The 56,266-nt window shown below is 72.5% G+C and carries 52 protein-coding genes and 1 tRNA gene (2 of these 53 running past the window's edge); 19 read left to right on the forward strand and 34 right to left on the reverse strand.

Features of this window, described 5'->3' with window-relative positions:
- The 3 genes from ACIA5F_RS12350 to bldG form a co-directional block, all read right to left on the reverse strand.
- Positions 1 to 2,366, reverse strand: partial view of a sodium-translocating pyrophosphatase gene (locus ACIA5F_RS12350; protein WP_399351926.1) — the 5' portion only. Its footprint begins 37 nt before the window's first position; 2,366 of the gene's 2,403 nt are visible here — the first part of the coding sequence; its start codon is at positions 2,364 to 2,366; its stop codon lies off the left edge, out of view.
- A 299-nt stretch (positions 2,367 to 2,665) separates the two neighbouring features.
- On the reverse strand, positions 2,666 to 3,100 hold the full coding sequence (locus tag ACIA5F_RS12355; protein ID WP_399351924.1) for an ATP-binding protein: 435 nt from the start codon (positions 3,098 to 3,100) through the stop codon (positions 2,666 to 2,668).
- A 98-nt stretch (positions 3,101 to 3,198) separates the two neighbouring features.
- Entirely contained in the window at positions 3,199 to 3,540 is a 342-nt protein-coding gene (bldG, locus tag ACIA5F_RS12360) for an anti-sigma factor antagonist BldG (protein ID WP_399351922.1), read from the reverse strand.
- An 81-nt stretch (positions 3,541 to 3,621) separates the two neighbouring features.
- Here bldG and ACIA5F_RS12365 point away from each other — a divergent pair, with 81 nt between their 5' ends.
- A complete protein-coding gene (locus ACIA5F_RS12365; protein WP_399351920.1) occupies positions 3,622 to 6,195 on the forward strand; it encodes a DEAD/DEAH box helicase in 2,574 nt (857 codons plus the stop codon).
- A 64-nt stretch (positions 6,196 to 6,259) separates the two neighbouring features.
- Here ACIA5F_RS12365 and ACIA5F_RS12370 read toward each other — a convergent pair whose 3' ends face one another.
- Genes ACIA5F_RS12370 through ssd form a run of 7 tightly spaced genes read right to left on the reverse strand, consistent with a single transcriptional unit; the run spans position 6,260 to position 11,230 of the window.
- Positions 6,260 to 6,664, reverse strand: a complete 405-nt coding sequence (locus ACIA5F_RS12370; RefSeq protein WP_399351918.1) for an Rv3654c family TadE-like protein — start codon at positions 6,662 to 6,664, stop codon at positions 6,260 to 6,262.
- The gene (locus tag ACIA5F_RS12375) at positions 6,661 to 7,008 is read right to left on the reverse strand and encodes a TadE family type IV pilus minor pilin (RefSeq protein WP_399351916.1); all 348 of its coding nucleotides are present in this window, start codon (positions 7,006 to 7,008) and stop codon (positions 6,661 to 6,663) included. Before ACIA5F_RS12375 ends, ACIA5F_RS12370 begins: the two co-directional genes overlap by 4 nt.
- 16 nt (positions 7,009 to 7,024) lie before the next feature.
- Positions 7,025 to 7,222 carry a DUF4244 domain-containing protein gene (locus tag ACIA5F_RS12380; RefSeq protein WP_399351915.1) on the reverse strand — a complete coding sequence of 66 codons (198 nt, stop codon included), beginning with the start codon at positions 7,220 to 7,222 and terminating at the stop codon, positions 7,025 to 7,027.
- A gap of 36 nt (positions 7,223 to 7,258) precedes the next feature.
- Positions 7,259 to 8,008: a type II secretion system F family protein gene (locus tag ACIA5F_RS12385; RefSeq protein ID WP_399351913.1), complete on the reverse strand. Its 750-nt coding sequence runs from the start codon at positions 8,006 to 8,008 to the stop codon at positions 7,259 to 7,261.
- Between the two features lie 44 nt (positions 8,009 to 8,052).
- Positions 8,053 to 8,937, reverse strand: a complete 885-nt coding sequence (locus ACIA5F_RS12390) for a type II secretion system F family protein (RefSeq protein ID WP_399351911.1) — start codon at positions 8,935 to 8,937, stop codon at positions 8,053 to 8,055.
- The gene (locus ACIA5F_RS12395) at positions 8,934 to 10,082 is read right to left on the reverse strand and encodes a TadA family conjugal transfer-associated ATPase (RefSeq protein ID WP_399351909.1); all 1,149 of its coding nucleotides are present in this window, start codon (positions 10,080 to 10,082) and stop codon (positions 8,934 to 8,936) included. Before ACIA5F_RS12395 ends, ACIA5F_RS12390 begins: the two co-directional genes overlap by 4 nt.
- Positions 10,079 to 11,230 (reverse strand): septum site-determining protein Ssd, encoded by a 1,152-nt coding sequence (ssd, locus tag ACIA5F_RS12400; RefSeq protein ID WP_399351981.1) that lies wholly within the window; start codon positions 11,228 to 11,230, stop codon positions 10,079 to 10,081. Before ssd ends, ACIA5F_RS12395 begins: the two co-directional genes overlap by 4 nt.
- Before the next feature lie 490 nt (positions 11,231 to 11,720).
- Here ssd and ACIA5F_RS12405 point away from each other — a divergent pair, with 490 nt between their 5' ends.
- Positions 11,721 to 12,587 (forward strand): HAD family hydrolase, encoded by an 867-nt coding sequence (locus tag ACIA5F_RS12405; protein ID WP_399351907.1) that lies wholly within the window; start codon positions 11,721 to 11,723, stop codon positions 12,585 to 12,587.
- A gap of 514 nt (positions 12,588 to 13,101) precedes the next feature.
- Here the strand turns inward: ACIA5F_RS12405 and ACIA5F_RS12410 are convergent.
- Positions 13,102 to 13,923, reverse strand: a complete 822-nt coding sequence (locus ACIA5F_RS12410; protein WP_399351905.1) for an oxidoreductase — start codon at positions 13,921 to 13,923, stop codon at positions 13,102 to 13,104.
- A 109-nt stretch (positions 13,924 to 14,032) separates the two neighbouring features.
- On the opposite strand from ACIA5F_RS12410, the gene ACIA5F_RS12415 reads away from it, so the two are divergent.
- Positions 14,033 to 15,055, forward strand: a complete 1,023-nt coding sequence (locus ACIA5F_RS12415) for an ATP-binding protein (protein WP_399351904.1) — start codon at positions 14,033 to 14,035, stop codon at positions 15,053 to 15,055.
- Here the strand turns inward: ACIA5F_RS12415 and ACIA5F_RS12420 are convergent.
- The gene (locus ACIA5F_RS12420) at positions 15,009 to 16,322 is read right to left on the reverse strand and encodes a hypothetical protein (protein ID WP_399351902.1); all 1,314 of its coding nucleotides are present in this window, start codon (positions 16,320 to 16,322) and stop codon (positions 15,009 to 15,011) included. The genes ACIA5F_RS12415 and ACIA5F_RS12420 overlap by 47 nt on opposite strands.
- A gap of 234 nt (positions 16,323 to 16,556) precedes the next feature.
- Here ACIA5F_RS12420 and ACIA5F_RS12425 point away from each other — a divergent pair, with 234 nt between their 5' ends.
- The 5 genes from ACIA5F_RS12425 (at position 16,557) to ACIA5F_RS12445 (ending at position 24,201) form a co-directional block, all read left to right on the forward strand.
- Positions 16,557 to 18,932: a bifunctional SulP family inorganic anion transporter/carbonic anhydrase gene (locus tag ACIA5F_RS12425; protein ID WP_399351900.1), complete on the forward strand. Its 2,376-nt coding sequence runs from the start codon at positions 16,557 to 16,559 to the stop codon at positions 18,930 to 18,932.
- A 148-nt stretch (positions 18,933 to 19,080) separates the two neighbouring features.
- The gene (gene acs, locus ACIA5F_RS12430) at positions 19,081 to 21,078 is read left to right on the forward strand and encodes an acetate--CoA ligase (RefSeq protein WP_399351898.1); all 1,998 of its coding nucleotides are present in this window, start codon (positions 19,081 to 19,083) and stop codon (positions 21,076 to 21,078) included.
- A gap of 206 nt (positions 21,079 to 21,284) precedes the next feature.
- The gene (gene nhaA / locus ACIA5F_RS12435) at positions 21,285 to 22,706 is read left to right on the forward strand and encodes a Na+/H+ antiporter NhaA (RefSeq protein WP_399351896.1); all 1,422 of its coding nucleotides are present in this window, start codon (positions 21,285 to 21,287) and stop codon (positions 22,704 to 22,706) included.
- Between the two features lie 92 nt (positions 22,707 to 22,798).
- Positions 22,799 to 23,257 carry a phage holin family protein gene (locus ACIA5F_RS12440; protein ID WP_399351894.1) on the forward strand — a complete coding sequence of 153 codons (459 nt, stop codon included), beginning with the start codon at positions 22,799 to 22,801 and terminating at the stop codon, positions 23,255 to 23,257.
- Positions 23,254 to 24,201, forward strand: coding sequence for an alpha/beta fold hydrolase (locus ACIA5F_RS12445; protein ID WP_399351892.1), 948 nt, complete (start codon positions 23,254 to 23,256; stop codon positions 24,199 to 24,201). The genes ACIA5F_RS12440 and ACIA5F_RS12445 overlap by 4 nt, the downstream gene beginning before the upstream one ends.
- Before the next feature lie 537 nt (positions 24,202 to 24,738).
- Here the strand turns inward: ACIA5F_RS12445 and ACIA5F_RS12450 are convergent.
- From ACIA5F_RS12450 to nth, 3 genes are all read right to left on the reverse strand, one after another.
- Positions 24,739 to 25,941, reverse strand: a complete 1,203-nt coding sequence (locus tag ACIA5F_RS12450) for a MarP family serine protease (RefSeq protein ID WP_399351979.1) — start codon at positions 25,939 to 25,941, stop codon at positions 24,739 to 24,741.
- A 13-nt stretch (positions 25,942 to 25,954) separates the two neighbouring features.
- Entirely contained in the window at positions 25,955 to 26,710 is a 756-nt protein-coding gene (locus ACIA5F_RS12455) for an NUDIX hydrolase (RefSeq protein WP_399351890.1), read from the reverse strand.
- Between the two features lie 160 nt (positions 26,711 to 26,870).
- Positions 26,871 to 27,734, reverse strand: a complete 864-nt coding sequence (gene nth / locus ACIA5F_RS12460; RefSeq protein ID WP_399351887.1) for an endonuclease III — start codon at positions 27,732 to 27,734, stop codon at positions 26,871 to 26,873.
- A gap of 251 nt (positions 27,735 to 27,985) precedes the next feature.
- On the opposite strand from nth, the gene ACIA5F_RS12465 reads away from it, so the two are divergent.
- A complete protein-coding gene (locus tag ACIA5F_RS12465) occupies positions 27,986 to 28,660 on the forward strand; it encodes a Crp/Fnr family transcriptional regulator (protein WP_003981529.1) in 675 nt (224 codons plus the stop codon).
- 216 nt (positions 28,661 to 28,876) lie between these two features.
- Here ACIA5F_RS12465 and ACIA5F_RS12470 read toward each other — a convergent pair whose 3' ends face one another.
- The 4 genes from ACIA5F_RS12470 to ACIA5F_RS12485 all read right to left on the reverse strand — a co-directional run bounded on the left by ACIA5F_RS12470 (position 28,877) and on the right by ACIA5F_RS12485 (position 31,444).
- Positions 28,877 to 29,722, reverse strand: a complete 846-nt coding sequence (locus ACIA5F_RS12470) for an MBL fold metallo-hydrolase (protein WP_399351885.1) — start codon at positions 29,720 to 29,722, stop codon at positions 28,877 to 28,879.
- On the reverse strand, positions 29,719 to 30,624 hold the full coding sequence (locus tag ACIA5F_RS12475; protein WP_399351883.1) for an NUDIX hydrolase: 906 nt from the start codon (positions 30,622 to 30,624) through the stop codon (positions 29,719 to 29,721). Before ACIA5F_RS12475 ends, ACIA5F_RS12470 begins: the two co-directional genes overlap by 4 nt.
- A gap of 188 nt (positions 30,625 to 30,812) precedes the next feature.
- A complete protein-coding gene (locus tag ACIA5F_RS12480; RefSeq protein WP_399351881.1) occupies positions 30,813 to 31,286 on the reverse strand; it encodes a RidA family protein in 474 nt (157 codons plus the stop codon).
- The gene (locus tag ACIA5F_RS12485; RefSeq protein ID WP_399351879.1) at positions 31,283 to 31,444 is read right to left on the reverse strand and encodes a DUF4177 domain-containing protein; all 162 of its coding nucleotides are present in this window, start codon (positions 31,442 to 31,444) and stop codon (positions 31,283 to 31,285) included. The genes ACIA5F_RS12480 and ACIA5F_RS12485 overlap by 4 nt, the downstream gene beginning before the upstream one ends.
- Positions 31,445 to 31,540: 96 nt before the next feature.
- Here ACIA5F_RS12485 and ACIA5F_RS12490 point away from each other — a divergent pair, with 96 nt between their 5' ends.
- Both ACIA5F_RS12490 and ACIA5F_RS12495 read left to right on the forward strand, forming a co-directional pair.
- Positions 31,541 to 32,527, forward strand: a complete 987-nt coding sequence (locus tag ACIA5F_RS12490) for an ArsA family ATPase (RefSeq protein ID WP_399351877.1) — start codon at positions 31,541 to 31,543, stop codon at positions 32,525 to 32,527.
- Positions 32,524 to 33,957 (forward strand): ArsA family ATPase, encoded by a 1,434-nt coding sequence (locus tag ACIA5F_RS12495; RefSeq protein ID WP_399351874.1) that lies wholly within the window; start codon positions 32,524 to 32,526, stop codon positions 33,955 to 33,957. The genes ACIA5F_RS12490 and ACIA5F_RS12495 overlap by 4 nt, the downstream gene beginning before the upstream one ends.
- A gap of 29 nt (positions 33,958 to 33,986) precedes the next feature.
- On the opposite strand, the gene ACIA5F_RS12500 is transcribed toward ACIA5F_RS12495, so the two are convergent.
- A complete protein-coding gene (locus ACIA5F_RS12500; RefSeq protein WP_399351977.1) occupies positions 33,987 to 34,337 on the reverse strand; it encodes a WhiB family transcriptional regulator in 351 nt (116 codons plus the stop codon).
- Between the two features lie 395 nt (positions 34,338 to 34,732).
- Between ACIA5F_RS12500 and ACIA5F_RS12505 the strand changes: the two genes are divergently transcribed.
- The gene (locus ACIA5F_RS12505; RefSeq protein WP_399351872.1) at positions 34,733 to 36,886 is read left to right on the forward strand and encodes a transglycosylase domain-containing protein; all 2,154 of its coding nucleotides are present in this window, start codon (positions 34,733 to 34,735) and stop codon (positions 36,884 to 36,886) included.
- Positions 36,887 to 37,074: 188 nt separating this feature from the next.
- Here the strand turns inward: ACIA5F_RS12505 and ACIA5F_RS12510 are convergent, their stop codons facing one another.
- Positions 37,075 to 37,536, reverse strand: coding sequence for a GatB/YqeY domain-containing protein (locus tag ACIA5F_RS12510; protein WP_399351870.1), 462 nt, complete (start codon positions 37,534 to 37,536; stop codon positions 37,075 to 37,077).
- Positions 37,537 to 37,603: 67 nt separating this feature from the next.
- On the opposite strand from ACIA5F_RS12510, the gene ACIA5F_RS12515 reads away from it, so the two are divergent.
- From ACIA5F_RS12515 to ACIA5F_RS12525, 3 genes are all read left to right on the forward strand, one after another.
- Entirely contained in the window at positions 37,604 to 38,542 is a 939-nt protein-coding gene (locus ACIA5F_RS12515) for a metallophosphoesterase (protein ID WP_399351868.1), read from the forward strand.
- Positions 38,543 to 38,672: 130 nt separating this feature from the next.
- Positions 38,673 to 38,746: transfer RNA gene (locus ACIA5F_RS12520), tRNA-Pro, on the forward strand.
- A gap of 183 nt (positions 38,747 to 38,929) precedes the next feature.
- Positions 38,930 to 39,625, forward strand: a complete 696-nt coding sequence (locus tag ACIA5F_RS12525) for a hypothetical protein (RefSeq protein WP_399351866.1) — start codon at positions 38,930 to 38,932, stop codon at positions 39,623 to 39,625.
- Positions 39,626 to 39,686: 61 nt separating this feature from the next.
- On the opposite strand, the gene ACIA5F_RS12530 is transcribed toward ACIA5F_RS12525, so the two are convergent.
- From ACIA5F_RS12530 to ACIA5F_RS12540, 3 genes are all read right to left on the reverse strand, one after another.
- Positions 39,687 to 40,202, reverse strand: coding sequence for a DUF5956 family protein (locus ACIA5F_RS12530; RefSeq protein ID WP_399351865.1), 516 nt, complete (start codon positions 40,200 to 40,202; stop codon positions 39,687 to 39,689).
- A 152-nt stretch (positions 40,203 to 40,354) separates the two neighbouring features.
- Positions 40,355 to 41,674 (reverse strand): cytosine deaminase, encoded by a 1,320-nt coding sequence (gene codA / locus ACIA5F_RS12535; protein ID WP_399351863.1) that lies wholly within the window; start codon positions 41,672 to 41,674, stop codon positions 40,355 to 40,357.
- 78 nt (positions 41,675 to 41,752) lie between these two features.
- A complete protein-coding gene (locus tag ACIA5F_RS12540; RefSeq protein WP_399351862.1) occupies positions 41,753 to 41,929 on the reverse strand; it encodes a hypothetical protein in 177 nt (58 codons plus the stop codon).
- A gap of 151 nt (positions 41,930 to 42,080) precedes the next feature.
- Here ACIA5F_RS12540 and ACIA5F_RS12545 point away from each other — a divergent pair, with 151 nt between their 5' ends.
- Together ACIA5F_RS12545 and ACIA5F_RS12550 are read left to right on the forward strand one after the other, a co-directional pair.
- On the forward strand, positions 42,081 to 44,027 hold the full coding sequence (locus tag ACIA5F_RS12545; RefSeq protein ID WP_399351860.1) for a prolyl oligopeptidase family serine peptidase: 1,947 nt from the start codon (positions 42,081 to 42,083) through the stop codon (positions 44,025 to 44,027).
- A gap of 42 nt (positions 44,028 to 44,069) precedes the next feature.
- Positions 44,070 to 44,912, forward strand: a complete 843-nt coding sequence (locus ACIA5F_RS12550) for an SURF1 family protein (protein WP_399351858.1) — start codon at positions 44,070 to 44,072, stop codon at positions 44,910 to 44,912.
- On the opposite strand, the gene ACIA5F_RS12555 is transcribed toward ACIA5F_RS12550, so the two are convergent.
- The 7 genes from ACIA5F_RS12555 to ACIA5F_RS12585 form a co-directional block, all read right to left on the reverse strand.
- Positions 44,884 to 45,981 (reverse strand): hypothetical protein, encoded by a 1,098-nt coding sequence (locus ACIA5F_RS12555; protein ID WP_399351856.1) that lies wholly within the window; start codon positions 45,979 to 45,981, stop codon positions 44,884 to 44,886. The genes ACIA5F_RS12550 and ACIA5F_RS12555 overlap by 29 nt on opposite strands.
- Positions 45,978 to 46,751, reverse strand: coding sequence for a SigE family RNA polymerase sigma factor (locus ACIA5F_RS12560; RefSeq protein ID WP_399351854.1), 774 nt, complete (start codon positions 46,749 to 46,751; stop codon positions 45,978 to 45,980). Before ACIA5F_RS12560 ends, ACIA5F_RS12555 begins: the two co-directional genes overlap by 4 nt.
- A 169-nt stretch (positions 46,752 to 46,920) precedes the next feature.
- Positions 46,921 to 47,994 carry an aspartate-semialdehyde dehydrogenase gene (locus ACIA5F_RS12565; protein ID WP_399351852.1) on the reverse strand — a complete coding sequence of 358 codons (1,074 nt, stop codon included), beginning with the start codon at positions 47,992 to 47,994 and terminating at the stop codon, positions 46,921 to 46,923.
- Positions 47,991 to 49,265: an aspartate kinase gene (locus tag ACIA5F_RS12570; RefSeq protein WP_399351850.1), complete on the reverse strand. Its 1,275-nt coding sequence runs from the start codon at positions 49,263 to 49,265 to the stop codon at positions 47,991 to 47,993. Before ACIA5F_RS12570 ends, ACIA5F_RS12565 begins: the two co-directional genes overlap by 4 nt.
- 147 nt (positions 49,266 to 49,412) lie before the next feature.
- Positions 49,413 to 50,060 carry a DUF5063 domain-containing protein gene (locus tag ACIA5F_RS12575; protein WP_399351848.1) on the reverse strand — a complete coding sequence of 216 codons (648 nt, stop codon included), beginning with the start codon at positions 50,058 to 50,060 and terminating at the stop codon, positions 49,413 to 49,415.
- Positions 50,053 to 50,652, reverse strand: a complete 600-nt coding sequence (gene recR / locus ACIA5F_RS12580) for a recombination mediator RecR (RefSeq protein ID WP_399351846.1) — start codon at positions 50,650 to 50,652, stop codon at positions 50,053 to 50,055. The genes ACIA5F_RS12575 and recR overlap by 8 nt, the downstream gene beginning before the upstream one ends.
- A 150-nt stretch (positions 50,653 to 50,802) precedes the next feature.
- Entirely contained in the window at positions 50,803 to 51,147 is a 345-nt protein-coding gene (locus ACIA5F_RS12585; RefSeq protein WP_399351845.1) for a YbaB/EbfC family nucleoid-associated protein, read from the reverse strand.
- Positions 51,148 to 51,427: 280 nt separating this feature from the next.
- On the opposite strand from ACIA5F_RS12585, the gene ACIA5F_RS12590 reads away from it, so the two are divergent.
- Positions 51,428 to 52,195 (forward strand): SLATT domain-containing protein, encoded by a 768-nt coding sequence (locus ACIA5F_RS12590; protein WP_399351842.1) that lies wholly within the window; start codon positions 51,428 to 51,430, stop codon positions 52,193 to 52,195.
- Between the two features lie 115 nt (positions 52,196 to 52,310).
- Here ACIA5F_RS12590 and ACIA5F_RS12595 read toward each other — a convergent pair whose 3' ends face one another.
- The 3 genes from ACIA5F_RS12595 to ACIA5F_RS12605 form a co-directional block, all read right to left on the reverse strand.
- On the reverse strand, positions 52,311 to 52,961 hold the full coding sequence (locus ACIA5F_RS12595; protein ID WP_399351840.1) for a hypothetical protein: 651 nt from the start codon (positions 52,959 to 52,961) through the stop codon (positions 52,311 to 52,313).
- A gap of 219 nt (positions 52,962 to 53,180) precedes the next feature.
- Entirely contained in the window at positions 53,181 to 53,846 is a 666-nt protein-coding gene (locus ACIA5F_RS12600) for a GntR family transcriptional regulator (RefSeq protein ID WP_399351838.1), read from the reverse strand.
- Between the two features lie 206 nt (positions 53,847 to 54,052).
- A complete protein-coding gene (locus ACIA5F_RS12605; protein ID WP_399351836.1) occupies positions 54,053 to 55,465 on the reverse strand; it encodes an aspartate aminotransferase family protein in 1,413 nt (470 codons plus the stop codon).
- A gap of 293 nt (positions 55,466 to 55,758) precedes the next feature.
- On the opposite strand from ACIA5F_RS12605, the gene ACIA5F_RS12610 reads away from it, so the two are divergent.
- Positions 55,759 to 56,266, forward strand: partial view of a response regulator transcription factor gene (locus ACIA5F_RS12610; RefSeq protein ID WP_399351834.1) — the 5' portion only. The gene runs 173 nt beyond the window's last position; the window shows 508 of its 681 coding nt (coding positions 1-508); the start codon lies at positions 55,759 to 55,761; its stop codon lies off the right edge, out of view.

The following is a 56,266-nucleotide window of genomic DNA, read 5'->3' on the forward strand; positions in this document are numbered from 1 at the left end:
CGCTCGGCGGCTCCGCCCTCGCTGTCGGAGCCGACCACGATGCCGCGGCGCTTGGAGATGTACACCGCACCGATGATGACGGCGATCGCGAGACCCGCGACGACCGCCCGTACGGTCGCGTTGGCGTCCACGCCGTAGCTGAACTGCACGACCGCCGGAGCGATCAGCAGCGCCACCAGGTTCATGACCTTGAGCAGCGGGTTGATCGCCGGACCGGCGGTGTCCTTGAAGGGGTCGCCGACCGTGTCGCCGATGACGACCGCGGCGTGGGCCTCACTGCCCTTGCCGCCGTGGTGACCGTCCTCGACGAGCTTCTTCGCGTTGTCCCACGCGCCGCCGGAGTTGGCGAGGAAGACCGCCATCAGGGTGCCGGTGCCGATGGCGCCGGCGAGGAAGGAGCCGAGCGCGCCGACCCCGAGCGAGAAGCCGACCGCGATCGGGGTGAGGACCGCGAGCAGGCCGGGCGTGGCGAGTTCGCGCAGCGCGTCCTTGGTGCAGATGTCGACGACGCGGCCGTACTCGGGCTTCTCCGTGTAGTCCATGATCCCGGGGTGTTCCCGGAACTGGCGCCGCACCTCGTAGACCACGGCCCCGGCGGAGCGGGAGACCGCGTTGATGGCGAGGCCGGAGAAGAGGAACACGACGGCCGCGCCCAGGATCAGCCCGACCAGGTTGTTCGGCTGGGCGATGTCCAGACTGAGGTTCATCTCCCCGGCCTTGGCCCCGACCTGCTTGACGGCGGTGGCGATCGCGTCGTTGTACGAGCCGAAGAGCGCGGCGGCGGCGAGCACGGCCGTGGCGATGGCGATGCCCTTGGTGATGGCCTTGGTGGTGTTGCCGACGGCGTCCAGGTCGGTCAGGACCTGCGCCCCGGCCCCCTCGACGTCGCCGGACATCTCCGCGATGCCCTGCGCGTTGTCGGAGACGGGCCCGAAGGTGTCCATGGCGACGATGACGCCGACGGTGGTGAGCAGGCCGGTGCCGGCCAGCGCCACCGCGAAGAGCGCGAGCATGATCGACGTACCGCCGAGCAGGAACGCCCCGTAGACGCCGAGGCCGATCAGGAGCGCCGTGTACACGGCGGACTCCAGGCCGACGGAGATGCCGGCGAGCACGACGGTGGCGGCGCCGGTCAGCGAGGACTTGCCGATGTCCCGGACGGGACGGCGGCTGGTCTCGGTGAAGTAGCCGGTGAGCTGCTGGATCAGGGCCGCGAGCACGATGCCGATGGCGACGGCGACGACGGCCAGCACGCGCGGGTCGCCCGCGTGGTTGGCGATCGCGGGGTCCTCGACGCCCGCGAGCTCCTTGTACGTGGACGGCAGGTAGGCGTAGACGGCGACCGCGACCAGGACCAGGGAGATCGCGGCGGAGATGAAGAAGCCGCGGTTGATCGCGGTCATCCCGCTGCGGTCGGAGCGGCGCGGGGAGACCGCGAAGATGCCGATCATCGCGGTGACGACGCCGATCGCGGGGACGATCAGCGGGAAGGCCAGGCCCAGGTCGCCGAAGGCGGCCTTGCCGAGGATGAGCGCGGCCACCAGGGTGACGGCGTACGACTCGAAGAGGTCGGCCGCCATCCCGGCGCAGTCGCCCACGTTGTCGCCCACGTTGTCGGCGATGGTCGCGGCATTGCGCGGGTCGTCCTCCGGAATGCCCTGTTCGACCTTGCCGACCAGGTCGGCGCCGACGTCGGCGGCCTTGGTGAAGATGCCGCCGCCGACGCGCATGAACATCGCGATCAGGGCGGCTCCGAGGCCGAAGCCCTCCAGCACCTTGGGGGCGTCGGCGGCGTAGACGAGCACGACGCAGGAGGCGCCGAGCAGACCGAGGCCGACGGTGAACATGCCGACCACGCCGCCCGTGCGGAAGGCGATGCGCATCGCCTTGTGGGAGACGTCGGTGAGGTCCTTGGCGGGCTCGCCCGGCGCGGGGGTCGCCTCGCGCGCGGCGGCGGCGACGCGCACGTTGGCCCGGACCGCCAGGCGCATGCCGATGTAGCCGGTGGCCGCGGAGAAGAGGGCGCCGACGAGGAAGAAGGCGGAGCGTCCCGACCGCTGCGACCAGTCGTCGGCGGGGAGCAGGAAGAGCAGGAAGAAGACCAGGACGGCGAAGACCGCCAGGGTGCGCAACTGCCGGCCGAGGTAGGCGTTGGCGCCTTCCTGGACGGCCGCGGCGATCTTCTTCATCGAGTCGGTGCCCTCGTCGGCGGCGAGGACCTGGCGGACCAGGATCTGCGCGACGACGAGCGCGGCGAGTGCCACGGCCGCGATGACGATCACGATGAGCCGATTGTCATCGGTGAGTACTGCGGATGCCAGATCATGGGTGCGATCGGGCGCGATAGGGGTGAAGAGCCCCGTCATTCGTCCTCCTTGACGTGATGAGCTCAAGATGTGGACGGATTGTAGGGAGCAGATCCTGATCAAAACAGTGCGCCGGAAACAGAATTGGCTCGCACCTGCTCCTCAGCAATGGATCACGTCACTCCTTTACCCCCGAAAGTAGTAATGGGGCAAAACCATTGACACCCGGTGACACCCGGTCGCCGGCCGGGGGATTATCGCAAAGCATGAAAAAGGCCCTGCTCAGCAGGGCCTTGGTGGAGATCGGACGATACGACGGACCGTCACGCGCAGGGTGACGGGCGCCTGACCCGAACGGACTAGTCCGCTTCGGCGGCGCCGTGCAGCGGCCAGCGCATCCGGATGGTTCCGCCCGAATCCCCACGGGTCACCTCGACGTCGTCGACGAGCCCGCTGATCACGGCGAGACCCATCTCGTCCTCGCCGTCCTGGTCCAGGGCGGCGTCCCTCCCGGGCACGGCACCGGCCGGACCGCCGGCCGGGCCGGGAACCTCGTCGCCGACCTCGATGGAGAACACCTTCTCCTCGTCGGTCAGGACGACCCGGACGGGCGCGGTCAGTCCGTTGCCGCGATGGAGCCCGACGGCGCGCGAGCATGCCTCGCCCACGGCGAGGCGGACCTCGTCGAGGACGGCTTCCTCCACCCCGGCCCGGCGCGCCACGGCGGCCGCCACCAGGCGGGCCGTCCGGACGTGTTCGGGCTGGGCGCTGAAGCGCAGTTCAACGGTGGCCATGCGCGTCCCCCTCGGACTACAGGCGTGCCTTGCGGAGGCACCGGGCCATGGCCCGGTGCCCCTCGCTTCTCGTCGGCTCCTCCACGTGCCCGGAGCCGTCAGTCGGTGGCGTTGACCGCCTCTTCCACGGTCTGGTGGATCGGGAACACCTTGGTCAGACCGGTGATGCGGAAGATCTTCAGGATGCGCTCCTGGTTGCAGACCAGACGCAGCGAGCCCTCGTGCGCACGGACGCGCTTGAGACCTCCCACCAGCACCCCGAGTCCGGTGGAGTCGAGAAAGTCCACTCGCTCCATGTCGACGACCAGGTGGTAGCTGCCGTCGTTCACCAACTCGACCAACTGTTCGCGCAGCTTGGGCGCGGTATACACATCAATCTCGCCACCGACCTCTACGACCGTGCGGTCGCCTACAGTGCGAGTCGACAGGGACAGGTCCACGGAACCTCCAGCACCTTGCTATCGAGCGGCGCCCCCCAGGGGCCTCCCCGCCCGAAGGTTGGGGAGGGATTGGCTGCCGCGATGGCATTCAATCACTTACCGGCAGGCGCGCACGACGCCTTCCGACCATTGTCCCGCACGCCGGTGACACACTCGGTTCCAATGGCCAATACTCACCGTCCCGGTCGGCCCACGGCGCCCGCGGACCTCCGACCCACCCCCGGCACGGTCCTGGACCGGCTCTCACGGGGGCCTTCCCGGGCTGCGCGCATCACCCATACGGAGCACTTGCCCCCGCGGGAGGGCCGTCATGCGGTCTGGCCCGACCGCATCCGGACGGATGTCGTGGCCGCCGTCCGGGCCGCGGGGATCGAGCATCCCTGGGAACACCAGGCCGCGGCGGCCGAGCACGCCCTGGACGGCGAGTCGGTGGTCGTCGCCACCGGCACGGCCTCGGGCAAGTCGCTGGCCTACCTCGCGCCCGTCCTCTCGGCCCTCGCGGACGGCGCCGAGGCCCCGAACGGCCGGGGCGCCACCGCCCTGTACCTGGCCCCGACCAAGGCCCTCGCCGCCGACCAGCGGCGCGCCGTACGGGCGCTGGCCGCCCCGCTCGGCAACGCCGTCCGCCCCGCGGTCTACGACGGCGACACGCCCGTCGAGGAGCGTGAATGGGTACGCCAGTACGCCAACTACGTCCTGACCAACCCCGACATGCTGCACCGGGGCATCCTTCCCGCCCACCCGCGCTGGTCCTCCTTCCTGCGGGCACTGCGGTACGTCGTGATCGACGAGTGCCACACCTACCGCGGGGTCTTCGGCTCCCACGTGGCCCAGGTGCTGCGCCGGCTGCGGCGGCTGTGCGCCCGCTACGGCTCCGAGCCGGTCTTCCTCCTGGCCTCCGCCACGGCGAGCGATCCGGCCATCGCCGCCTCCCGGCTGACCGGGGTCCCGGTGACCGAGATCACCGACGACGCCTCACCGCGCGGCGAGGTGGTCTTCGCCCTGTGGGAGCCGCCGCTCACCGAGGCGCGGGGCGAACGGGGCGCGCCCGTACGCCGCACCGCCACCGCCGAGACCGCCGGCCTGCTGACCGACCTGGTCGTCCAGGGCGTCCGCACGGTCGCCTTCGTCCGCTCCCGGCGCGGCGCCGAGCTGATCGCCGTGATCGCCCAGGAGCGGCTCGCGGAGGTGGACCGCTCGCTGCCCGGGCGGGTCGCCGCCTACCGGGGCGGCTACCTGCCCGAGGAACGCCGGGCCCTGGAGCGGGCCCTGCACTCCGGGGAGCTGCTGGGGCTGGCCGCCACGACCGCCCTGGAGCTGGGCGTGGACGTCTCGGGGCTGGACGCCGTCCTGATCACCGGGTACCCGGGCACCCGGGCCTCCCTGTGGCAGCAGGCCGGACGGGCCGGACGCGCGGGCCAGGGCGCCCTGGCCGTGCTGGTCGCCCGGGACGACCCGCTGGACACCTACCTCGTCCACCACCCGGAGGCACTGTTCGACCGGCCCGTGGAGGCCACCGTCCTCGACCCCGACAACCCCTACGTCCTCGCCCCCCACCTGTGCGCGGCGGCGGCGGAGCTGCCGCTGACCGAAGCGGACCTGGCACTGTTCGGCCCGGCGGCGGCGGAGCTGATCCCCCAGCTGGAGGCGGCCAAGCTGCTGCGCAGGCGGGCCACGGCCTGGCACTGGACCCGGCGGGAGCGGGCCTCGGACCTGACCGACATCCGGGGCGACGGCGGGCGCCCGGTGCAGATCGTGGAGGCCGCCACGGGCCGGCTGCTCGGCACGGTCGAGGAGTCGGCCGCCCACACCGCCGTCCACGACGGGGCCGTCCACCTCCACCAGGGCCGCACCTATCTCGTGAAGCGCCTGGACCTGGAGGACTCGGTCGCCCTCGTCGAGGAGGCGGCCCCACCCTTCTCCACCACCGCCCGCGACATCACCTCCGTCTCCGTCCTGGAGACCGAGACCGAGGTCGCGTGGGGGCGGGCCCGGCTCTGCTACGGCTCCGTCGAGGTCACCCACCAGGTCGTCTCCTATCTGCGCCGCAAACTGATCACCGGCGAGGTGCTCGGCGAGGCGAAACTCGACCTGCCGCCCCGCACCCTGCGCACCCGGGCCGTGTGGTGGACGGTCACCGAGGACCAGCTCGACGAGGCCCGGATCACCCCGGAGATCCTCGGCGGCGCCCTGCACGCCGCCGAACACGCCTCCATCGGCCTGCTCCCGCTCTTCGCCACCTGCGACCGCTGGGACATCGGCGGCGTCTCCGTCCCCCTGCATCCCGACACCCTCCTCCCCACGGTCTTCGTCTACGACGGCCACCCCGGCGGCGCCGGCTTCGCCGAACGCGCCTTCCACACGGCCCGCGCCTGGCTGACCGCGACCCGCGACGCGATCACCGCCTGCGAATGCGAGGCCGGCTGCCCCTCCTGCATCCAGTCCCCCAAGTGCGGCAACGGCAACGAACCCCTCCACAAACGCGGCGCCGTCCGCCTCCTGACCCACCTCCTCTCCACTGCTCAGGACCCCACCCCGACCACCGGCCCCTCGGGGATGTCCGGGGCCGTACCCGCCCCGGACACCGAAACCCTGGACACCGGCACTCCGGACACTGGCACTCCGGACACCCGTGCTCCGGAGCCCCGGACCTGACCCCGGCGGATCGGCCGACCGCCGCCGGGAGGAGCGGCCACGCGACGGACGCGGTCAGCCGGCCTCAGGGCGGCCGGTCCCCGGCCGGCCGGGAACGGCCTTCGGGCGGGGCCGGTGATGAGGCCGGGGGCGGTGATGAGGCCGGGGGCGGGCCCGCGCGGGCCCGGATGCCGGGAGCGAAGGGACCCGTCGCGACGCGGGCCGTCACCTCGGCCACCTCACCGTGGAGGCGGCAGGCCGTCACGGTCGCGCTCTGGGCCCGGGCGACCCGCAACGCGGCGGCACAGGCTGCCTCCGGCCCGTGGGCCCAGGTCGCGGCGGCGGCCAGCGAGGCCAGGTCGGCGGCGGCAGCCGCGCGGTGGCGGGCCACGACGGCCTGGCCCAGCAGAAGCACCCCGCCGAACACCGCGCCCAGCACGGTGGCCACCAGCGCCGCCCACACCGTGGCCGAACCCCGGTCCCGGCTCACGACGGCGGCCCCACGCTGTCCTCCGCCAGGGCCGCCGCCTGCGCGCCGAGCCGTACGGGCAGCCCGCCCGGCCCCGGCGCGGGCGCCGCCACCCGGACCCGCCACAGGTCACCCACCCGCTCCACCTCCACCTCCGCCCCCGGCGGCGCGGCCGACCGGGCCGCCGCCACCGCCACCTCCACCGGCTCCGCCCGGGACGCGGCCCGGGCACCGGCCCGCGCCGCGTCCACGCACCGGATCTGCGCGGCCGCCGCCATCAGCGCCCACACCAGCAGCGCCGCGAACAGCACCAGTGCCGGGATCACCAGGGCGGCCTCCGCCGTCACGAATCCCCGGTCCCGCATTACGCGGGCTTTTTCCTCAGAACGGCACATCAAGCGCCTTCCCGATGGTCGACTGAAGGGCCGTGGAAACCACCTCGCTCGTCACCACCTTGTACAGAACAGCGGCGAACGCACAGGCCGCGATCGTGCCCATGGCGTATTCCGAAGTCGACATCCCGTCATCACCGCCACGCCCCTTCAGTACCGCCCGCACACGAAACCAGATGATCCTCATGGCAACCTCCTGTTGATTTCCGTTGTTGAAGTGATGTCAGGTGTTCGAGAGAAGACCGGAAGCCATACCGATCACCACGGGTGCGACCCCGATCGCGAGAAATGCGGGGAGGAAACACAGACCCACCGGAGCGGTGACGAGCACCGCCGCCCGCTGGGCCCTGGCCCCGGCCCGCCGGGCCCGGTCCTCCCGGAGGGCCGACGCGAGGCGGGAGACCGGTTCCGCGGCCGGTGCGCCCGTCCGGGCGGCCCGCTCCAGACACTCCGCGAGGGGCCCGGCGCCCGGTAACTGCGCCAACCTCCCCCACGCGGCGCCCGGTTCGCCGCCGAGCCTCAGCTCGGCCCCGGCCAGCGTCAGCCGCTCACCCACCGGGCCGCCCAGGGACTCCCCCACCACCTCCGCGGCCTCCACCGGACCGGCGCCGGCCGCCAGACACGCGGCCAGCAGATCGGCGGCGAACGGCAACTGCCGCCGCGCCTCCCGCAGGTCCGCCCCGGTCGGCGGCCGGGCCCTGGCCTGCCACCGGCGCACCCCGAACGCCGCCGCGCACCCCGCCGCCGCGCCCGTGACCCCGCCGAGCAGCAGCCAGCCCGCCAGCAGAGCCCCTGCCGGGCCCGCCCATGTGACCGCCACGCCCCGGCTCCGCCTGCCCCGCGCCGGTGCGCGGCGCACCGGTTCCACGGCCAGCAGGACCGCGATCCGGCGCCGGGCGTCCCGCGCCCGGACCCGGGACGCCACCTCCGACGCCACGCACAGCACCGCCGTCGCGAGACACACCGCTGTCACGAGAGACAGCGTCGCCCCCAGGCTGTGGACCGCGAAGCCGCCCCTCACCGCTCCCCCGCCCGTACGATCCGCAGGCACCACACCGACCCCAGCGCTTCCAGCACCCCGCCCGCCAGCAGACAGCCCCATCCCATCGGGGTGTGCAGCAGCACGTGCAGCGGATCAGCCCCCAGCCCGGCGCCGATCAGCAGCCCCACCAGTGGCAGCAGGGCCAGCACCACCGCCGTCGACCTCGCCCCCGCCATCTGGGCCCGGAGCGACTCCCGCCGGTCCCGCTCGGCCCGCAGCGCGGCCTCCAGCCGGTCCAGACCGGCGGCCAGCCCCGCGCCGCCGTCCACCGACACCTGCCAGCAGGCGGCCATTCCCGCCAGTCCCTCCGCGCCGGGCTCCCGCGCCGCCTGGCGCAGCGCCCCGGGCACGTCCCCGCCGAACGCCGCGGCGGCCAGTACCCCCGTCTCCGCCGCGCCGGGGCCGCCGGGGCCCGGGGCCGTACGGCGCATCGCCGCGGTGAGCGCCTGTCCCGGCTGCGCCCCGGCCCGTAGTTCCCCGGCCGCGGCTGCGCACAGCGCCACCACCTCCGCGGCTCGCGCGGTCCGGGCCCGCTCCCGTTCGCGCCGCCGCAGCCACCGCCGCACCAGGGGCATCGCGGCGACCCCCACCACCAGCGGGATCACCGACGACCCCAGCAGCGCCACCACCAGCCCGGCGCCGAGGCACGCCCCTTCCCGCCACCGCGCGGCCCGCACCCGGACCGCGATCACGAGCCGCTCCCGGAGGACCGGCCCGCCCGGGACCACCGGTCCGCCACCGGCCAGGACCAACCGGGCGCGCCGGGAAGCCCGGTCACCTCCGGCCAGCGCCCCGGCGACCGCCGCGGCACACAGCACCCCGGCGAACACCGGTACCGGCAGTACCGTCCCGGCGCTCACCGCGCACCTCGCAGCAGCGGTTCCAGCCGCTCCCAGCCCCGTTCCCGCACGAAGCCCCGCGCGCCCCAGCGCAGCGCCGGTACGGTGAACACCAGTCCTGCGGCGTCCCGCTCCAGCACGTGCACCTCGGCCACCCTGCGTTGTCCACCCCGGTCCCGGACCAGGTGGACCACCAGGGTCAGGGCGGCGGCCAACTGGCTGTGCAGGGCGGCCCGGTCCAGTCCCGCGGCCGTCCCGAGCGCCTCCAGACGGGCCGGGACGTGCGCGGCGGCGTTGGCGTGGACCGTGCCGCAACCACCTTCGTGCCCGGTGTTCAGGGCGGCGAGCAGGTCCGCCACCTCGGCGCCCCGGACCTCCCCGACCACGAGCCGGTCCGGCCGCATCCGCAGCGCCTGGCGGACCAGGTCCGCCAGGGTGACCAGCCCGGCCCCTTCCTGATTGGCGGGGCGGCTCTCCAGCCGCACCACATGGGGGTGGTCGGGCCGCAGCTCGGCCGAGTCCTCCGCCAGCACGATCCGTTCACCGGGTCCGACCAGTCCCAGCAGGGCGCTGAGCAAGGTGGTCTTGCCCGTCCCGGTACCACCGGAGACGAGGAACGACAGCCGGGCCTCGACCATGTCCCTCAGCAGCCGCTGGCCGCCGGGCGGCAGTGTCCCCGCCACGACCAGCTCCTCCAGCGTGAACGCCTTCGGCCGCACCACCCGCAGCGAGAGGCAGGCCGAGCCCACCGCCACCGGGGGCAGCACGGCATGGAGCCGGGTCCCGTCCGGCAGCCGGGCGTCCACCCAGGGCCGGGCGTCGTCCAGCCTGCGCCCCGCGACGGCGGCCAGCCGTTGGGCGAGCCTGCGCACCGCCTCGGCCCCGGCGAACGTCACCCCGGTCAGTTCCAGTCCGCCGCCGCGGTCGACCCACACCCGGTCCGGGGCCGCCACCAGCACATCGGTGACCTCGGGGTCACGGAGCAGTGCTTCCAGCGGGCCCGCGCCGACCAGCTCGGAGCGCAACTCGGCCGCCACGCCGAGCACTTCCGCGTCCCCCAGCAACCGCCCCTGGGCCCGCAGGGCCGCCGCCACGCGGGCCGGGGTCGGCTCGGCGCCGCTCTCGGCGAGCCGCTGGCGCACCGCGTCCAGGAGTACCGCACTCATACCGGCGCCCCCTGAGCGGAACCGGTGGAGCCGAGCGCGCGCTGCCAGAAGCCGTCGCAGAAGCGGGCCAGCACGCTCCGCCCCTGGGACCCGGGCGGCTCCCCCTCGGCCACCCGCCCCGGGAGCCCCACCTCGGCCGGCACCTCACCGGCCAGCGGCGCACCCAGCAGTCCGGCCACCGCCTCGGCGTCGAGGCCGCCGGGGCAGCGGCCCCGTACGACGACGCGGACGTCCCGGGCCACCATCCGGACCCCGGCCGCCACCCGGCCGGCGGCGGCCACCGCCCGCAGCTCGCCCGGCACCACCATCAGGACGAGATCCAGCTGCGCCAGTACCTCGGCCACGGTTTCGTCCACCCGCCGCGGCAGGTCGACCACCACCACCCCGCCCCGGCGGCGGGCGGCGGCCACCACCGACCGCATCGCGGCGGGCGGCACCACGACCCGGTCCCCGCGGTCCCAGCTGAGCACGCGCAGCGCGTGCAGTTCGGGCAGGGACTCCTCCAGGGCTCCGGCGCCGACCCGTCCCCGTGAGGCCGCGAAGTCCGGCCAGCGCAGCCCTTCGGCGGTCTCACCGCCCAGCAGGACGTCCATGCCGCCGCCCAGCGGGTCGCCGTCGATGAGGATGGTCCGCTGCCCGGCACGGGCGGCGCGGACGGCCAGGGCGCAGGCGAGGGTGGAGGCTCCGGCTCCGCCGCTGCCTCCGATCACGCCGACGGTGAGGGCGGGGCGCCCCGCGCCCTCCACCACGTCGGCGATGCGGTCGACGAGCTGGTTCTCGGCGTCGGGAAGCCTCAGCACCTCCTCGGCCCCGATCTCCACCGCCCGCTGCCACACCAGGGGGTCGTCCAGGTCCCGGCCGACCAGGAACACCCCGCTCCTGCGCGGCGCCCCGCGCACCCGCCGGGCGGCGTCGTCCCCGACCAGGACGAGCGGCGCGGATTCCCAGCCGATGCCGCCCCGGTCCCCGGCGGACTCCTCCTCCCCGTCTCCGCCGGGCCCGCCGACGGTTCCGCTTTGCTCCGGCACCGTGTGACGCACATGCGGTTCGGCTCCCGCGGCGGCGCACAGCCGCAGCAGGTCGTCGAGCAGCTGCGGGTCCTCGGTGATGATCAACGGCCGCCCAGCACCGGGCGCGGCTCCCGTCACCGGGGCCTTCGGGACTTCACACGACTTCGATCGAGCCACGATCTCCGCCCCCTTCTCACAGCAAATCCAGCACCGCGGACTTCGCGGCTGGAATCACCGTGCCGTGATCGGGAAAAGGGAGTGGATCTTGCTTGAAATCTGTGGACGACGAGCCGATTGTGAATAACTCCGTCACCCCGACAGGTGACTTCCGGAGCGCGGCGGAACCACTACGCAGCGTCACGAGTTGGGGGAGGTGAGGGTCTTCGACACGCAGGCCCACGGACGGGAAAGGGGCCAGGAGATGATCACTTGGGGCCGAAGGCAGGGACGCGAACCGCGTCCGGACATGCGACGACCCCCGCCGGGGGGGAGAGCGGGGGTCGTCCCCACGGTCCGACTCGGGGGGGGAGGAGCCAGACCGGGTTAGCACGGTCGCGAACGATCCGTGACTTCCATGGTGTACCCGAGAGGCTTCTCAGGCAAACCCACGCGCCACACCTTACGCCGAATGGTGGGCGCATATGCTCAAGGCGTGGAAAATCAGCCCTTGCCGCGCTCCTTGCCCCGCACCGCTGCCTTCTTCGACCTGGACAAGACGGTCATTGCGAAGTCGAGCACTCTGACGTTCAGCAAGTCCTTCTACCACGGGGGGCTGATCAACCGGCGAGCCGTGCTGCGTACCGCTTACACGCAGTTCATCTTCCTGGCCGGCGGCGCCGACCATGACCAGATGGAGCGGATGCGCGAGTACCTCTCAGCCCTCTGCAAGGGCTGGAACGTGCAGCAGGTCCGGGAGATCGTCGCGGAGGCCCTGCACGACCTGATCGACCCGATCATCTACGACGAGGCGGCCTCGCTGATCGAGGCCCACCACACGGCGGGACGCGATGTGGTGATCGTGTCGACCTCCGGGGCGGAAGTGGTCGAGCCGATCGGGGAGATGCTCGGCGCGGACCGGGTCGTCGCGACACGGATGGTGGTGGGCGAGGACGGCTGTTTCACCGGCGAGATCGAGTACTACGCCTACGGCCCCACGAAGGCGGAGGCCGTGCGTGAGCTGGCGGAGTCGGAGGGGTACGACCTGGCGCGCTGCTACGCGTACAGCGACTCGGCCACCGACGTGCCGATGCTGGAGGCGGTCGGGCACCCGCACGCGGTGAACCCGGACCGCGCGCTGCGGCGGGAAGCCGTCGCGCGGGAGTGGCCGGTGCTGGTGTTCAACCGGCCGGTACGGCTGAAGCAGCGGCTGCCGGGGCTGTCGATGCCGCCCCGGCCCGCGCTGGCCGCCGCGGCGGCCGTGGGTGCGGCGGCGGCCACCGCCGGGCTGGTCTGGTACCTGAGCCGGCGCCGGGGTCACGCGTCGATCGTCACCTGAGCCGCGCTCCCGGGCCCGGACCGTCCGGCTCCGCCGCTTCCCCGCGCCGGGCCCGCCCGGGCGGGCCCGGCGCGGGGGCCCAGGCGCCCTGGCCGGGCGCCGGAAGGGCGGGGGGATACGACCCCGGGGGCGTGTCGGGGCAGGTACGGGTCCGTGCGCGGGTGACGCACAGACACCCTGTCGGGTTTAGTCGGTTTCGTCCGGAAAAGTAAAGAAGTGCGGCCAGGGCTTTCGCTCACCTCCGAAGCGGAGTACAAAGGAGTCAACGGCCCGCGAGACCAAAGAACATCCGAGAGGATCATCTTTACAACGCAGTAAGGCCCACGGACCGAAGCATGAACGCCGAGGACCCACGCGACGTCGACCCGTCGAATACGGGCCAGCCGCACCAGGTGACGGGCAGAGTTCCCGGCCTGATGGGCAATCATCGAGGACGCTTGGTACCTGGGCGCAAGTGCCAGCGGCGACACCAGAGCAAGACGGTGTCGCCGCAACCCCGTTCAGGGGAGGAACCTCACGCCGCGCCGCGCTGGAGCGCTTCGCAGACCGCCGTCGACTCCCTGGCGCCGAGTCCGACCGCCCGGCCGCAGTGGGCGATCCAGGCGGCCATCCCCTCCGGAGTCCCGGACACATAGCCCTCGAAGGCCGCCAGGTACGCCGCCCGGCCCTGCTCCGCATGACCCACCTCCGCCGGGCAGACCGCCTTCGGGTCCAGGCCGCTGTTGATCAGGACGATGCGTTCGGCCGTCCGCGCGATCAGCCCGTTGTACGAGGCGAAGGGGCGCAGCGCCAGCAGCTCGCCGTGCACCACCGCGGCCGTGACCAGCGCCGGGGCCGAGCCGCCCGCGACGACCAGGCCGGAGAGGCCTTCCAGCCGCCCCGCCACCTCCTGGGCGTCGGGCAGTTCCAGCTCCACCAGGGGTTCGTCCACCGGCTCGTCGCCCAGCCGGGGACGGCCCACCACGTCCCCGTCCGCCGTCGAACCCGACGCCACGAGGTGCAGGCGCGCGAGGACCCGTAGCGGCGACTGGCGCCAGATGCTCAGCAGCTGACCGGCCTCCGCCGTCAGCCGCAGGGCCGCGCCCACCGTGCGCGCCTGCGGTTCCGAGCCGAAGTCGGTCCGGCGGCGCACCTCCTCCAGCGCCCAGTCCGCCCCGGAGAGCGCCGCGCTCCCGCGGGCGGCGCGCAGTGCGGCCTCCGAGGCGATCTCCGGGCTGCGGCGGCGCATCACCCGGTGTCCGTAGACCCGGTCCACGGCCTTGCGTACGGAATCCACGGACTCGGCGACGCCCGGGAGGGCGCCCAGGGCGGCCAGCGGGTCGGAAGCGCTACTCATAAGTAGGGAGCCTACGCACTGCGCACCCCCGCCACCGACCCCTCCTTGGAGTGGTCTTCTTCACTCACCTTGACCACACCACGCGGTCGATCCACTACTCTTGGTGAACATGAAGATCGCTTTCGTGGGAAAGGGCGGCAGCGGCAAGACGACGCTGTCCTCCCTCTTCATCCGCCACCTCGCAGCCAACGAAGCCGCCGTCGTCGCCGTGGACGCCGACATCAACCAGCACCTGGGTGCCGCGCTCGGACTCGGTGAGGACGAGGCCGCCGCGCTGCCCGCCCTGGGTGCGCACCTGCCGCTGATCAAGGACTACCTGCGGGGCTCCAACCCGCGCATCCCGTCCGCCGACGCGATGATCAAGACCACCCCGCCCGGCACCGGATCGCGCCTGCTGCGGGTCACCGAGGACAACCCGGTGTACGAGACCTGCGCGCGCACGCTGCTGCTCGACGGGGAGCCCGTACGGCTCATGGCCACCGGACCGTTCACCGAGTCCGATCTGGGGGTGGCCTGCTACCACTCCAAGGTCGGCGCGGTCGAGCTCTGCCTCAACCACCTGGTCGACGGCCCGGACGAGTACGTCGTCGTCGACATGACGGCCGGTTCCGACTCCTTCGCCTCGGGCATGTTCACCCGGTTCGACGTGACCTTCCTGATCGCCGAGCCGACCCGCAAGGGCGTCTCCGTCTACCGCCAGTACAAGGAGTACGCGCGGGACTTCGGGATCACGCTCAAGGTGGTCGGCAACAAGGTCCAGGGGCCGGAGGACGTCGATTTCCTCCAGGACGAGGTGGGCGAGGACCTGCTCGTCACCGTGGGGCACTCGGACTGGGTGCGGACGATGGAGAAGGGCCGGCCGGCCGCCTTCGAGCTGCTGGAGGCGACCAACCGGCTCGCCCTCCAGACGCTCCAGAACGCCGCCGACGACTCGTACGCGCACCGCGACTGGGCCCGGTACACGGAGCAGATGGTCCACTTCCACCTGCGGAACGCGCAGAGCTGGGGCAACGCCAAGACCGGGGTCGACCTGGCGGACCAGGTCGACCCCGATTTCGTCCTGCACGAGGGGATCGAGGGGCTCGTCAGCCCTCGTTCGCACCCGCATCAGCCGGCTCAGCAGCCGGCTTGACATCCGCGGGGGCGGACGGCTTGGCCGGCGGCCCCGCGGTCAGGAACTTGGCCCAGCCGTCCTTCGGCGTCTGGCCGACGTCGAGCGTGCGCATCCATTCCAGGGTCTTCGGGTCCTGGGCGTCCAGCCAGTCGGCCAGCTCGCGGAAGGGCACGCAGCGGACCTCCTTGCGGGTGCACATGCTCTTGATGGACTCCTCGACGGCGCGCATGTAGGTGCCGCCGTTCCAGGACTCGAAGTGGTTGCCGATGATCAGCGGCGCGCGGTTGCCCTGGTAGGTGCGATCGAACGCCTGCAGCAGGCCGTCGCGCATCTGGTCCCCCCAGTAACCGTGCTGCGAGGGGTCGCCCTGCGTCGTCGTGCCGGACTGGTTCACGAGGTAGTTGTAGTCCATGCTCAGGGTCTCGAAGGCGCGGCCCGGCAGGGGTACGAGCTGGAGCGGGAGGTCCCAGAGCCCGTCCGTCTTCTTGGGCCAGATCTGCTTGCTGATGCCGCTGGAGTCGTAACGGAAACCCATGTCCTTCGCCGCCAGCATGAAGTTCTTCTGGCCTTCGAGGCAGGGGGTCCGGGCGCCGATGAGCTCCTTGTCGTAGTCGAAGGGGAGCGGCTCCTGGTTCTTGAGGCCGGCGTTGGTCCTCCAGTTCTTGACGAAGGACTTGGCCTGGTTGATCTCGCTCTTCCACTCGGCGACGGACCAGGTGCCGACGCCGCCGTCGGGGCCGCAGAAGTGGCCGTTGAAGTGCGTGCCGATCTCGTTGCCCTCCAGCCAGGCCCCGCGGACCTGGGTGACGGTGTCCTTGATGCCCTGGAGGTCGCCGAAGCCGATGTCGGAGCGGCCGGGCGAGTGCTGCGGCGCGGTGTAGAGGGAACGCTTCTCCTCCGGCAGGAGGTACACACCGCTGAGGAAGTAGGTCATCCGGGCGTTGTACTTCTTGCCGACCTCGCGGAAGTGCGAGAAGAGCTTCTGGCTGTCCTCGCCGGCCCCGTCCCACGAGAACACCACGAACTGCGGCGGCTTCTCGCCGGGCTTGAGCTTCTGCGCCTTCTGCACGTGGGGCTGCTGGCCGGTGTACACGGTCGAGCCGTCGCCGATGGGCCGCTTGACGGTGCCGGGGGCGGGTGCCTCCGGGGCTCCGGCGCCCTCCTTGGTGGCCTGGCCGCCGGGGGCGGTGGGCTTGGCGGGCCCCGAGGTGCTGCACCCGGCGACCCCCAGGACCAGCGCCGTGGCGACCAGGCCACCGGCGATCTTCTTCGTGGCGGCGATCATCCGTCCACCTCTCCCTCGCAGTTCCTTCGCAGGACTTCCGCGCCGCAACGTCCCATGCGGTCTGCTTTGAAGAAGGTGTGACAAGCCGTACTAAATACTTAATCACCCTTGCGGGGGAATTCGTAGGCTATTTGCCCGTATTACCTACCGCAGATCTTTACTCTCCATTACCGTTCATTTACCGAGTGTTGAGACTCCCGCCGCTTCACCCCTCCGACCGAGGAGACGGGACCTATGACAGCCACCTCCCCGGACACCGCTTCAGGCGTCCGTACGGCCACCTCCCCCACGCGTCCCCGCAAGGACCTGCCCGCAGACCTCTCCGCCTCCGTCGCCGTCTTCCTGATCGCCCTGCCCCTCTCCCTGGGCATCGCCCTGGCCACCGGCGCCCCGCTCCAGGCCGGCCTGGTCGCGGCAGCCGTCGGGGGAATCGTGGCCGGGCGGCTCGGCGGGGCTCCGCTCCAGGTCAGCGGGCCCGCCGCCGGACTCACCGTCGTCACCGCCGAGTTGATCCAGCGTTACGGATGGCGTACCACGTGCGCCATCACGGTGCTCGCCGGCGTGTGCCAGCTCGCCCTCGCCGCGCTGCGGACCGCGCGGTCGGCGCTCATGGTGAGCCCGGCCATCGTGCACGGCATGCTCGCGGGCATCGGCGTGACCATCGCCCTGGCCCAGCTGCACATCGTGCTCGGCGGCACCCCGCAGAGCTCCGCCGTGGCCAACGTCAAGGGGCTGCCCGCCCAGTTGGCCGACCTGCACCCCGCGTCGCTCGGCATCAGCCTGCTGACCATGCTCGTCCTGCTCGGCTGGACCCGGCTGCCCGGGAAACCGGGCCGGGCCCTGCGCAAGGTGCCGGCCGCGCTCGCCGCCGTCACCGCGGCCACCACCGTCGCGGCGCTGGCCGGGCTCACCCTGCCCCGGGTGGACCTGCCCTCCTGGCGCAGCCACGCCCTGCCCGAGCTGCCCCAGGGGCCGGTCCTCGGCCTCATCGCCGCTGTCCTGACCATCACCCTCGTCGGCAGCGTGGAGTCCCTGCTCTCCGCCGTCGCCACCGACAAGCTGATCGCCTCCGAGCGGGGTACGGAGAACCGTCCGCCACGCGCCGACCTCGACCGGGAGCTGCGCGGCCAGGGTGCGGCGAACATCGTCTCCGGGGCGCTGGGCGGGCTCCCCGTCACCGGGGTCGCCGTCCGCAGCGTGGCGAACGTCAAGTCCGGCGCGGTCACCCGGAGGTCGTCCATGCTGCACGGGTTCTGGGTCCTGCTGGCGGCCGGACTGTTCGTCCCGGTCCTCGACCTGATCCCGCTGGCCGCGCTGGCCGCGCTGGTGATGGCGGTGGGGGTGCAGATGGTCAGCATCACCCATCTGCGCAACGTCACCCGGCACCGGGAGATCCTGGTCTACGGGGCGACGATCGTCGCCGTGGTCCTCGGCGGGGTCCTGGAGGGCGTCGCCATCGGCATCGCGGTGGCGGTGGCCGTCGCCCTGCACCGGGTGGCCCGGACCCGGATCACCCTGGAGGAACTGGACAGCGGGGTCCACCTGGTGTGCGCGCGCGGGCAGCTGACCTTCCTGGCGGTGCCTCGGCTGAGCCGGGTGCTGAACCAGATCCCGGCCTACGGGCACGCGGTGGTCGAGCTGGACGGCTCGTTCATGGACCACGCCGCGTACGAGACGCTCCAGGACTGGCAGGACTCCCATCTGGCGCACGGGGGCTCCCTCGAAGTCACCGGCCGCTCCGGGGCCCGTATCTCCGAAGCCGGGCCGGAGTCCGGGCCGGGACCCGACCACGGCGGGAGCCCGCGCGCGGCGCACCACTGCTGCCGGCCCTGGACCCCCTGGCAGAACCACTGCGACCACCGGCCCACGGGCGCGCGTACGGCGTCGGAGGCGGAGCGGACCGCCTTCGAGGAGGCGGCGGCGCCCGCATCGCGCAAGCGCGGCGCCGGGCAGCTGGCCAGCGGGATCAGCGCCTTCCAGCGGGACACCGCACCCCGTGTCCGCGAGGAGCTGGCCCGGCTGGCCCGCGAGGGCCAGCGGCCCTCGCAGCTCTTCCTCACCTGCGCGGACTCCCGGCTGGTGACCAGCATGATCACGGCCAGCGGCCCGGGGGACCTGTTCACCGTCCGCAATGTCGGCAACCTGGTCCCGCCGCCGGGGGCCGAGTCCACCGACGACTCGGTCGCGGCGGCCATCGAGTACGCCGTGGACGTGCTCAAGGTGGACAGCATCACGGTCTGCGGGCACTCGGGCTGCGGGGCGATGCAGGCCCTGCTCAGCTCCGTGCCCGGGGCGCCGGTGACCCCGCTGCGCCGCTGGCTGCGCCACGGCCTGCCCAGCCTGGAACGGATGGCCAGCCGCCACCACGCCTGGGCCCGGATCTCGGGGCGGCTCCCGGCGGACGCCGTGGAGCAGTTGTGCCTGACCAACGTGGTGCAGCAGCTGGAGCACCTGCGGGCGCACGAGTCGGTGGCCCGGCGGCTCGCCGAGGGCACGCTGGAGCTGCACGGGATGTACTTCCACGTGGGCGAGGCCCAGGCCTACCTGCTCTCCGCGGGCGAGGACTTCTTCGACTGCCGTGTCTTCGACAGCGTGGGACAGCACGTCTGAACCGATACCCTCCCGTATCCGTGCAATCGGTTGGCCTCCTCCCGCCCTGGTGGCGGGGGGAGGCCAACTGTGCGTCGGTCCGGAAGGGGTATAGGTCTACACCAATTTCCGGCTACCCCTTGTCACCCGGGCCGCTGACTGATGAGCTATGCCCGGGGACACAACGGACACCCTGGGAAAGGGAGATGTCGTGAGCAATGACAGCCTGGCCAATCTGCTCAAGGAGGAGCGGCGGTTCGCACCGCCTGCCGATCTGGCCGCCGCCGCCAATGTCACAGAGGCTGCGTACACACAGGCCGACGCGGACCGGCTGGGCTTCTGGGCCGAGCAGGCCCGGCGGCTGACCTGGGCCACCGAGCCCACCGAGACGCTGGACTGGTCCAACCCGCCCTTCGCGAAGTGGTTCGCGGACGGCAGTCTGAACGTCGCGTACAACTGCGTGGACCGTCACGTCGAGGCGGGCAACGGCGACCGGGTCGCCATCCACTTCGAGGGCGAGCCCGGCGACAGCCGCGCGATCACCTACGCGGAGCTCAAGGACGAGGTCTCCAAGGCCGCCAACGCCTTGACCGAGCTGGGCGTCCAGGCCGGTGACCGGGTCGCGGTCTACCTGCCGATGATTCCCGAGGCGGTCGTCGCGATGCTCGCGTGCGCCCGTGTCGGCGCCGCGCACTCGGTGGTCTTCGGCGGATTCTCCGCCGACGCCGTCGCCTCCCGCATCCAGGACGCCGACGCCAAGCTGGTGATCACCGCCGACGGCGGCTACCGCAGGGGCAAGCCCTCCGCGCTGAAGCCCGCCATCGACGAGGCCGTCGCCAAGTGTCCGCAGGTGGAGCACGTCCTCGTCGTCCGCCGGACCGGACAGGACACCGCCTTCAGCGAGGGCCGCGACGTCTGGTGGCACGACATCGTCGGCCGCCAGTCCGCCGAGCACACCCCGCAGGCGTTCGACGCCGAGCACCCGCTCTTCATCCTCTACACCTCGGGGACCACGGGGAAGCCCAAGGGCATCCTGCACACCTCGGGCGGCTACCTCACGCAGGCCGCGTACACCCACCACGCGGTGTTCGACCTGAAGCCGGAGAGCGACGTCTACTGGTGCACCGCCGACATCGGCTGGGTGACCGGGCACTCGTACATCGTCTACGGGCCGCTCGCGAACGGCGCCACCCAGGTGATGTACGAGGGCACGCCGGACACGCCGCACCAGGGCCGGTTCTGGGAGGTCGTGCAGAAGTACGGCGTCACCATCCTGTACACGGCGCCCACGGCCATCCGTACGTTCATGAAGTGGGGCGACGACATCCCCGCGAAGTTCGACCTGTCGAGCCTGCGCGTGCTGGGCTCCGTCGGCGAGCCGATCAACCCCGAAGCCTGGATCTGGTACCGCAAGCACATCGGCGGCGACCGCTGTCCGATCGTGGACACCTGGTGGCAGACCGAGACCGGCGCGATGATGATCTCCCCGCTGCCGGGCGTCACCGAGACCAAGCCGGGCTCCGCGCAGCGCGCGCTGCCCGGGATCTGCGCCACCGTCGTGGACGACGAGGCGCGCGAGGTCCCGAACGGCGGTGGCGGCTACCTGGTGCTCACCGAGCCGTGGCCGTCGATGCTGCGCACCATCTGGGGCGACGACCAGCGGTTCATCGACACCTACTGGTCCCGCTTCGCGGGCAAGTACTTCGCGGGCGACGGCGCCAAGAAGGACGAGGACGGCGACATCTGGCTGCTCGGCCGGGTGGACGACGTGATGCTGGTCTCCGGCCACAACATCTCGACCACCGAGGTCGAGTCGGCGCTCGTCTCGCACCCCTCGGTCGCCGAGGCGGCCGTCGTCGGCGCCAACGACGAGACCACCGGCCAGGCCATCGTGGCCTTCGTCATCCTGCGCGGCACCGCCTCCGAGACCGACACCCTGGTCGCGGAGTTGCGCAACCACGTCGGTGCCACGCTCGGCCCGATCGCCAAGCCGAAGCGGATTCTGCCGGTCCAGGAGCTGCCGAAGACCCGCTCGGGCAAGATCATGCGCCGGCTGCTGCGCGATGTGGCGGAGAACCGCGCGGTCGGTGACGTCACCACTCTGGCCGACTCCTCGGTCATGGACCTGATTCAGTCCAAGCTTCCTGCCGCGGGCAGCGAGGACTGACACTCCCGCACCCACGGCGGTGAGCAGGGGCATTCGGCGCAACGCGCCGGATGCCCCTTTCGCGCATAAAGTGACGATCACCGGATACGACCTTGCGTGCACCCTGTAAAATATTGAAAGCGTAAAGAAAGTCCACAGGGTGTGCCGGGAAGTCTGGTCGGCAAGTGCTTCGCCATGCCGTCCAACCCACCCCGGAGGTTCCTCACGTGGCCGCGCCCCGCTCCACCGACCCCCAGAGCCGCAAGCTGCTCGGCCGGCTCTCGCTGCCCGAGCGCCGGTTCGTCGCCGACGCCCTGCGCGCCGAGACGGTCGGCGGTGTGCTGCTCCTCGTCGCCGCGATAGCCGCCCTGATGTGGGCGAACATCCCCGCCGTCTCGGACAGCTACGACAGCGTCCGCAACTTCCACATAGGCCCCGCCGCCCTCGGACTGGACCTCTCGCTCCAGCACTGGGCGGCCGACGGCCTGCTCGCCGTCTTCTTCTTCGTCGCCGGCATCGAGCTCAAGCGCGAACTCGTCGCGGGCGACCTGCGCGACCCCAAGGCCGCCGCCCTCCCGGTCGTCGCCGCCCTGTGCGGCATGGCCGTGCCCGCGCTGGTCTACACCCTGGTCACCACCCTCGGCAACGGCTCGACGAGCGGCTGGGCGGTCCCGACCGCCACCGACATCGCCTTCGCGCTCGCCGTCCTCGCGGTCATCGGCACCTCGCTGCCGTCCGCCCTGCGCGCCTTCCTGCTGACCCTCGCGGTCGTCGACGACCTCTTCGCCATCCTGATCATCGCGGTCTTCTTCACCAGCGACATCGACTTCCTGGCGCTCTGCGGCGCGCTCGCGGGCCTGGTCCTCTTCTGGTTCCTGATCCGCAAGAACGTCCGCGGCTGGTACCTCTACGTCCCGCTGGCCCTGGCCATCTGGGGCCTGATGTACAACAGCGGCGTCCACGCGACCATCGCGGGCGTCGCCATGGGCCTGATGCTGCGCTGCCACCGCAAGGACGGCGAGGAGCACTCCCCCGGCGAGCACATCGAGCACATGGTCCGGCCGCTCTCGGCCGGGCTGGCCGTGCCCCTCTTCGCCCTCTTCTCCGCCGGGGTCTCCCTCTCCGACCACGCCATCGCCCAGGTCTTCACCCGGCCCGAGACCCTCGGCGTCGTCCTCGGCCTGGTCGTCGGCAAGACCGTCGGCATCTTCGGCGGCACCTGGCTGGCCGCCCGCTTCACCAAGGCCGAACTGAACGAGGACCTCGCCTGGCCCGACGTCTTCGCCGTGGCCACGCTCGCCGGCATCGGCTTCACCGTCTCCCTCCTGATCGGCGAACTCGCCTTCGCCGGGGACCAGGTCCTCACCGACGAGGTCAAGGCCGCCGTCCTGATCGGCTCCCTCATCGCCGCCGTGCTCGCGGCCGTCATGCTCAAGCTCCGCAACCGCACCTACCAGGCGCTCACCGAGGCCGAGGAGCGCGACGAGGACCACGACGGCATCCCGGACATCTACGAGGAGGACAAGCCCGACTACCACCTGCGGATGGCCAGGATCTACGAGGAGAAGGCCGCGGAACACCGCCGCAGGGCCGCCGCCGCGACCGAAGCGACCGCCGGGTCCAGCGGCGGGGGCAACCGTCCGGCATGATCTGACTGACGACGCGGGACAGCCGCCGAAAGCCGCCGACGGCACAGACGTCACGGACGGCCCCGGCGGCAGACGACAAGAGGGAGAGAGTGATGAGCGCAGTGGACCAAGAGGCGCGAGGAGCCGAGCGCACACTCGGCCAGCTGGTCGCCTCGGCCACCGCCGAGATGTCCGCCCTGGTGCACGACGAGATCGCCCTCGCCAAGGCGGAACTCCGCCAGGACGTCAGGCGCGCGGGGATCGGCAGCGGCGCGGCCGTGGCCGCCGGAGTGCTCGCGCTCTTCTCCCTCCCGGTGCTGAGCTTCTCCGCGGCCTATGGAATCCACAGCACCGGACTCGGCCTGGTCTGGTGCTTCCTGATCGTGGGCGCGGCCTTCCTGCTGATCGCGCTCCTGCTGGTGCTGCTGGCCGTGGCGAAGTTCAAGAAGGTCAAGCCGCCGGAGCGGACCATCGCCTCGGTCAAGCAGACCGCGGCGATCGTAGGGACCGTCAAGCCGCACCCGCGACCGGTGAGTGAGCAGGCCCTGGGTGTGACACGCTCCTCCTCATGACAGCGCCCACGCCGGACTCCAGCACTCCCCCCACGGCCGCCTCGGTGGTCCGGCGGGAGGGCCCCTGGACGCACCGGGACGTCGCGGCCAACGGCGCCCGCTTCCACGTGGCCGAACTGGGCGACGGGCCGCTGGTGCTGCTGCTGCACGGCTTCCCGCAGTTCTGGTGGACCTGGCGCCACCAGCTGACCGCGCTCGCCGACGCCGGCTACCGGGCGGTCGCGATGGACCTGCGCGGGGTGGGCGGCAGCGACCGGACCCCGCGCGGCTACGACCCCGCCAACCTCGCCCTCGACGTCACCGGGGTCATCCGCTCCCTCGGCGAGCCGGACGCCGCCCTCGTCGGGCACGACCTGGGCGGCTACCTCGCCTGGACGGCGGCCGTGATGCGGCCCAAGCTGGTGCGCCGGCTCGTGGTCTCGTCCATGCCGCACCCGCGCCGCTGGCGCTCGGCGATGCTGTCGGACTTCGGGCAGACCCGGGCGAGTTCGCACATCTGGGGCTTCCAGCGGCCCTTCGTCCCCGAGCGGCAGCTCATCGCCGACGACGGGGAACTCGTGGGGCGCCTGATCAGGGAGTGGTCGGGGCCGCGCCCGCCGCAGGACGAGGACGTCGACGTCTACCGGCGCGCCATGTGCATCCCGTCCACCGCGCACTGTTCGATCGAGCCGTACCGCTGGATGATGCGGTCGACGGCCCGCCCGGACGGGCTCCAGTTCAACCGGCGCATGAAGCGGCCGGTGCGCGTGCCGACGCTGCATCTGCACGGCTCGCTCGATCCGGTGATGCGGACGCGGAGCGCGGCGGGTTCCGGGGAGTACGTCGAAGCCCCGTACCGCTGGCGGCTGTTCGACGGCCTGGGGCACTTCCCGCACGAGGAGGACCCGGCGGCCTTCTCCGCCGAGCTGGTCAACTGGCTCAAGGACTCCGAGCCGGACCGCTGACCACCCGTCGGCCCGCCGGGGCGCCCGCCGGGGCGCCCGCCGGGCCCTCCTTCACTTGCCGCGCGCATAGGCCAATTGGCCGCCCCGGACGGGATTACCGACCTTGGGCCACGGGCACAGCTCGATGTATGGGCTGGACGCACGACGACTACGGTGACACCGCACACGAAAGCCGCCCGGCCACCCCGCCGGGCCCCCACGAGAGGGCGGGCCGGCACGGCCACGACCCCCGACTCGGAATCTCCCGCATCCTGCGCCGCAGGGCCCGCTGGGTCTCCGCGCGCCTGCGCCACACCCGGACATGACCACCACCGGCCCGCCCTGCTGCCGTACCGGGCGGCGCGGGCCGGTGGACCTTTCCGGTCGGACGGGCCTAGGCCCTGTCGTCAAAGTGATGCCTGGCCCGCGACGCCCGGCACCGCACCTCACCGCGTTGCCGGAGCGCCCAAGTACTCCAGTACTACGGGCACCCCTCCGCCTTGCGATGCACGGCACCGGGCGCCACGGGCCTTACCGGCATCACTTTGACGACAGGGCCTAGAGGGCGCAGCCCTGGCTGTCGACACGGCGGTCGGCGGTCGTGCCGAGCCGGATGTCGTCGCGGATCTCGTCCGCCGTCAGCGCGTAGCCGGTGTTCGGGTCGTCGAGGGACTTCGCGAAGACGACCCCGTACACCTTGCCGTCGGGCGCCAGCAGCGGTCCGCCGGAGTTGCCCTGGCGGACCGTCGCGTAGAGCGAGTAGACGTCGCGGCGGACGGTGTCCCGGTGGTAGATGTCCGGCCCGTTGGCGTTGATCCGGCCCCGGACCCGGGCCGCGCGGACGTCGTAGCCGCCGTTCTCCGGGAAGCCCGCGACGATCGCGTCGCCGCCGCTCACCGCGTCCTTGTCGGTGAACTCCAGTGGCGGAGCCTTCAGGCTGGGCACGTCCAGGACGGCGATGTCGCGCGCCCAGTCGTAGAGCACGACCTTGCCGTCGTAGAGCTTGCCCTCGCCGCCGACCTGCACGGTGGGCTCGATCACCCCGCCGACGACATGCGCGTTGGTCATCACCTTGCCGGGCGCGAAGACGAAGCCCGTGCCCTCCAGCACCTTGCTGCACGTGGGCGCGGTGCCGACGACCTTCACGATCGAACGTTTGGCCTGCTCGGCTACGGAGCCGTGCGCGAGGGCCGGATCGGGCTCCTTGACCTCGGTGATCTGCTCGTCGGCGAACGGGCTGAAGACCTGCGGGAAGCCGCTCCGCGCGAGGGTGGAGCTGAAGTCCGAGAACAAGGTGTTCGCCTGGCTGGGCATCACACGTGACACGCCGAGGAGCACCTGGGAGGCGCGGACCTCCTTGCCGAGGGTGGGCAGGGAGGTCCCGGCGAGCGCGGAACCGATCAGCCAGGCCACCAGCAGCATCGCGACCACGTTGACCAGCGCGCCGCCGGTCGCGTCGACCGCGCGCGCCGGTGACCAGGTGATGTGGCGACGGAGCCGGTTGCCGAGGTGGGTGGTGAACGCCTGGCCGATCGAGGCGCAGACGATGACCACGACGACGGCGAGGACGACGGCCGTGGGCGAGACCTGGGTGCCGTTGTCGGTCACCCGGTCCCAGACCAGCGGGAGCAGGGCCACGGCGACGAGGCCACCGCCGAGGAAGCCGGTCACCGACAGGATGCCGACGACGAACCCCTGGCGGTAACCGACGATCGCGAACCACACGGCGGCGAGCAGCAACAGGATGTCCAGCACGTTCACGTGGGTCACCGTCTCACGCGCTCCAGTCCAGCGGGACCTGCCGCGAGCGGTCCCACGGACGCTCCCAGCCCGCGAAGTACAGAATCCGGTCGATCACCCCGGCGGTGAAACCCCAGACCAGAGCCGATGCGACGGTGAAGGCCGGGCCGCGGTAACCGGCGGGGTGGACGACGGTGACGCGGTGCGCGGGGTCCGTGAGATCCGCCACGGGGACGGTGAAGACGCGCGCCGTCTCGGCCGGGTCCACGGCGCCGACCGGGCTGGGGGCCCGCCACCAGCCGAGGACGGGGGTCACGACGAACTCGCTGACCGGGATGTAGAGGCGGGGCAGCACCCCGAAGACCTGGACCCCGGCGGGGTCGAGGCCGGTCTCCTCCTCGGCCTCGCGCAGGGCGGCGCGGAGCGGGCCGGTGGTCCGCGGGTCGCCGTCCTGCGGGTCGAGGGCGCCACCGGGGAAGGACGGCTGACCGGCATGCGAACGGAGGCTCCCGGAGCGCTCCATGAGCAGCAGCTCGGGGCCGCGGGGACCCTCGCCGAAGAGGACGAGGACAGCGGACTGGCGGCCTCCGCCGTCCTCGGGCGGCAGGAAGCTGCTGAGCTGGAGCGGCTCGACGGTCCGGGCGGCCCGCTCGACCGGTTCCAGCCACCCGGGCAGACCGGCGACGGAGACCGCGGGGGCGGCCGGTGCCGGTCTCGCGCGCGCGGCGGGCCCCTCGGCCCCGGCCGGTCCCGCGAACTCCGTGGGCCGGTTCTGCGTCGCCCCAGTCATAGGCACCCCTGTCCATGTTCTCCCACACCGCCCAACGCGGTCCGGGTACCGATTCGTTCCGCCGGGCCGGTCCGCCGACCTGTCCCGCCGCTCCGCCGGGCCGGTCCGCCGCTCCGGTCCGCCGCTCCACCGGGCCGGTCCGCCGCGGGCCGCGGGCCGGTCAGGACTCCGTGGCACCGCCCAGCGGCGGCGCCGGAAGCCCCGGGTAGTCCGGGGGCGGGCTCAGCCGCTGGCCCGGACGGCCGCCCTTCTCGTACTTCAGCAGCAGCCGCGCCTTCTCCGGATCGGTCTCGCCCTCCCCGTACGCCGGGCAGAGCGGGGCGATCGGGCAGGCACCGCAGGCCGGTTTGCGCGCGTGGCAGATCCGGCGTCCGTGGAAGACGACACGGTGCGACAGCATCGTCCACTCGCTCTTGGGGAAGATCGCGCAGATCTCCGCCTCGACCTTCACCGGGTCCTCCTGCCCGGTCCACTTCCAGCGGCGGACCAGGCGGCCGAAGTGGGTGTCCACCGTGATCCCCGGAACACCGAAGGCGTTACCCAGGACCACGTTGGCCGTCTTGCGGCCGACTCCGGGCAGGGTCACCAGGTCCTCGATGCGGCCCGGGACCTCCCCGCCGAAGTTGTCCCGCAGGGCCTGCGAGAGGCCGAGCAGGGACTTGGACTTCGCCCGGAAGAACCCGGTCGGCCGGATGATCTCCTCCAGGTGCTCGGGGGCCGCCGCGGCCATGTCCTCGGGGGTCGGGTAGGCGGCGAAGAGGGCCGGGGTGGTCTGGTTCACGCGCAGGTCGGTGGTCTGCGCGGACAGCACGGTGGCCACCAGCAGCTCGAAGGGGTTGCGGAAGTCGAGCTCCGGGTGGGCGTACGGATAGATCTCGGCCAGTTCGCGGTTGATACGGCGGGCCCGGCGGACCATGGCCAGGTGGGATTCGGGCCTGACCGCCTTCGGTTTCTTGGCCGAACCTTTGCCCTGAGGACGGGCCGGGGCCTTCGTGGACGCCTTCTCAGGGGGTTGTTCGCCCACGGCTGAATCGCGGAGCCTCGTCACTCCTGTGGACCCCTTGGCCTGTGCTCTCACCGGGTTATTGGACACCCGACCAGCCTAGGGCCGGTCGCCGACAGCCGCCCGGACCTCAGGTAACACCACCCCGATCGGCCTCTCGCCGCACACCACGCCCTGACGTCCGGCATCCTTGTGACTGATCGCACTGTTTGAGCCGTCCGGCAAAATGGGGAGCACGCTCCCCTGAGCTGGTCGACATAGGAGAGAGACTCGTGGACGACGTACTGCGGCGTGCCCCGCTCTTCGCGGCGCTCGATGACGAGCAGGCCGCGGAGCTCCGCGCCTCCATGGGCGAGGTGACCCTCGCACGTGGTGACGCACTGTTCCACGAGGGCGACCCCGGTGACCGGCTGTATGTCGTCACCGAGGGCAAGGTGAAACTGCACCGCACCTCCCCCGACGGCCGCGAGAACATGCTGGCCGTCCTCGGCCCCGGCGAGCTGATCGGCGAGCTGTCGCTGTTCGACCCGGGCCCGCGCACCGCCACCGCCACCGCGCTGACCGAGGTCAAGCTGCTCGGCCTGGGCCACGGAGACCTCCAGCCCTGGCTGAACGCCCGGCCCGAGGTCGCGACCGCGCTGCTGCGCGCCGTCGCCCGGCGCCTGCGCAAGACCAACGACCAGATGTCCGACCTGGTCTTCTCCGATGTCCCGGGCCGCGTGGCGCGGGCGCTCCTCGACCTGTCGCGCCGCTTCGGCGTGCAGTCGGAGGAGGGCATCCACGTCGTCCACGACCTGACGCAGGAGGAACTCGCGCAGCTCGTCGGCGCCTCCCGCGAGACCGTGAACAAGGCCCTGGCCGACTTCGCGGGCCGTGGCTGGCTCCGGCTGGAGGCCCGCGCGGTCATCCTGCTGGACGTGGAGCGGCTGGCGAAGCGGTCCCGCTGACACACGCCGTACGGCGTGTGCTGTGTGACATCTGACGGCTGAGGGCCGGGGGATGACGCCCGGAGACCGGCCGGCCGTCGTGAAGGGTCCCGCCCGATGGGCGGGGCCCTTTCGCGCGTCCCCGCCCGCTCCCCGGCCCCGGGAGGCCGCGGAGCGCCCGTACCCCGGGTCAGGGGCCGGTCAGGCCCCCGCCCGGGCCGGGCCGGGGCCGCCGGGTCATTCCGGTCCGCCCGGGATCAGGCCGTGCTCCCGCAGGTACTCCAGCTGCGCCTGTACGGACCACCGCGCGGCCGGCCACAGCGAGCGGTCCACCTCCGCGTAGACGTGGGCCACGACCTCCTCGGGGGTGACGAAACCGTTCTCCACCGCCGTCTCGATCTGGGCGAGGCGGTGCGCTCGGTGGGCCAGGTAGTACTCGACGGCGCCCTGCGCGTCCTCCAGCACCGGCCCGTGGCCCGGCAGGACGGTGTGGACCCCGTCGTCCACGGTGAGCGAGCGCAGCCGGCGCAGCGAGTCCAGGTAGTCCCCGAGCCGGCCGTCGGGGTGGGCGACGAGCGTGGTGCCGCGGCCGAGGACGGTGTCCCCGGTCAGGACGGCCCCGTCGGCGGGCAGGTGGAAGCAGAGCGAGTCGGAGGTGTGCCCGGGGGTCGGCACGACGCGCAGCTCCAGCCCGCCGGTCCGGATCACGTCCCCGGCGGCCAGCCCCTCGTCGCCGAGGCGCAGCGCGGGGTCGAGGGCGCGGACCTTCGTACCGGTGAGTTCGGCGAAGCGGCCCGCGCCCTCGGCGTGGTCGGGGTGGCCGTGGGTGAGCAGGGTGAGGGCGACCCGCCGGCCCGCCCGCCCGGCGGTGGCGACGACCTCACGCAGGTGGGCCTCGTCCAGCGGACCGGGGTCGATGACGACGGCCAGGTCCGAGCCGGGCTCGGCGACGATCCAGGTGTTGGTCCCGTCCAGGGTCATCGCGGAGGCGTTGGGGGCCAGCACGTTGACCGCGCGGGCGGTCGCGGGCCCGGAGGTGACGGCCGCGCGGGGCCGGCCGGGCAGGGCGGCGGCATCGGTCACGAGGGGGTACCTCCGGGGCTTACCCGCCGGGTGAACTCGTCGTGGCCCGGCCAGCTGAGCACCAGCTCGTCCCCGTCCAGCACGGCCCGCGCCAGCACCGGGGCGAGATCCCGCCCGGCGGCGGCGCCGAGCACCTCGGCGGCGCGCGCGTAAGGCTCCAGGGAGCGCAGGGTGGAGATGGTGGGCGGCATCATCAGCAGCTCGCCCCGGTCGTAGCCGTCGGCGGCGTCGGCCGGGCTGATCCAGACGGTCCGGTCGGCCTCGGTGGAGGCGTTGCGGGTGCGCTGGCCCCCGGGGAGCGCGGCGACGAAGAAGCAGGTGTCGTAGCGGCGGGGCTCGAACTCCGGGGTGATCCAGCGCGCCCAGGCCCCGAGCAGGTCGGAGCGGAGCCGCAGGCCCCGGCTGCCGAGGAACTCGGCGAAGGACAGCTCCCTGGCCACGAGCGCCCGCCGGCCGGCCTCCCACTCCTCGCCGGTGGTGTCGCCGACGACGGTGTCCGGGCCCTCCCCGGCGAGCAGGACGCCCGCTTCCTCGAAGGTCTCGCGCACGGCCGCGCACACGATGGCCTGGGCGGTGGCGGTGTCGGTCCCGAGCCGCGCGGCCCACTCCCGCCGCGACGGACCCGCCCAGCCGACGGCACGGTCCTCGTCGCGCGGGTCGACCCCGCCGCCGGGGTAGGCGTACGCGCCCCCGGCGAAGGCCATGGAGGCCCGGCGGCGCAGCATGTGCACGGCGGGTCCGGCAGGGGTGTCGCGCAGCAGCATGACGGTGGCGGCGCGGCGGGGCGCGGCCGGGGTGAGCGAGCCGGCCGCGAGCGCGCGGATGCGGTCGGGCCACTCCGGCGGGTACCACTGGCCTCCGGGGGAGGGCTGTCGCTGACCGTTCTGAGCATGGGGCGGCATGACGGGATGCTACGGCCATCCGGCCCGATGTTCGAGAGCCCCCCGCCCGGACCCGCCCGGGACCCGCCCGGACCGGCCCTGGCGGGGCCCGGACCAGGCCCCGCCAGGGCTCCGGCCCCCGGAACGCGGAACGGGCCACGGTCGCGCTCCGCGCGCGGCCGTGGCCCGTGAACACCGGATCGGGAAGGTCAGGCCCCGGGAACCAGCTCGACCTGGATCTCGACCTCGACGGGCGCGTCCAGCGGCAGGACCGCCACACCGACCGCGCTGCGGGCGTGGACGCCCTTGTCGCCGAGGATCTCGCCCAGCAGCTCGCTCGTCCCGTTGATCACGCCCGGCTGGCCCGTGAAGTCCGGGGCCGAGGCGACGAAGCCGACGACCTTGACGACACGGGCGATCAGGTCGAGGTCACCGGTCACGGACTTGACGGCGGCCAGGGCGTTCAGCGCGCACGTGGCGGCCAGCTCCTTGGCCTGCTCCGCCGAGACCTCGGCGCCGACCTTGCCGGTGACGGGCAGGCTGCCCTTGACCATCGGGAGCTGCCCCGAGGTGTACACGTAGGAGCCCGACCGGACGGCCGGCTGGTACGCGGCCAGCGGCGGGACGACCTCGGGCAGGATCAGGCCGAGCTCGGCGATCCTCGCCTCGACCGCCCCGCTCATGCCCTCTCCCGCTTGAGGTAGGCCACGAGCTGCTCGGGGTTGTTCGGGCCGGGCACGACCTGGACGAGCTCCCAGCCGTCCTCGCCCCAGGTGTCCAGGATCTGCTTGGTGGCGTGGACCAGCAGCGGGACCGTCGCGTATTCGAACTTCTTGGTCATGGGGGCGAGCGTAGTGCCTCGCCCCGCAGGGCTCACGCACACCCGTCCCCGGGGCTCCTGCACGCCTCCGGGGACGGGTCGTTAGGCTCGGACGCTGTGAGCAGGCTCCAGGTGGTCAGCGGCAAGGGCGGCACCGGCAAGACCACGGTCGCCGCGGCACTCGCGCTCGCCCTCGCACGCGAGGGCCGGCGGACTCTTCTGGTGGAGGTCGAGGGCAGGCAGGGAATCGCACAGCTCTTCGGTACGCAGGCGCTCCCGTACGAGGAACGGAAGATCGCCGTCGCCCCCGGTGGCGGGGAGGTGTTCGCGCTCGCCATCGACGCCGAACGGGCGCTGCTCGACTACCTCCAGATGTTCTACAAGCTCGGCTCCGCCGGACGCGCGCTCAAGAAGCTCGGCGCCATCGACTTCGCGACGACCGTCGCGCCCGGTCTGCGGGACGTCCTGCTGACCGGCAAGGCGTGCGAGGCGGTGCGGCGCAAGGACAGGACGGGCCGGTACGTCTACGACCACGTGGTCATGGACGCCCCGCCGACCGGCCGGATCACCCGGTTCCTGAACGTCAACGACGAGGTGGCGGGGCTGGCCCGGTTCGGGCCGGTCCACCACCAGGCACAGGCCGTCATGAAGGTGCTCAAGTCTCCGGAGACGGCCGTGCACCTGGTCACGCTGCTGGAGGAGATGCCCGTCCAGGAGACCGCGGACGGCATCGCGGAACTGACGGAGGCCGGGCTTCCGGTCGGCCGGGTCGTCGTCAACATGGTCCGGCCGCACCACCTCGACGAGCGGACCCTGCGCGCGGCGGCCGGTGAGCGGCGCGCCGACGTGGCCGGGGCCCTGTCCCGGGCCGGGCTGGGCGGCGCGGGCCGGGGCGAGCGGGCCGAGCAGCTGGTGGACCCGCTGCTGGCGCAGGCCGCGGAGCACGCCGGCCGGGTGGAGCTGGAGCGGGCCCAGCGCACCGTGCTGGAGGAGCTGCGCGTACCGGCGTACGAACTCCCGCTGCTCGGCGCGGGGATGGACGTGGCCGGGCTGTACGAGCTGGCCGCCGCGCTCCGCGAGCAGGCGGGGGCGGGGACCGCATGAGCGAGGGGTGGGACATCGTGGGCCTGGACACACCGCCGCGGCTGGCCGTCGACCGGCTGCTGGACGATCGCGGGACCCGGATCATCGTGTGCTGCGGGGCGGGCGGGGTCGGCAAGACCACCACCGCCGCGGCGCTGGGCGTCCGGGCGGCGGAGCGCGGACGGAAGGCGGTCGTCCTCACCATCGACCCGGCGCGCAGACTCGCCCAGTCGATGGGCATCGACTCGCTGGACAACACCCCGCGCAGGGTGCGGGACGTGAACGGAACAGGCGGGGGCGGCCACGGGAACGACGGCGGCGGCCCCGGGAGCGACGGTGAGGGTGCCGGCCGGGACGGCGGTGGGCCCGGTGTCGGCCGCGACGGCGGCGAACTGCACGCCATGATGCTCGACATGAAGCGGACCTTCGACGAGATCGTCGAGGCGCACGCGGACGGCGAGCGGGCGCGGGCCATCCTCGCCAACCCCTTCTACCAGTCCCTGTCGGCCGGTTTCGCGGGCACGCAGGAGTACATGGCGATGGAGAAGCTGGGGCAGCTGCGGGCCCGGGACGACTGGGACCTGATCATCGTGGACACCCCGCCGAGCCGGTCCGCGCTGGACTTCCTGGACGCGCCGAAGCGCCTCGGGTCCTTCCTGGACGGGAAGCTCATCCGGGTGCTGACGGCTCCGGCGAAGGTCGGCGGCCGGGCGGGGATGAAGTTCCTCAATGTCGGCATGTCGATGATGACGGGCACGCTCAGCAAGCTGGTGGGCGCCTCGCTCCTCAAGGACGTGCAGACCTTCGTGGCGGCGATGGACACGATGTTCGGCGGGTTCCGCACCCGCGCGGACGCGACGTTCCGGCTCCTGCAGGCTCCCGGTACGGCCTTCCTGGTGGTCGCGGCGCCCGAGCCGGACGCCCTGCGCGAGGCGGCGTACTTCGTGGAGCGGCTGGCCGCGGAGCGGATGCCGCTGGCCGGGCTGGTCCTGAACCGGGTGCACGGCAGCGGCGCCGACCGGCTCTCCGCCGAGCGGGCACTGGCCGCCGCAGAGAATCTTGAGGAAGGCGGCATGGTCGATCAGGAGTCCGGGAAAGCTGAACTTCGTGACGCCGACGCGGGCGCTCCCGGTACCGGCTCCCCCCACGCCGACCGTCCCGACCGCGCCGACGGCGGGAACGACGGAGACAGCGATGACGAGGGCGGCGACGGCAGCGGTGCCGACGGCCGTGCGGCGGACGTGGACAAGATCACGGCGGGCCTGCTGCGCCTGCACGCGGAACGGATGCGGGTGATCGCGCGCGAGCAGCGTACGCGCGACCGCTTCACCTCACTGCATCCGGAGGTGGCGGTGGCCGAAGTGGCCGCCCTGCCCGGCGACGTGCACGATCTCACCGGGCTGCGGGCCGTCGGAGAGCGACTCGCGGCCGGGGTTCCGGCCGGAGCGTAGGCGTTCGTACGACGTGGTGCGCGGGTGGTCTACCCGGCCGCCGCGTAGGTTTCGTACGGAACGTCGATCTCCACGTCCACATCCACGGTGAGGATGCCCGTACTGCGTTCGTACTCCGTGCGGGCGGTTTCGAGCAGCCGTCGCCACGAAGTGACGGTGGGACGGCGGCGCAGCAGCGCGCGTCGTTCCCGCTCGGTCATTCCACCCCACACGCCGAACTCGACACGGTTGTCGAGCGCGTCGGCCAGGCACTCGGTCCGCACCGGACATCCGGTGCACACCGCCTTGGCCCTGTTCTGTGCCGCTCCTTGAACGAACAGTTCATCCGGATCGGTAGTGCGGCAGGCTGCCTGCGCACTCCAGTCGGTAACCCAGCCCATCCCGGCGCCGTCCTCTCCCGAATCGAGGCTCCCCCACGGCGGCAGCGGCATATTCACCGCTGCCAGTTGAGGACGTTACGGAAGGCGAGCACCCGGCAACACCCCCGTCGGGCCCAATCTTGAATGGTCCGAACGGACTATGGGTAAGCGGCAGATCACCCGACGGAGTGATCCGGCGACATGCCCGACCATTCGCGCGATTCGGGTGAAATCGGCGAAGAGTGGAGGGGCCGAACTCCGTGCGATGGACGAGATTCGGACATCCGTCCACCCATTCGGGAAGGGTGAAAATCAAGCCGCGAGGTTGATGCGGCGCCACACTGCTGTGACAGTTGGGCACAGCTTAGGCCAAGGCATTCACGTGTGTCCGGTGAATGAGAACGTAGGCTGCCCTCATGGGAAAGAAGCGCTCGGGCGGCGGGCTCACGGGGAGCCAGCAGGCCGCCAAGTTCCTCGGAGTGTCCGTTCTCTCCGGAGTTGTGTTGGCCGGCATGGCGATCCCGGGCGCAGGCGCCCTGGGACTCGCGGCCAAAGGCACGGTAGAGGGATTCGACGAGATCCCGGCCAATCTCAAGACACCCCCGCTGAGCCAGCGCACCACGATTCTGGACTCCGAGGGTGGCTTGATCGCCACGGTCTATTCGCGTGACCGGCAGGTGGTCCCGTTGACGGCCATCTCCCCGTACATGCAGAAGGCGATCGTCGCGATCGAGGACTCCCGTTTCTACGAGCACGGCGCCATCGACCTCAAGGGCATCCTGCGCGCGGTCAACCGCAACGCGCAGGAGGGCGGCGCCGCTCAGGGAGCCTCGACGCTCACGCAGCAGTACGTGAAGAACGTGTTCGTCGAAGAGGCCGGCAATGACGAGACCAAGGTGCGCGAGGCGCAGGAGAAGAGTCTCGGCCGCAAGATCCGCGAGCTGAAGTACTCGATCCAGGTGGAGGAGGAGCTCGGCAAGAAGAAGATCCTTGAGAACTATCTGAACATCACCTACTTCGGGCAGCAGGCGTACGGCATCGAGTCCGCGGCCCAGCGCTACTTCAGCAAGCCGGCCAAGGACCTGGCACTGGAGGAGGCGGCGCTGCTGGCGGGCGTCGTGCAGTCGCCGAGCCGGTACGACCCGGTGAACGACTCCCAGGAGGCGACCAAGCGCCGGAACATCGTGCTCCAGCGGATGGCCGACATCAAGGACGTCTCCCAGGCGGAGGCGGACGCGGCCAAGGCCAAGCCGGTCCAGCTGAAGGTGACCCGCCCGAAGAACGGCTGCATCACGGCGGTCAAGGGCGCGGGCTTCTTCTGCGACTACGTCCGCAACTCCTTCCTGACCGACTCCGTCTTCGGCAAGACGCGCGAGGAGCGGGCCAAGGTCTGGAACCAGGGCGGTCTGACGGTACGGACGACCCTGGACCCGCAGGCGCAGGACGCGACGAACGAGTCGATCAAGGACCACGTCTACGAGGACGACAAGATCGCGACGGCCGTGACCATGGTCCAGCCGGGCACCGGACGGGTGCTGGCGATGGGTCAGTCCAAGCCGTACGGCTTCGGCAAGAACGAGACGCAGATCAACTACTCCGTGGACAAGCGGATGGGCGGCTCCAACTTCGGCTTCCAGGTCGGCTCGACGTTCAAGCCGTTCATCGCCGCCGCCGCCCTGGAACGGGGCATGTCGCCGACCAAGACGTACGCGTCGCCGAACAAGATGGAGTACCCGAGCCCGATCCCGCGCTGCGACGGCACCGACTACATCAACCTCAAGGACGAGACGGCGAAGAACGAGACCGAGGACGAGATCGGCCCCTACGGGCTGAAGACGGCCATGGAGAAGTCGATCAACACGTACTTCGTGGAGATGATCGGCGAGATCGGCCTCTGCCCGGTGGCGCAGATGACGCAGAAGCTGGGCGTGGCCCCCGCGAGCGGCGCGAGGATGGCGGACGGTCCGGCCATCGCGCTCGGCTCCGAGGAGATGTCCCCGCTGACGATGGCCAACGCGTACGCCACCTTCGCCAACCGCGGGGTCTACTGCACCCCGATCGCCATCGAGTCGATCACCGACACCCACGGCAAGGCGCTGGCGGTGCCGAAGAGCAAGTGCGACCGGGCGATGTCGACGGCCACGGCCGACACCATCAACACCCTGCTGCGCGGAGTGGTCGACTCCGGTACCGGTGAACGGGCCGGCCTGACCGACCGCGACAGCGCCGGCAAGACCGGTACGACCGACGCCCGGTACAACGCCTGGTTCGTCGGCTACACCCCGAACATCTCCGGCGCCGTATGGGTCGGCTCGGGCGGCGCGAAGAAGATCACGATGGAGAACATCGTGATCGGCGGCAAGTCGTACGACAAGGTCTTCGGTGGTGGTCTGCCCGGTCCGATCTGGAAGAACGCGGTCTCGGGCGCGCTGTCCGGCCGTGAGGCGCCCAGCTTCACCACGGTGCCGATCGCCGACACCTCGCCCTCGTCCGGCGGGCCCCGCGGCAACAGGCCGGGCACGAACCCCAGCTCCCCCCCGACCCCCGGCCCGAACCGGTCCGGGAGGTAGCGCACCGCGAGGTGGTCACGCCGGGTCCGGGTGGTCGTCCACCCGGGCCCGGGCCACGAAGGAGGGGCCCCGCCGGATTCCGCATCCGGCGGGGCCCCTCCTTCGCTGTTCCACCGCTCCGCCGTCCCTGTCCGCCGACCGGGTGACCGCGGGACGCGGCGGGCCGGGCAGGACCGTGACGGCAGGAACTAGGACAGCTGCCGCTTGACGAGGGCGGCGACACGGCCGCCCTCCGCCAGACCGGCGACCTTCGGGTTCACGATCTTCATGACGGCGCCCATGGCCCGCGGCCCTTCGGCACCCGCCGACCGGGCCTCCGCGACGGCCTGGGTCACGATCGCCTCAAGCTCGTCGTCGGTGAGCTGCTTGGGCAGGTAGGTGTCGAGGAACTCGCCCTCCGCGGTCTCCCGCGCGGCCTGCTCGGAGCGACCGCCGAGCGCGAACGCCTCCGCGGCCTCGCGGCGCTTCTTCGCCTCCCTGGCGATCACCTTGAGGACTTCCTCGTCGGAAAGCACGCGTGCCGCCGTACCCGCGACCTCCTCCTTGGTGATGGCGGAGAGGGTCAGTCGCAGGGTGGACGAGTGCAGCTCGTCGCGTTCCCTGATGGCGGTGGTGAGGTCTTCCCGGAGCCTGTCCTTGAGCGTGGTCATGACCTGAGTCTGCCAGGTGCGGGGGCGGTGGCGCCCGCCGGTTTCCCTGGTCTGCGACGATGGGGCCATGCGCGCGCGTTACGGAGTACCCCTGAAGGTGGCCACCGGGATCGCGGCGGTGGGGGCCGCGGGTGTGGCCTACGCCGCCGGTTTCGAGGCGCGGTCGTTCCGCCTGCGCCGGGTCACGGTGCCCGTCCTGCCCCAGGGGATGCGCCCGCTGCGCGTCCTCCAGGTCTCGGACATCCACATGGTCGGCGGGCAGCGCAAGAAACGCGCCTGGCTCCAGTCCCTGGCCGGCCTGCGCCCGGACTTCGTCGTGAACACCGGCGACAACCTCTCCGACACCGAGGGCGTGCCGGAGGTACTGGACGCGCTCGGTCCGCTCATGGAGTTCCCCGGGGCGTACGTCTTCGGGTCCAACGACTACTACGGGCCCCGGCCGCGCAACCCCGGGCGCTACCTGATCGAGAAGACCCAGGGCCGGCACGGGCTGAACGGCAACAAGCCGGTCGTCGGCGTCGTCCACAACCCGTGGGAGCAGATGCGGGACGCCTTCGACGCGGCCGGCTGGCTGAACCTCACCAACACCCGGGCGCGGATGAAGCTGGACGGCCTGGAGCTGGCCTTCACCGGACTGGACGACCCGCACATCAAGCGGGACCGCTACGAGCGGGTGGCGGGCGGACCGGAGGCCGACGCGGACTTCTCGCTGGCCGTGGTGCACGCCCCGTACCTGCGCGCGCTGGAGGCGTTCACGGCCGACGGCTACCCGCTGATCCTCGCGGGCCACACGCACGGCGGGCAGCTGTGCGTCCCCTTCTACGGGGCCCTCGTCACCAACTGCGACCTGGACACCAAGCGGGTGAAGGGCCTCTCCACGCACGAGACGGACAGCCACCGCGCCTACCTCCACGTCTCCGCCGGCTGCGGCACGAACCGCTTCACCCCGGTCCGCTTCGCATGCCCGCCGGAAGCGACCCTGCTGACCCTCACCCCGAAGGCCTGACGCCCCGCTCCCCCTCCCCGAGCCCCCGCCGACCCCGCGCCCGCCGCGCGAAACCGGATTTCGTCTCCGGCCGACGGTCCGCTAAAGTAATCGATGTCGCCACGGCAGCAAGCTCTGCAAGGGCGACGATCGGGGTGTAGCGCAGCTTGGCAGCGCGCTTCGTTCGGGACGAAGAGGTCGTGGGTTCAAATCCCGCCACCCCGACAGCTGAAAGAAAAGATCCCCCACCTACTCACGTGAGTAGGGTGGGGGATCTTTTCGTGTGCCTGACCGGCCGAGCGGGTACCTCCTCGGGGCGATTCTGGGGTGCCGCCCCCTCGCGGGCGCCGGGGCGGTTGGCCGTCCGACCCGCTCATGCCGGTCACGGCTGTGCCTCAGACTGGTCGCGTGAGTGATCAGGAGTACGAAGGTGCGTACGCCCTCTGGCGTGCCTCACTGGAGACGCTCGTTTCGGACGGGCACCGCCTCGGGGTGTGGCAGGACCAGCGCTTCCGGTTCGCCCACGAGGTCGGAAGGCTGCTGACCGAGTCCGCAGCGGGCTCGTCGTCCGTCACGGGGCCGGCCCTCTACGGTGTCTTCGCGCCCGGAGTGGGGCTCTGTTACGTGGGTCAGACGCAGGAAGCCCAGCGCCGGCTGAGGGACCTTCCCGTCGGCGAGAGCCACCACTTGGCGAACACCTTGCCTCCGGAAGTATGGGAGCGGGTCGTGGTGGTGCGCTGGCCGGAACTCGTGGAGAAAGCACCTGCCGCGGATCGTGCGGCCGTCGCCGAGCTGGGGCCGGCCGTGTGCGGTCTCGCCCTGGAGCACTTGCTCCAACTGGCCACGTCTCCTCCGCTCAACAGCCGGCGGAGGCAGGCCGACGGGGTGTGGCGCCCGAGGAACCAGGCGGCAAGCCGCTCGCGAGGGGCCGTCCACTCCAAGGTCCTGCCCGGACTGTGGCAGGTGACCTGGGAGATGTGGCGGGAGCTGGCCGCCGTCCCGGCAGTACCGGGCAGCCCTGTGGGGTCGCTCACGGACGTGGGCCGTGTGGTCTTCCCTGCCTCGTTGTCCCATGAGTTCGGGGCCGGCCCGCAAGTTCCCTGACCGCCGGAATGCGTCGGAGAACGCGGTTCCCCGCCTTCACCCATCGATTTCTGCCCTGCGTTCACCCGTTCCCGGGTCCGGTGAGAGCCGTGAGTTCCGTGTGGGTCAGGGTCAGGAGCTCCGGGGAGGGGCGGAGGGGGAGCGCGCGGGCCGTGGCCCGTGTGTGGAGGTGGGTCAGGACCGCTTCGACGGTGGGGAAGGGACCGACCGGGCGCAGGAGCCACAGGCGGTGCCGGGGGCGGGGTGGGAGGCCCAGTGCGGTGAGGGCGGCGTCGGCCTCGCGGTCGAGGTCGTCGCGGTCGGGCCCGGAGAGCGGGGCGCACTCCACACCGGTGATGTGGCCGTGGCCGTCCAGGCGGGTCTCCACCGCCCAGCGGGTGGAGCGGTCCGGGACCCAGGTGCGGGCCGTCGGGGGCCAGACGTAGGGGAGGAAGACCCAGAGCGCGTCCTCGGGCGCCGGTTCCCAGCCGAGCACCTCCAGCTCCCGGATCTCGGGCAGCCGGTCCGGCTCCTGTTCGCTGCGGCCGGTGCGGCGCAGCGCGAGCGGGTGCGGTGTTCCGTCCTCGTCCCACGACATGCGCGCAGGTTACCGCCGGGCGGGTCCGCGCGCCGGGCGCCACCTCGGGGCGGGACGAGGCGTGGGGTGCCCGGTCGGCAGGAAGCGGGCGGGCCTCGGCCCCGCCCCGTCCAGCGGGACCACCGGGAGGTGGCCGAGGGGCCGGTGTGCCGTCAGCTCGGGTGGCTCCGGCTGAAATCGACCTCCGTCGGCCCTTCGCCCGGCCAGGTGAGGCGGGTCGGGGTGGGAGGGGTTTCGGCGAGGAGGGTGCCGTGGGAGACGACGTGGCTGGGGCGGACCTGGCGGCGGATCGCCTCCTGCGGGGTCGGGGCCGGGAGGAGGGCGAAGGAGGCGGGGGCGCCCTCGGTGATGCCGTACTCGTCGGGGCCGAGACCGAGGACGCGGGCCGCGCGGTCCGTCACCATCGAGAAGGCCGTGGCGATCTCGGCGTCCCCGGTGAGCTGGGCGGCGTACAGCCCGACCAGGGCGGTCTGGAGCGGGCTGGCGGTGCCGAGCGCGTTCCAGGGGTCCATCACGTCGTCGTGGCCGAAGGCCACGTTGACGCCCGCCGCCAGCATCTCCTTGACCTGGGTGAGGCCGCGGCGCCGGGGGTAGCCGTCGAAACGGCCCTGGAGGTTGAGGTTGGCGAAGGGGTTGGAGACGAGGTTGATCCCGGAACGGGACAGGAGGCGCCGCAGCTTGAAGCTGTAGGCGCCGCCGTAGGAGCCCATCGCCGTCGTGTGGGAGGCCGTGGCCCGCTCGCGCAGGCCGGAGCGGAGGGCGAGGGTGGCCAGGACCTCCACGAACCGGGACTGTTCGTCGTCGATCTCGTCGCAGTGGGCGTCCACGCGCAGCCCGTACTCCTCGGCCACCGCGAAGGCGATGCCCAGGGACGCGACGCCGTCCTCGCGGGTGTCCTCGAAGTGCGGGATCGCGCCGACGACGTCCGCGCCGCGGGCCACCGCCTCGCGCAGCAGCGCCTCGCCGTCCGGGAAGGAGACGATCCCCTCCTGCGGGAAGGCCACGATCTGGAGCGTCATGAACCCCCGCACCCGGTCGCGGACCTCCAGCAGCGCGTCGAGCGCGGTCAGGGAGGGGTCGGTGACGTCGCAGTGGGTCCGGACGTGCAGCACGCCCTGGGCCGCCTGCCAGCGCAGCACCTCGGTGGCGCGCGCGATCACGTCCTCACGGGTCAGGGTCCGCTTGCGTTCGCTCCAGCGGGCGATGCCCTCCCAGAGCGTGCCGGAGACGTTCGGGCGCGGTTCGCCCGCCGTGAGGGCCGTGTCCAGGTGGATGTGCGGTTCGACGAAGGGGGCGGTGAGGAGGGCGCCGCGGGCCTCGACGAGGGTGCCGGTGGCGGGTGGTTCCTTCCGGTCGTCGTACGGGACGACGCGCGCGATGCGGCCGTCCTCGCCGACCTCGACGTCGGACAGGCCACGCGGGCCGTCCCCTTCGGTGTGCGACAGCCGGGCGCCTCGGACGATCATCCGCATGTCCTCAGCCTACGCAGGCGGCCCGCGACCCGCCGGGGGACGGCCGATCGCGGGCCGGCCGGGGAGCCGTTGCCGGACTCAGCCGCGCTTGGCCTGGGCCTTCTGCCGCATGCCCCGTGTCTTCTCGGTGACGGACTGGACCTCCCGGACCGCGGCCTTGGCCCGTGCCTCGGCTGCCGTGTTCTTCGCTGTCTCCCGCTCTGAATCCTGGTGGCCGTGGTGGCCGTGGTGGCCCGTACGAGCCTTCTTGGCCATGATCACTCCTCCTCGGAGCCCGGATCACGTGTACGCACACCACCATGCGCTCCTGCGGGCCGGTCGGCATCCCGGTGGGCCCGGCACCTGCGGCACCCCCGATGTTCCCGGTCCGTCCCGGTGCTCCCGCCGCCCCGGCGAGAATGGGGACATGAGCAGCGACAGCGATGTGACCCGGGCCGATGTTTCACGTGAAACCGGCTCGACCGGCGGGACGGGACCGGCCGACGTTTCACGTGAAACGGGCCCGACCAGGACAACGGGACCGGCCGGTGTTTCACGTGAAACCGGCCCGGACGGCGATGCCGGGTGGCCCGACTGGGAGAAGAGGTTCCGGGCCCCGCGCGTCGGGCTGCCCGACTGGGCCGAGGACGCCCCGGACCGCGCCCTCTTCGTCTCCAACGCGACGGGGACCTACGAGCTCTACGCCTGGGACCGGGCCACCGGCGCGCAGCGGCAGGCCACCGACCGCCCCAACGGCACCACCGACGGCACCCTCTCCCCGGACGGCGAATGGATCTGGTGGTTCTCCGACACGGACGGCGACGAGTTCGGCACCTGGGTCCGCCAGCCCTTCGCGGGCGGACCCGACGAGCCCGCCACCCCGGGGCTGGAGCCCTCGTACCCCGCCGGGCTGGCCATCGGCCGGGACGGTACGGCGGTCGTCGGGCGCTCCACCGACGAGGACGGGTCGACGGTCCACGTCGTACGGCCGGACGGCTCCGCGCCCACCGTGATCTACCGGCACCGGGAGTCGGCGGGCGTCGGCGACCTGTCCCGTGACGGGCGGCTCGTGGCCGTCGAGCACACCGAGCACGGCGACGCGATGCACTCCGCCCTGCGCGTGCTCTCCCTCGACGGTGCCACCGTCGCGGAACTGGACGACTCCAAGGGCGGGACCGAGGAGCTGGGCCTGGAGGTGCTCGGCTTCGCCCCGGTCGCGGGCGACACCCGGCTGCTCGTCGGCCACCAGCGGCGGGGACGCTGGGAGCCGATGGTGTGGGACGTGGCCACCGGGAGCGAGCAGGAACTCGCGATCGAGCTGCCCGGCGATGTGAGTGCCGAGTGGTACCCGGACGGCTCCGCGCTGCTGGTCGCGCACAGCTTCGAGGCCCGCAGCGAGCTGTGGCGCTACGACCTGGCCGCGCGGGAGCTCGTCCGCGTGGACACCCCGCCCGGTTCGGTGTCGGGGGCGACGGCGCGGCCGGACGGGACGGTGGAGTACCAGTGGTCCTCGGCCGCCGAGCCCTCGGTGGTGCGGTCCACGGCGGGCGGGGTCGTCCTGGACCCTCCGGGGTTCCGGGCGCCCGGCTCGGTCGCGGTGGAGGACGTGTGGGTGGAGGGCCCCGGCGGGCGCGTGCACGCGCTGGCGCAGCGGCCGACGGGCCACGGCGACGGCCCGTTCCCGACCGTCTTCGAGATCCACGGCGGGCCCGCCTGGCACGACAGTGACGCCTTCGCGGCGACCCCGGCGGCCTGGCTGGACCACGGTTTCGCGGTCGTGCGGGTCAACTACCGGGGCTCGACGGGGTACGGCCGTGCCTGGACGGACGCGCTCAAGCACCGGATCGGCCTGATCGAGCTGGAGGACATCGCTGCGGTCCGGGAGTGGGCGGTCTCCTGCGGCCTCGCGGACCCGGCGCGGCTGGTGCTGTCCGGCGGCTCGTGGGGCGGGTACCTCACGCTCCTGGGCCTCGGTACACAGCCCGGCAACTGGGCGGTAGGGCTGGCCGCCGTACCGGTCGCCGACTACGTGACGGCCTACCACGACGAGATGGAGGCGCTGAAGTCCCTGGACCGCACCCTCTTCGGCGGTACGCCCGAGGAGGTCCCGGAGCGGTTCGAGGTCTCCTCGCCGCTGACGTACGTGGACGCGGTGAAGGCGCCCGTCCACATCGCGGCGGGCGTCAACGACCCGCGCTGCCCGATCCGGCAGATCGACACCTACGTGGACCGGCTGGCGGCGCGCGGCGCGGAGCACGAGGTCTACCGGTACGACGCCGGGCACGGCTCGCTCGTGGTGGAGGAGCGGATCAAGCAGGTCCGGATGGAGCTGGAGTTCGCGCTGAAGCACCTGCCGCCGCACCCGGCGGCCTGACCCGCCACACACCGGCCGGTGCGCCCCCCGTACGGTGGTGGGGTGCACCGGTTTCTCCTGACCCCGCGCTGGTGGGGGATCAACATCTTCGTCGCGCTCTCCGTTCCCTTCTGTCTCTACATGGGGAGCTGGCAGCTCGGCCGGTTCGAGGACCGCGTCGACAGCCACCGGGAGGCGACCGCCGAGCGGCCCGCCGACCTGGACGCCACGCCGCTGGACTCACTGCTCCCGGTGGACAAGAGGACCTCGGGACGGCTCGCGTCCGCCACCGGGGAGTACGGCGAACAGCTGCTGGTCCCCGAGCGGCGGCTCGACGGCGCCGCCGGGTACTACGTCCTGACCCTGCTGCGGACCGACTCCGGCAAGGCCGTCCCGGTGGTCCGGGGCTGGCTGCCGGGGGTGGCGGACCCGGCGAAGGCGCCGGCCGCGCCGACCGGGCGGGTCGAGGTCACCGGGGCGCTGCAGTCCTCGGAGAACTCCCGTACCAAGGGCGTGCACGCCGAGGGCGGTCTGCCGGCCGGGCAGCTCGGGGTGATCGGGTCGGCCTCCCTGGTCAACCTGGTGCCGTACGACCTGTACGACGCCTGGCTGACGGTGCAGACCCCGGCGGACGGGATGGTGCCGGTGCCCGCGCAGGCGCCGAACGACACCGGGCTCGACCTGAAGGCCTTCCAGAACCTCGGTTACACGGGCGAGTGGTTCGTCTTCGTCGTCTTCGTGTTCTTCATGTGGTTCCGGCTCTACCGGCGTGAGGTGGAGACCCTGCGCGACACGGAGGCGGAGCTGCTCGCGGCGGACCAGCGGGCCACGGCCGCGCAGCGGTCGCCGGAACCGGCGGCCGGGCGGGCCACGGCCGCTACCGCACCGGCGCGTCCAGCGGAATGACCCCCGTCCGGTAGACGGTTCCCCCGCAGGCCGAGGGGATCGTCGTCCGGGTGGTCGGGGCCCCGGACGCCAGGGTGTAGGGCGTGTGCGACACGGTGATCCCGGGCGGCTCCGGGGCCGGGCCGCCCTTCTGCGGCTCCTGGCCGGGCGGGTGGTCCGCGCCGCCCGACGCGGGTACCGAGGTGTCCGGGGGGACGCCCTGCGGGGGCTTCTTCGCCGGCTCGCGGCCCCCCGCCGGGCAGGACGGCCCGGACGGCACCCAGGCGAAGCGGACCTCGTACGCCATGTCCGGGTGGAGCAGCAGCAGCGGCGCCTCCGCCGAGGGGTCGGGCAGCCCGCTCGCCGGGTCCCCGGTCCGGTGGCCGATGACCGAGACCCGGGTGCCCTGGACGGGCATCGGGCCGGACCGGGTCACCGAGGCCGCGGTCACGGTGTCCGGGCCCGTGACGGTACAGCCGCGCGCCGAGACGTTGGTGACCTTGAAGCTGCCGTAGACCTTGCCGTCGGCCTCCGGGGCGCGGGCCGCGGCCATGACGCGCAACTGCTCCGCGCCGCACCCGGGGACGCCCGGCACCGACGCGGGCGGCACCCTGCCCCGGTCCGCGCCGGTCGTGGCGGCGGCGTCCGGGAGGGGCTCCGTCGCACCGTCGGTCGGGGCCGGGGTATGCGGGTCGGGCCCGCCGCCCGTGGTACCGCCCGCGGCCGGGGTCCCGTCGGCGGACCTGTCGGCCCTCGGGATCGCCTCGGAGCCGCTCTGGTGCGGGCCCGAACGGCTGCCGCCCGTTCTCCCGCCGGGGTCCTCGCCGGGGCCGGCCATGGCGGAGGGGCGGGCGGCGCCCTCGCCGCCCGTCAGGTGCAGGGCGGCGGGGATGGCCGTCCCCGCCAGCACGACCGCGGTGGCGGCGCCGACGAGGACCATCCGCTTGCGGGTCCGGCGGGCGGGGACGGCGCGCCGCAGCCGCTCCAGCGCGTCATCGGTGGGCTCAAGGCCCGCGACGGCTCCGCGCAGCAGGCTCCGCAGGGCCTCTTCCTCGCCCGCGCCATCCGGCGGGGTGTGGTCTTCCGTCATGACTGCGCAGCCTCCATCGCCACCCGCAGCGCGGCAATGCCCCGCGATCCGTACGCCTTCACCGAGCCGATCGACACGCCGAGCGTCTCGGCCACCTGGGCTTCCGTCATGTCCGCGAAGTAACGCAGCACCAGCACCTCGCGCTGGCGCCGCTGGAGTCCGCGCATCGCCTTGATCAGATCGTCCCGTTCCAGCTGGTCGTAGGCGCCTTCTTCGGCGCTGGCCATGTCCGGCATCGGCTTCGGGAGCAGCTTGAGGCCGAGGATGCGGCGGCGCAGGGCCGAGCGGGAGAGGTTGACGACCGTCTGGCGCAGGTAGGCCAGGGTCTTGTCCCGGTCACGGACCCGGTTGCGGGCCGAGTGGACGCGGATGAACGCCTCCTGGACCACGTCCTCGCAGGAGGCGGTGTCGTCGAGGAGGAGCGCGGCGAGGCCCAGGAGCGAGCGGTAGTGGGCCTGGTAGGTGCGGGTGAGGTGGTCGACGGTGGTGCCGGCGACCACGGTCCGCTCCTCGGCCGCTTCCGCCCCGCCCCCGGTGGTGCCCGCGCCGGTGCTCTTGGCGGTCTCCGCGCCGCCGCCGCGGGGCGAGGGCACCCGGCCGCCCCGGTTCGGTACGGCTCCCCGTACGGGGAGCGCCTCGTACGGTCCGGCCGGCGGGACGGGAACCATCACAGGGAGGCCGCCGTTGGACGTACGGGAGCCAGGGCGCGCCGGAGCGGTCCCGGGGTGCCGTGTCGGTAGGACGGCGAAGTCGAGCAGTGCCTCAGCCACGCCAGTAGGACACGCGTCGTCCCGTCAGGGTTGTACGCGCGAGCCGACCTGACCGGCGCTGTCCTTTTTGCCCTCATACGTACCCGCTCTTCCCGATTGCCCCGGCCATCGAGGCGGCAGTCGGGCCATCACCTTGTTCAGGGGATCAGTACCGATCCTACAAAGCCGATTACGCGTATTCACCCGCGATCAGTTCCGCGATCTGGGCGGCGTTCAGGGCGGCGCCCTTGCGCAGGTTGTCGGCGCAGACGAAGAACTCCAGCGAGAACGGGTCGTCGAGCGAGGCCCGGACCCGCCCCACCCAGGCCGGGTCCGTCCCGGCCGCGTCCGCCGGGGTCGGGAACTCCCCCGCCTGCGGGTCGTCCACGAGCACCACGCCGGGGGCGGCCTCCAGGACCTCCCGGACGTGCGCCACGTCCACCACGGCCTCGAACCGGGCCCGTACCGTCAGCGAGTGCCCGGTCACCACCGGCACCTGGACGCAGGTCACCGCCACCGGGAGCCGCTCCAGGCCCAGTATCCGGCGGGTCTCGGCCCGCACGGCCAGCTCGTGCGAGGACCAGCCGTCCGCGCGCAGTTCGCCGGACCACGGCACGACGTTGAGGGCGAGCGGGGCCGCGAAGGGGCCGGTGTCCTCGCCCACGGCACGGCGTACGTCCCCGGGCTGTTCGCCCAGGGAGGTTCCGGCGACCACGGAGAGCTGGCGGCGCAGGGCCTCGGAACCGGCCCGTCCGGCGGCGCCGGCCGCCTGGTACGAGGAGACGGCCAGCTCGGTCAGCCCGTACGCGCGGTGCAGGGCGCCCACGGCGGCGATCATCGCGGCGGTCACGCAGTCCGGCCCGGCCACGATCCCGCGCGGCCGGTCCCGTACGGCATCGGCGTTGACCTCGGGGACCACCAGCGGCACACCGGGGTCCTCCCGGAAGGCGGCCGACCGGTCCACCACGACGGCGCCGCGCGCGGTGACGAGGGGCGCCCAGTGGGCCGAGACCTCGGCCGGGGTCAGGAAGATGGCCACGTCGCCCTCGCCGAGGCCGTCGAAGGCGTCCTCGGTGAGGGCGAGCACCTCGGTCTCCCGCGCGCGGACGGCCAGCACCCGGCCGGCCGAGCGCGCGGAGGCGATCAGGCGGATGGCGCCCCAGACGTCCGCCCGCTGGGACAGGATCTGGAGCAGGACCGAACCGACTGCCCCGGTCGCCCCGACCACGGCGAGCGCCGGGCCGGAGGACCGGTGCGCGGTCATCGTCCGGTGCCTCCGTAGACGACGGCCTCGTCGCTGTCGGAGTCGAGACCGAAGGCCGTGTGCACGGCGCGGACGGCCTCGTTGACGTCGTCCTGGCGGGTGACGACCGAGATGCGGATCTCGGAGGTCGAGATCAGTTCGATGTTGACCCCGGCGTCGGAGAGCGCCTGGAAGAAGGCGGCGGTGACGCCCGGGTTGGTCTTCATCCCCGCGCCGACCAGGGAGATCTTGCCGATCTGGTCGTCGTAGCGCAGGGACTCGAAGCCGATCTTGCCCTTCGCCTTCTCCAGGGCGTCGATGGCCTTGTGGCCCTCGGCCTTGGGGAGCGTGAAGGAGATGTCGGTGAGGCCCGTGGAGGCCGCCGAGACGTTCTGCACGATCATGTCGATGTTGATCTCGGCGTCCGCGATGGCGCGGAAGATCGCCGCGGCCTCACCCGGCTTGTCCGGGACACCGACGACCGTGATCTTGGCTTCGGAGACGTCGTGAGCGACTCCGGAGATGATGGCGTGCTCCACCTGCTCGTCCCCTTGCGGATTCTCGTTGCTGACCCAGGTGCCCGGCAGTCCCGAGAAGGACGAGCGGACGTGGATCGGGATGTTGTATCGGCGCGCGTACTCGACGCAGCGGTGCAGCAGCACCTTGGAACCGGAGGCGGCGAGCTCCAGCATGTCCTCGGAGGAGATCCAGTCGATCTTCCGGGCCTTCTTCACCACGCGCGGGTCGGCGGTGAAGACGCCGTCCACGTCGGTGTAGATCTCGCACACCTCGGCGTCCAGCGCCGCGGCGAGCGCGACGGCGGTGGTGTCCGAGCCGCCGCGGCCGAGGGTGGTGATGTCCTTGGAGTCCGCGGACACGCCCTGGAAACCGGCGACGATGGCGATGTTGCCCTCGTCCAGCGCGGTGCGGATACGGCCCGGCGTGACATCGATGATGCGCGCTTTGTTGTGGACCGAGTCGGTGATCACACCCGCCTGGCTGCCGGTGAACGACTGGGCCTCGTGGCCCAGGTTTTTGATCGCCATGGCCAGCAGGGCCATGGCGATCCGCTCTCCGGCGGTCAGCAGCATGTCGAATTCGCGTCCGGCAGGCATCGGGGACACCTGCTCGGCGAGATCGATCAGCTCGTCCGTCGTGTCGCCCATCGCGGAGACCACGACGACCACTTGGTGGCCGTTCTTCTTGGCATCCACGATCCGCTTGGCGACGCGCTTGATGCCTTCGGCATCGGCTACGGAGGAGCCTCCGTACTTCTGCACGACAAGGCCCACGTGCGCTCCTCGCTCAGTCCGTCTGAATTTGCTGGTGCAGTCTAACGAGCGGCCGCGATCCGACTGCTTCGTACCACATCATGAGACGAAATGATCAGCGCAGAAGTTCCCGCGCGGAGTGCCGGACGGCCCCGCGCGGACCGGTCCTCACCCGCGGCCCAGACCGCCCAGCTCCTCGGCCATCACCCGGCCGGCCTGCTCGGCGAGCTCGTCCTCGGTCAGGTCCTCGTCGGTGTCCAGCCCGTCCAGGGCCGCCAGCGGCTGGTCCAGTCGGACGTGGGCCACCAGTGACTGGAGGGCGCGCAGGGTCGCCGAGGCCGTCGGGCCCCAGTTGGTGAAGTACGAGAACTGCCACCACCACAGCGCCTCGGTGGTCCGGCCCGCCCGGTAGTGGGCCAGGCCGTGCCGCAGGTCGGCGACCACGTCGGCCACGTCGTCGGAGATCCGGTGCGCGACCGGGGCCTTGCGCGGCTCGTACGGGTCGAAGACCTCGGAGTAGACGTCGACCGGTTCCAGCATCAGGGCGAACCTCTCGCGCAGGTCGTCCACGTCCGGCTCCGGGCCGAGGTCGGGCTCGTAGCGCTCGTCGGGCAGGACGTCCTGGTAGGCGCCCAGCCTGCCGCCCGCGAGCAGCAGCTGGGAGACCTCCAGGAGGAGGAACGGCACCGCGCTGTCCGGGTCCTCGCCCTTGGCCACCTCGGTGACCGCGACGACGAAGGACTCGATCTGGTCCGCGATCTGGACGGCGAAGTCGTCCGGGTCCTGGTCCACGGCGTGCAGCGTTGCGTCAGACATCGAGTAGTCGCCTTCCTTCAAAGGCCCGCCCGAGCGTGACCTCGTCCGCGTACTCCAGATCTCCCCCGACGGGGAGCCCGCTGGCCAGGCGAGTGACCTTCAGGCCCATGGGCTTGATCATGCGGGCGAGGTAGGTGGCGGTCGCCTCGCCCTCCAGGTTCGGGTCGGTGGCGAGGATCAGCTCGGTCACCTCGCCGTCCGCGAGCCGTGTCAGCAGTTCGCGGATGCGCAGGTCGTCCGGGCCGACGCCCTCGATCGGGCTGATCGCGCCGCCGAGGACGTGGTACCTGCCCCGGAACTCCCGCGTCCGCTCGACCGCGACGACGTCCTTCGGCTCTTCGACCACACAGATGACCGTCAGATCACGGCGCGGGTCGCGGCAGATGCCGCACCGCTCCTCCTGGGCCACGTTCCCGCAGACCGCGCAGAACCGGACCTTGTCCTTGACCTCCAGCAGCGCGTGCGCGAGACGGCGGACGTCGGTGGGTTCGGCCTGGAGGATGTGGAAGGCGATCCGCTGCGCGCTCTTGGGCCCGACGCCGGGCAGTCTGCCCAGTTCGTCGATGAGGTCCTGGACCACGCCTTCGTACAACGGACTGCCTGCTTTCTGTGGGCGGAACTGCGGGTCGGGCCACGGGCCGGGACGCGGACCGGGACGCCGGTGCGTCTGCGGATGCGGACGCTTCCTGCGGCGGCGTCCTGCGGTGGCGTCCGCGCCCGCGTCGGTGCGGGCGGCCGGGGGCTAGAAGGGGAGGCCGGGGATGCCGCTGGAGCCGCCCAGGCCCTGGGCGAGGGGGCCCAGTTTCTGCTGCTGGAGCGCCTGGGCGTTGTCGTTGGCCGCCTGGACCGCCGCGACCACCAGGTCGGCGAGGGTCTCGGTGTCCTGCGGGTCCACCGCCTCCGGGTCGATCACCAGCGCGCGCAGCTCGCCGGAACCGGTCACGGTCGCCGTGACCAGACCGCCGCCCGCCTGGCCCCGGACCTCGGCCCGCGCCAGCTCTTCCTGGGCCGCGGCGAGGTCCTGCTGCATCTTCTGGGCCTGCTGGAGCAGCTGCTGCATGTTGGGCTGGCCACCACCGGAAATCACAGGAAACTCACTCCATCCCTCGGAACGCTTGGTCAATCCGAGCCTACGTGCTCCCCGCGCACCGCGCCCTACGCCGTGAGGACCAACTCTTTCGAGTGAGAGCCGGGGCATACGCCTACCTGATGGAGACCTCCCTGTACACGGGAATCCCGGGATTCGTCGCCCATCGCGGGTCATTCGAAGGTAGGAAGAGCGTGCGCACCATTGCGCACCACGCACCACGCACGAATCGCGCACACGCGCACCACCACACGTTCAGTGCAGGCAGAGGGAGTGCCGGGTGAGCCAGCCGGACATGCAGCCCGAGGGGCCACCCCGGGAGCCGCGGGATTCCCGCGATCCCCGGGAGGAGGGCGGCGGGGCGACGGCGGCGGGCGATCTGACCGGACGGCCGTTCCCCCTCGGGGACTGGGGCGAACCCGCCGAGCGGCTCGACGAGCTCTACCGGCGGGTCGAGGCCGACGCGCTGCGCACCGCCGCGTGGTACCTCTCCGACCGGGCGTGGAAGCGCCGGGGCGCGCGGGTCCTGCGGGCGGGGGCGGCGCTGGGCGCCGTCACGGGCGCCGCGATGCCGCTGGTGGAGCTGACGGGGTCGGTGCACGGCGCGGCGCTCTACGGGTACCTCGCGCTGCTGCTGGGGGCCGCGGCCCTGGCCTGCGACCGGTTCTTCGGGCTGACGTCCGGGTGGATGCGGGACGTGGCGACGGCGCAGGCGGTCCAGCGGAGACTGCAGACGCTCCAGTTCGACTGGGCCTCGGAGAACGTCCGGGAGGTGCTCGGGCCGACGGAGGGCACCGCCAGCGAGGCCGCCGAGCGGTGTCTGACCGTCCTGCGGCGCTTCTCCGAGGACATCACGGAGCTGGTGCGCGCGGAGACGGCGGACTGGATGGTGGAGTTCCGGGCCGGGCCCGTCCCGCTGCTGACGCAGTCCCCCACCACGAGCCCGGTGCGCGGCCCGGAGCCGGGCGGCCTGCCGGCCCGCTTCCCGCTGCCGCCGGGCACCCGGCCGAACATGCCCCGCCAGCGCCCGCCGGAACAGCCGCGCTGAACCCGGCGGCCGTCGTGGCGGCCGGGTCAGCGGCCGGGGCGGGACGGCACAGGCCGTACGGGCGGGGCGAGTGGTACGGGCGGGGCGGGCGGTACGGGCGCCCGGCCGGGCCCGCTCAGCTGAAGATGATCATCGAGCCCTGGCCGAGGCAGCGGGTCGCCGCCGCGTGCAGGCCGAGCCAGACGTGGCGTTCCCGGGCGAAGGGGCTCTCGTCGTACGGGATCGGTCCCGCCGGCTCCTCCGGTGACGTCGGCCGGCCGGGCGGCGCCGGGGCCGCGGGCGGGTTGCCCGGGTCGATGCCGATCGCGGGGGCCACGAAGACCAGTTCCCGCAGCAGCCCCTGCGCGGAACCGAGCGGTCCGCCCCCGGCCAGCAGCTCCTCGTTGGCCAGCGGGGCCGCGAAGTCCACCGGGACGTACGCCCCCGCGTGGTCGTAGTGCCAGACCAGGTGCGACTGCTGGGCCGTGGGCTCGAACATCTCCAGCAACTGCTCGTAGTCCCCGCCGAGTTCGTCCACCGGGGTCACCGGCAGCCCGCAGACCTGGAGCAGGTACGCCCGCCGCAGGAAGTGCAGGGCGTCGTAGTCGAAACCGGCGACCGGGGCGACGTCCCCGCTCAGGCCCGGCATGTAGGAGAAGACGGGCACGGACGGCAGTCCGGCCTCGCCCAGCGCCTTGTCGTACGAGGCGATCTCTTCCGCGAAGGGGTTGTCGGGGCTGTGGCACAGCACGTCGACAAGGGGTACCAGCCACAGGTCGCAGGCCACGTGGGCTCCGATCAGTCGTTGCCGCCGATCGGGCCAGCGTAGTGCGCCGGACACGCTCCGCGAAGAGGCCCTCGGCGACCGGTCCCCCCGGGCGCCGCGGGCACGGACGGGGCCCGGCGCCGCGACCGGGACGGACGGGGAGGCGCGGGCCGGGGACCGGGCGGGCGGTGACCGGGGCGTGACCAGGCGGTTCGGCGGGCCCTGCCCACGGGGCGGCCCTCAGAGCCGGGCGGACCAGTCCAGCACGTGCTGGTTGTAGCCCTGCACGATCCGCCGCACCTCGGCGGCGTCCGCCAGGGTCACCGCGTCCACCAGGGCGCTGTGCCCGTCCCACAGCGCCGCCCGCAGTGCGGGGTCGCGCTGGAGGTGGGGGACGGCGAAGACCCAGCACTGCACCCGGATGCGGTGCAGGAAGTCGGAGATGTAGGTGTTGCCGACCAGTCGGCTCAGCTCCCGCCAGAAGCGCAGGTCGTAGCCGATGAGCACTTCGAGCGAACCGCTGCGCGCGGCCCGCCGGGCCTCCTCGGCCCGGCGGCGTATCGACACCAGCATCTCCCCGGAGCCGGGGAGGGTGCCGCCCTCGGTGAGCCGGCGGAAGATCCCGTCCACGATCAGCGTGCGGGCCTCGACCATGCCCCGGAACTCGTCCACGGTGTAGGACCGGACGCGAAAGCCCCGGTGCTGGACCAGTTCGAGCAGCCCCTGCGCCGAGAGGTCCACCAGGGCCTCGCGGACCGGGGTCGCGGAGACCTCGTACTGTTCGGCGATCTGCTTGACGGTGAACTCGGTCCCCGGGGGCATGCGCCCCGCCAGCACCTCGTCGCGCAGCGCGTCCGCTATCTGCTGCCGGAGGGTGTTGCGGGTGACAGCGCCGCTGCCTGGCATAGGGGTCCGTCTCCTCTGTAGAACTCCGGACACCTTAGGCCAGGCGGCGAGGCCGAAATCGGGCGGTTGGTGGCCGGTATGCGGATTTACCGCTCGTTATCCGGACGCGGACCGGCCGTCTCCGTACGGGTACATCCGGCCGGAGTCGGCGGCCCGGCCGACGGACCGCCGCCGGGCCGCCGACCGGGGAATCCGGCCGTCCGCCGCTATCCGGCCGTCGTGTGGCGGTCGGCGACGGTCAGTGCCTCGTCCAGCAGGGCCAGGCCCTCCTTGGCCTCCGCCTCGGTGACCGTGCAGGGCGGCACGACGTGCGTCCGGTTCATGTTGACGAACGGCCACAGACCGGAGGACTTGCAGGCCGCCGCGAATTCGGCCATCGGCGCGTTGTCGGCGCCGGAGGCGTTGTAGGGGACGAGCGGCTCGCGCGTCCCCTTGTCCCGGACGAGTTCCAGCGCCCAGAACGTGCCCAGGCCCCGGACCTCCCCGACGGACGGGTGCCGTTCGGCGATCTCCGCGAGCCCCGGGCCGATCACCCGCTCCCCGATGCGGGCGGCGTTCTCGACGATGCCCTCCCGCGCCATGGCGTCGATCGTGGCGACGGCGGCGGCGCAGGCCAGGGGGTGGCCGGAGTAGGTCAGTCCGCCCGGGTAGGGGCGGGTGGCGAAGGTCTCCGCGACGGCGGCCGAGATGGCGACACCGCCGAGCGGGACGTAACCGCTGTTCACGCCCTTGGCGAAGGTGATCAGGTCGGGGGTGACGCCCCAGTGGTCGGCGGCGAACCACTTCCCGGTGCGGCCGAAGCCCGACATGACCTCGTCGAGGACGAAGACGATGCCGTACCGGTCGCACAGCTCGCGCACGCCCGCGAGGTAGCCCGGCGGCGGGGTCATGATCCCGGCGGTGCCCGGCACGGACTCCAGGATGATCGCCGCGATGGTCTGCGGCCCCTCGAAGGCGATGGTGTCGGCGAGGTGGGTGAGGGCGCGCGCGCACTCCTCGGCCTCGGTGGTGGCGTGGAAGGCGGAGCGGTAGAGGTACGGGCCCCAGAAGTGCACGACCCCGGCCGCGGCCGTGTCGGAGGGCCAGCGGCGCGGGTCGCCGGTCAGGTTGATCGCGGCGGCGGTGGCCCCGTGGTACGAGCGGTAGGCGGAGAGCACCTTGGACCGGCCGGTGTGCAGCCGGGCCATGCGGACGGCGTTCTCGACGGCCTCGGCACCGCCGTTGGTGAAGAAGATCTTGTCCAGGTCGCCGGGGGTCCGCTCGGCGATGAGGCGGGCCGCCTCGGAGCGGACGTCGACGGCGAAACCGGGGGCGAGGGTGCAGAGCCTGGCGGCCTGCTCCTGGACGGCCGCGACGACCTTGGGGTGCTGGTGGCCGATGTTGGTGTTCACGAGCTGGGAGGAGAAGTCGAGGTAGCGCCTGCCCTCGTAGTCCCAGAAGTACGAGCCCTCGGCCCCGGCGACGGCGAGCGGGTCGATCAGGGCCTGGGCGGACCAGGAGTGGAAGACGTGGGCCCGGTCCGCGGCCTTGACGGCCGCGCCCGCGACCGGGTCGGCGTACGAGGCCGCGGGCGGGACGGTGGCGGACGGGACGGCGGCGGGCGGGACGGAAGGGGCCACGGTTACGGGAGGGACCACGGTCACGGGAGGGGTGGCCGGAGGAACGACGAGAGGAGCGATGGGAGGAGCGGTGGGAGGGATCATGCCGTCACGCTAGAAGTGCGCAGGTGGGAAGCGGTATCGGCGGACTGTACGCGAGTGGGGGGCGGGTCTCGGCAATCTGTCTCGCGCCGGCGGCCGTGCGGTGCTCCCGGCCCCGGCGGCCTCCCGTCGAGGCCGGGAGCACCGTACGGTCCCGGACACCGGAACCGTTCCCGCCGCCATGTCCGACGACAGGACCTAGGGTTCCCCTCGTGCGCGTATTGCTGGTGGAAGACGATGAGCCCGTGGCCGAGTCGCTGCGGCGCGGGCTGCTGCGCTACGGGTTCGGCGTGGAGTGGGTGACCACGGGCGGCGCGGCGCTGGCCGTCACCGCGCCGTACGACCTGGTGCTGCTGGACCTCGGGCTGCCGGACACCGACGGGCTGGACGTGTGCCGGGCGCTGCGCAGGCGCGGCGACGTGCCGATCATCGTCATCAGTGCCCGCAGCGACGAGACGGACCGGGTCGTCGGCCTGGAGATCGGGGCGGACGACTACGTCTCCAAGCCGTTCGGGGTCCGCGAGGTGATAGCCCGGATCAGGGCGGTGATGCGCCGCGTCCAGCCCAAGGAGCAGCGGGCCGCGAGCGGGCCGGACCTGTACGGGGAGCGGCTGGCCGTGGACCGGAAGGCGGCCCGGGTGCGGGTGGACGGGGTGGAGGTGGCCCTCACCCCCAAGGAGTACGACCTGCTGGCGTTCCTGACCGAGGAGCCGGGCGCGC

It is taken from the genome of Streptomyces sp. NPDC051567 (assembly GCF_044454165.1).
GTDB lineage: Bacteria > Actinomycetota > Actinomycetes > Streptomycetales > Streptomycetaceae > Streptomyces.

Excerpts from the sequence above, each read along its gene's own strand:
- ACIA5F_RS12355 (WP_399351924.1), bottom strand. The coding sequence starts at position 3,100 with ATGGCCACCGTTGAACTGCGCTTCAGCGCCCAGCCCGAACACGTCCGG.
- ACIA5F_RS12365 (WP_399351920.1), top strand. The coding sequence starts at position 3,622 with ATGGCATTCAATCACTTACCGGCAGGCGCGCACGACGCCTTCCGACCA.
- ACIA5F_RS12375 (WP_399351916.1), bottom strand. The coding sequence starts at position 7,008 with ATGCGGGACCGGGGATTCGTGACGGCGGAGGCCGCCCTGGTGATCCCG.
- ACIA5F_RS12380 (WP_399351915.1), bottom strand. The coding sequence starts at position 7,222 with ATGAGGATCATCTGGTTTCGTGTGCGGGCGGTACTGAAGGGGCGTGGC.
- ACIA5F_RS12395 (WP_399351909.1), bottom strand. The coding sequence starts at position 10,082 with ATGAGTGCGGTACTCCTGGACGCGGTGCGCCAGCGGCTCGCCGAGAGC.
- ACIA5F_RS12405 (WP_399351907.1), top strand. The coding sequence starts at position 11,721 with ATGGTGGGCGCATATGCTCAAGGCGTGGAAAATCAGCCCTTGCCGCGC.
- ACIA5F_RS12410 (WP_399351905.1), bottom strand. The coding sequence starts at position 13,923 with ATGAGTAGCGCTTCCGACCCGCTGGCCGCCCTGGGCGCCCTCCCGGGC.
- ACIA5F_RS12415 (WP_399351904.1), top strand. The coding sequence starts at position 14,033 with ATGAAGATCGCTTTCGTGGGAAAGGGCGGCAGCGGCAAGACGACGCTG.
- ACIA5F_RS12420 (WP_399351902.1), bottom strand. The coding sequence starts at position 16,322 with ATGATCGCCGCCACGAAGAAGATCGCCGGTGGCCTGGTCGCCACGGCG.
- ACIA5F_RS12425 (WP_399351900.1), top strand. The coding sequence starts at position 16,557 with ATGACAGCCACCTCCCCGGACACCGCTTCAGGCGTCCGTACGGCCACC.
- acs (WP_399351898.1), top strand. The coding sequence starts at position 19,081 with ATGCCCGGGGACACAACGGACACCCTGGGAAAGGGAGATGTCGTGAGC.
- ACIA5F_RS12440 (WP_399351894.1), top strand. The coding sequence starts at position 22,799 with ATGAGCGCAGTGGACCAAGAGGCGCGAGGAGCCGAGCGCACACTCGGC.
- ACIA5F_RS12445 (WP_399351892.1), top strand. The coding sequence starts at position 23,254 with ATGACAGCGCCCACGCCGGACTCCAGCACTCCCCCCACGGCCGCCTCG.
- ACIA5F_RS12455 (WP_399351890.1), bottom strand. The coding sequence starts at position 26,710 with ATGACTGGGGCGACGCAGAACCGGCCCACGGAGTTCGCGGGACCGGCC.
- ACIA5F_RS12475 (WP_399351883.1), bottom strand. The coding sequence starts at position 30,624 with ATGCCGCCCCATGCTCAGAACGGTCAGCGACAGCCCTCCCCCGGAGGC.
- ACIA5F_RS12480 (WP_399351881.1), bottom strand. The coding sequence starts at position 31,286 with ATGAGCGGGGCGGTCGAGGCGAGGATCGCCGAGCTCGGCCTGATCCTG.
- ACIA5F_RS12485 (WP_399351879.1), bottom strand. The coding sequence starts at position 31,444 with ATGACCAAGAAGTTCGAATACGCGACGGTCCCGCTGCTGGTCCACGCC.
- ACIA5F_RS12495 (WP_399351874.1), top strand. The coding sequence starts at position 32,524 with ATGAGCGAGGGGTGGGACATCGTGGGCCTGGACACACCGCCGCGGCTG.
- ACIA5F_RS12500 (WP_399351977.1), bottom strand. The coding sequence starts at position 34,337 with ATGGGCTGGGTTACCGACTGGAGTGCGCAGGCAGCCTGCCGCACTACC.
- ACIA5F_RS12505 (WP_399351872.1), top strand. The coding sequence starts at position 34,733 with ATGGGAAAGAAGCGCTCGGGCGGCGGGCTCACGGGGAGCCAGCAGGCC.
- ACIA5F_RS12510 (WP_399351870.1), bottom strand. The coding sequence starts at position 37,536 with ATGACCACGCTCAAGGACAGGCTCCGGGAAGACCTCACCACCGCCATC.
- ACIA5F_RS12515 (WP_399351868.1), top strand. The coding sequence starts at position 37,604 with ATGCGCGCGCGTTACGGAGTACCCCTGAAGGTGGCCACCGGGATCGCG.
- ACIA5F_RS12530 (WP_399351865.1), bottom strand. The coding sequence starts at position 40,202 with ATGTCGTGGGACGAGGACGGAACACCGCACCCGCTCGCGCTGCGCCGC.
- codA (WP_399351863.1), bottom strand. The coding sequence starts at position 41,674 with ATGCGGATGATCGTCCGAGGCGCCCGGCTGTCGCACACCGAAGGGGAC.
- ACIA5F_RS12540 (WP_399351862.1), bottom strand. The coding sequence starts at position 41,929 with ATGGCCAAGAAGGCTCGTACGGGCCACCACGGCCACCACGGCCACCAG.
- ACIA5F_RS12545 (WP_399351860.1), top strand. The coding sequence starts at position 42,081 with ATGAGCAGCGACAGCGATGTGACCCGGGCCGATGTTTCACGTGAAACC.
- ACIA5F_RS12555 (WP_399351856.1), bottom strand. The coding sequence starts at position 45,981 with ATGACGGAAGACCACACCCCGCCGGATGGCGCGGGCGAGGAAGAGGCC.
- ACIA5F_RS12565 (WP_399351852.1), bottom strand. The coding sequence starts at position 47,994 with ATGACCGCGCACCGGTCCTCCGGCCCGGCGCTCGCCGTGGTCGGGGCG.
- ACIA5F_RS12575 (WP_399351848.1), bottom strand. The coding sequence starts at position 50,060 with ATGTCTGACGCAACGCTGCACGCCGTGGACCAGGACCCGGACGACTTC.
- ACIA5F_RS12600 (WP_399351838.1), bottom strand. The coding sequence starts at position 53,846 with ATGCCAGGCAGCGGCGCTGTCACCCGCAACACCCTCCGGCAGCAGATA.